This window comes from Azospirillum griseum (assembly GCF_003966125.1).
In the GTDB taxonomy this organism is placed as follows: Bacteria; Pseudomonadota; Alphaproteobacteria; order Azospirillales; family Azospirillaceae; genus Azospirillum; species Azospirillum griseum.
This window is the reverse complement of sequence record NZ_RXMA01000009.1, coordinates 57,672-112,995: the sequence shown is the minus strand read 5'-3', so window position 1 is coordinate 112,995 and position 55,324 is coordinate 57,672. Positions and strand designations below refer to the sequence as shown.

The following is a 55,324-nucleotide window of genomic DNA, read 5'->3' as shown; positions in this document are numbered from 1 at the left end:
GTTCAGCAGAATCAGATCGGGCGCGGTCATCGGGTCGGCGTCCTTGTTGGAAACATCACGGTCGCTCGGCACAGCCCCTCACCCGTCCGCCAGGGCGGCGCGCAGGCGGGCTTGCGGCAGGGTCAGGCCCAAATCGGCGGCGAGCGTCACCACCGGGGCAAGGCGGCGCTGCCGCTTGTCGGCGTGGTTCTGGGCGATGTCGGCCAGCCGGTGATTCAGGAAGGGGTTGAGGAAGCGGTCACGCACGCTGTCGCGATAGGTCTCGGCCTCCGCCCCCTGGCCCAGCGCGGCGAAGACGGGCAACACCTCCTCCCGCCACAGCGCTTCCAGCCCGTCGCGCAGGACGGGGTCGCTCATGGCCTGGAGCACGGTTTCCCCGGCGTCGCGCCCGCCGCGCAACCAGCCATCGGCCAACCAGGTGTGACCCAGATTGAGCAGATGCAGCTTCAACCGCTCCACCGGGGCCAGCGCGTCCACCAGTTGGATCGCCGGATGGGTGCAGGGCAGAAGCAACCCGGCTTGCCGTTCGATTGCCCACAGGGCGTAGGGTTCGGCCACCGCCCCCACCGGGTGCAGCGCCTCCGACACGATGCGGTCAACCAGGCTGTTGGCCCAGACGCAGCCCTCGGCCAGATAGCGTTGGAACGCGTCGGGCAAGCCCCACGCCACCGCCAGCGCGCCGACGATGGCCTTGAGCTGGTCGCCGTTGCGCGACACCAGCTCGCAGGGGAACAGCGACAGCGGTTCCGCCCCGTGACGCCAGCGGTGATGCAGCAGCACCAGCAGCTTGGCGGGAAAGCCGCGCGGGGCCTGATCGGTCTGTTCCAGCAGGCGGGCGTCGTCGGTCGGGTCGGGCTGATAGCCCCGGTCGCCGGTGTTGGACAGGACGACCCGCACCTCCCCCGCCATCAGATCGCGCAAGCGCGGCCAGTCGCGTTGCGCCTGATAAGCGGTGGCGACCGCGCGTCCGCGCTCCTCCCGGTCGATCACCGCGCCGTTCAGCCGACCGCGCACACGGACGGGGTAACCCGCCCCGTCGGCCAGGGCGGCGACGCGCGCCGCACTCTCCGCGCTGTCGGTGGTCTGCACCACCGCGATGCGGCCCAGCGCCTCCCCCCGCTCCAGCGCGTCGGACACGAACAGATCGGCGTGGGCCTGGAGAAAGCGGCTGGTCCCGAATTGCAGGATCGGCGTGGGCGCGCTCATCGGATCAGCACTCCACCAGCGCCTTGACCACCCCGGCGGCAGGGTCGAGCAGGCCGGGGAACAGCTCCGGCACCTCGGCCAGCGTCATGCGGTGGGTGTTCAGCGCGGCGTCGGGGATTTGCCCGGCCCGCATCGCCGCCAGCACGGTTTCGAAATCCTCCACCGTGGCGTTGCGGCTGCCCATCAGGGTCATTTCCCGCTTGTGGAACTCCGGATCGGAAAAGCTGATGGTCGCGCCGACGATGGACACCAGCACATAGGTGCCGCCATGGGCGACGAAACGGAAACCGCGCTCCATCGCCTTCGGGTTGCCGGTGGCGTCGAACACGCGGTCGAAGAACACGCCGTCGCTCAGGCCCGCCAACTCCTCTTCGTCCTTTGGCCCAAGCTGCACGGTGGCGGCGATGGGCAGATGGGCGCGGCCGAAGGCTAGCCGGTCGTCCCGCCCGTCCAGCAGCGTCACGGTGGCCCCGCGCAGGCCCGCGAAGATGGCGACCGCCATGCCGATGGGACCGGCCCCGACCACCAGCACCCGTTGACCGGCCTCCACCCGGCCACGGCGGACGGCGTGCGCGCCGATGGCGAGGAATTCCAGCATCGCCGCCTGATCCAGGCTGATGCCGTCGGCCTTGTGGACGAAGGCTTCCGGCAGGCTGAGATGTTCGGTGAAGGCCCCGTCGCGGTGCACGCCCAGAACCTGGATGTTCATGCAGCAATTGGTTTTGCCCTGGCGGCAGGCGTGGCAGGTGCCGCAGGACAGATAGGGCATGACATAGACCGGATCGCCCGCCTTCAGCGCGCTGCCCTCGGGCGCTTCCTCCACCACGCCGGACAGTTCATGGCCCATGACGCGGGGGTACTGCAAATAGGGCTGGTTGCCGGTGAATATGTGCAGGTCGGTGCCGCAGACGCCAACGCGCTTGACCCGCAACAGAACCTCGCCGTCGCCGCGCGTCGGTTGGGTTCGGGATTCGGCGCGCAGCGTGCCGGGGGTTTCGCAAATGACGGTCAGCATGGGGGCCTCAACTCCAAGAATGGGGAAAGGGGCCGGACGGGCGGAGCGCCACGCATCCGGCCCCGTGGACTCACTTCAGCATCTCGGCGGGCAGGCCGACGCCGTTGTATTTCGTGTAGATCGCGTTGAGCTTGCCGTTGCGCAGGTTGGTCTTGACCCACTCGTCCACCACGGCGCGCAGCGCGTCGTCGCCCTTGCGGATGCCGATGGCGTAGGGGTTGGTCTTGACCACGACCTTGACCTCCAACGGGTCCTGCGGGCGGCGGGCGTTGATCGCCGCCATCGTCTGCGGCGAGGAGGCCAGGATGTTGACCTGCCCGGAGATCAGCGCGGTGATGAGGGTGGCGTCGTCGTCGTACCGCACCATGTCGGCCTGCGGGGCCTGGGTGGTCACTTCCTTGTCGTTGGTGGAGCCGCGCGTGGTGGCGACCCGCTTGCCGACGATGTCGTTCAAATCCTTGATCGTCACGCTCTTGGGTGCAGCGATGATGATCTGGATGACGCCGTAGGGTTCGGAAAAGTCGATGACCTTCTTGCGCTCCTCGCTGATGCTGAAGGACGCCATCACCAGATCTGTCTTGCCGGTCAACAGGAAGGGCACGCGGTTCGGGCTGGTCACTTGCACCAGATCCAGCTTGTAGCCAAGATCGGCGGCCAGCAGCTTGGCGCTTTCCACGTCCGACCCGGTCGGCTGCATCGACGCGTCGTTCATGCCGAAGGGCGGGGACCCCAGATCCACCGCGATGCGGATGGTCTTGCTTGCCTTGATCTGGTCCAGGCTGTCGGCCAGCGCCGGAGCGGCAAGGCTGGCGGTGGCGAACAGCGCCAATCCGGCGGCGGTGAAAAGGCGGCGGTTCATGGTCTCTCCTCCTGTGGGTGTTTTGTTGGCAGTGGGGGTTTTTGTTGGTTGGTGTCTTGCTTGGCCGCTTGCTGCGGCGGTCAAACACGCGGAACGGTCACAGCCCGTTGCCGATGAAGGCGCGCAATTCCGGCGTTTGCGGATCGTCCAGCATCGCCCCGGTTCCCGTTTCCCACACCCGGCCCCGGTGCATGTAGACGACCTTGGAAGCCACCTTGCGGGCGAAGGCCATTTCGTGGGTGACGAGGATCATCGTCATCCCCTCCCGCGCCAGATTTTCCATCACCTTCAGCACCTCCCCCGTCAGTTGGGGATCCAGGGCGGAGGTCACTTCGTCGAACAGCATCAGCTTGGGCCGCATCGCCAGCGACCGCGCGATGGCCACGCGCTGCTGCTGCCCGCCGGACAGCTGTTCAGGGTAATGCTCGGCCTTTTCCGCCAGGCCGACATGGGACAGCACCTCGCGCGCCAGCTCGCGGGCCTGGGCCTTGGTCATCCCCTTCACGCAGGTGGGGGCCAGCATGATGTTCTGTTCGGCGGTCAGGTGCGGGAACAGGTTGTAGCTTTGGAAGACGATGCCGACGTCGCGGCGCAGGGCGCGGCGGTCCAGTTGCGGGTCGTGGATGGCGTGGCCGCAGACGTGGATGGTTCCCTGCTGGATGGTTTCCAGCGCGTTGATGCAGCGCAGCGCGGTGGATTTGCCCGAGCCGGATTGCCCGATGATGGCGGCGACCTCGCCCGGACCGACGTCCAGCGACACGCCGTCCAGCACCTTCAGCGCGCCAAAGCTTTTGTGGACGTCGTGCAGACGGACGACCGGCGCACCGGCCTGCGGCGAACGGGGGGTGTCCTCCCGCGCGGCGCGCGTGGGGTTAGCGACGGCTGACATTGAGCGTCCTCTCCAGGCTGCGGCTCCAGGTCGAGAGCGGGAAACAAAGGGCGAAGTAGAAGACCGCGACCGTCACGAAGATGGTGAACGGTTCAAAGATCGAGTTGTTGATGAGCTTGCCCGCCTGCGCCAATTCGACGAAGCCGACCACCGACGCCAGCGAGGTGTTCTTGACGATCTGCACCAGGAAACCGACGGTCGGCGGGGTGGCGATGCGCAGCGCCTGCGGCAGGATCACCCGCGTCATCCGCTGCCAGCGGGTCAGCGCCAGGCATTCGGCCGCCTCCCACTGGGTTTTCGGCACCGATTGGATGCAGCCGCGCCAGATCTCGGCCAGAAAGCCCGAGGCGTAGATGGTCAGGCCGGCCCCGGCGGCCAGGATGGCCGGAACCCCGGTGAAACCGATCACCGCCACCCCGAAATAGATCAGGAACAGCAGGATCAGCAGCGGCGTGCCCTGGACGATCTGGATGTAGACGATAGCCGCCAGCCGCGCGGCGGGGTTCGCCGACACCCGCAACAGCGCCACGGCGAAGCCCAGCAGACCGCCGCCCACAAAGGCGATGGCCGACAGGCCGACGGTCCACAGCGCCGCCCAGGCCAGAAACTCGACATGGGCCAAACCAAAGCTTTGCATGAGATGGCCCCCCGGTTACAGCGCCGTGCCCAGCTTGCGACGGCGGACGAAGACGCCCAGACCGACCAGCCAGAAGGCGATGCGCACGACGAAGGACAGCAGCAGATAGAGCAGCCCGACGACGATGTAGGTTTCAAAACTGCGGAAGGTGTCGGACTGCACCCGGTTGGCGACCGCCGTCAGCTCCTCCGCCGAAATCTGCGAGGTGATGGAGGAGGCCAGCATCAGCAGCACATATTGGCTGGTCAGCGCCGGATAGACCCGTTCCACCGCCGGGCGCAACACGACGTGCCAATAGGTTTGCACCCGGCTCAACCCCAGACAATCGGCGGCCTCCAACTGCGCCTTGTGCACCGATTCCAGCCCGGCGCGCACGATTTCGCAGGTGTAGGCCCCGACATTGACCACCAGGGCCGCCACCGCCGCCGTGTTGGCCCCGATGCGGAACCCCAGCGTGGCGATGCCGAAATAGACCAGGAAGATTTGCACCAGCAGCGGCGTGTTGCGGATCACCTCGACATAGGCGGCGACCGCCCATTTCACGGCGGGTGGCCCGTCGGCCCGGCCAATGGCGCACAGGGTGCCGACGATGAAGCCCAGAACCGTGGCCATCGCCGACAGTTGCAGGGTCAGCCACAGCCCATGGACGAATTCCGGCCAATAGGGCAGCAGCGCGGCGAAATCGAATTGATAGGTCACAACACCGGATCCTCCCCGAATGCCCGGCGGGTTTGGCTGGGCGGAGCGGTCACGGGCGGGCGGTTGCGCCTCTTCCCCTGGATCCGTCCCCCAACACCCCGCCCCAGTTGCGGGCGATGCGGAACGATAGACAGACGAACTAATTTGGTCAAGCCAATTTGCTGAATCCGCCAAATTGGTATGGCCTCTTTGCCGAAAGAGCGATTTCCACCCCCCTTTCCCCAGCCGACCGGCATCTGGTCAGGCCACAGCCGCGAACAAAATCCGCACTGCGATTTTCCGCTTGATATACTCGTTTCGAGCAAATATGGTTTTGCTCGAAACGAGTATTTTAGGAGCGCCCGATGCCCGACGCCGCCGGCCCCACCGACGCCCTCGCCTTCACCCCCGACATCGCGCGGGCGACGGCCCCGATCTACGACCGGATGAAGCGCGTCGTGCCCGCCATCGAATGGCCCTTCCACGCCCCGCTGATCCACGCGATCAACGAATTGAAGCGGGAACGCAACGCCGTCATCCTCGCCCACAACTACCAGACGCCGGAGATCTTCCACGGCGTGGCCGACATCGTCGGCGACAGCCTGGCCTTGGCGGCCAAGGCGACGCAGACCGACGCCGACGTGATCGTCGTGGCGGGCGTGCATTTCATGGCGGAGACGGCCAAGCTGCTGAACCCGGCCAAGACCGTGCTGATCCCCAGCCGCAACGCCGGGTGCTCGCTGGCCGATTCCATCACCGCCGCCGACGTCCGGCTGCTGCGCGAGGCGCACCCCGGCGTGCCGGTCATCGCCTACGTCAACACCTCGGCGGAGGTGAAGGCGGAGGTCGACATCTGCTGCACCTCGGGCAACGCGGTGGAGGTGGTGGAATCGCTGGGCGTGGACCGCGTGCTGTTCCTGCCCGACGAGTATCTCGCCAAATACGTCGCCACCCAGACCAAGGTCGAGATCATCGCCTGGAAGGGCCATTGCGAGGTGCACGAGCGCTTCACCGGCGCGGAAATCACCGAATTCCGCAACCGGTTCGACCGGCTGACCGTGATCGCCCACCCGGAATGCCCGCCCGACGTGCTGGCGGCGGCTGATTTCGTCGGTTCCACCGCCCGGATGATCGATTTCGTCGGCCAGGAAAAGCCGCCGCGCGTGCTGATGGTGACGGAATGCTCGATGAGCGACAACGTCGCTGCCGCCTCGCCCGACACCGAATTCGTCCGCCCCTGCAACCTGTGCCCGCACATGAAGACGGTGACGCTGGCCAGCATCCTCGACTCCCTGCAAACGCTGGAACCGCGCGTCGAAATCGCCCCCGATCTGGCGGAGCGCGCCCGCCGCTCGGTCGAACGGATGCTGGCGGTGAAGCCGAAGTAAAGGGCCGCCCCAAAGAACCGACTCCCGGCCAGCCCCTCCCCCCAACCCGTTGAGGACGCCATGACCCACAGCACGCCCTGCACGGTCCGCGACGCTGAGATCGTCGTCGTCGGATCCGGGTTGGCCGGGATGACGGCGGCGCTGGCGCTCGCCCCGCGCGCCGTCACCCTGTTGACCAAGACCGACGATCTGCCCGGCGGGTCGAGCCTCTACGCCCAGGGCGGCATCGCCGCCGCCATCGGTCCCGGCGACAGCCCGCAGGACCACGCCGCCGACACCCGCGACGCCGGGGCCGGGCTGGTGGACGCGGCGATGGCGGCGCTGTTGACCCAGGACGGGGCCGACCGCATCCGCGCCCTGCTGGCCGATGGCCTGCCCTTCGACCGCGACGCCAGCGGGGCCGCGCTGCTGGGTCGGGAGGCCGCGCACGGGGCCGCCCGCATCGTCCACGCCGGGGGCGACGCCACCGGGCGCACGCTGGTGCTGGCGCTGGCCGACCGGCTGCGCGCCACGCCGTCGGTGCGGGTGGAGGCCAACGCCTTCGCCGTCGATCTGGTGATGCGCGGCAACCGGGTGTGCGGCGTGCTGGCGATGCACGCCGACGGCTGGGTGCTGCACCGCGCGCCGCGCGTCATCCTGGCTACCGGCGGGGTGGGGGCGGCCTTTGCCCGCACCACCAACCCGGCGGAGGCGACCGGCGACGGGCTGGCGTTGGCCGCCCGCGCCGGGGCGGCGCTGGCCGATCTGGAGTTCGTGCAGTTCCACCCCACCGCCCTGGATGTGGAGGCCGATCCCCGCCCGCTGCTGACCGAGGCGCTGCGCGGGGCCGGGGCCACCCTGCGGAACCGGGCGGAGGAGCGCTTCATGCGGACCGAACACCCGTTGGCGGAGTTGGCCCCGCGCGACGTGGTGGCGCGGGCGATCGGCGCGCGGATCAAGGCGGGGGAGCGCGTCTTCCTCGACCTGCGCCCGGCGCTGGCGGCCAAGCCCGAGGGTTTCCCCACCGTGCTGGCGATCTGCGCCCGCCACGGCCTCGACCCCTTCGCCGAACCGGTCCCGGTGGCCCCGGCGGCCCATTACCACATGGGCGGTGTTGTCACCGATCCCGATGGGCGCACCAGCCTGGACGGGCTGTGGGCCTGCGGCGAGGTCGCCTGCACCGGGGTGCATGGGGCCAACCGGCTGGCCAGCAACTCGCTGTTGGAGGCGCTGGTCTTCGGTGGGCGGGTGGCGCGCGACGTGGCGGCGCGCCCGCTCGCCCCGCTGCCGCCCTTTGCCCTGCCCACCCCGCCCGCCGTGGCGGCGGAGGTCGGTGGTGCCCTGCTCGACGCGCTGACGGCGGAATCGCGCCGCGTGCTGTATGAGGGGGCCGGGCTGGTGCGCGACGGCTTGGGCCTGCTGGCCGCCCGCCGCAAGCTGGGACGGCTCGCCGCCGCGCTCGACACCCTGCGCGGCGACCCGACCGACGGCGCTCCCACGCCGACCGCCGTCCGCCGCTGGGGCGAGGCGCGCAACCGGCTGCTCGTCGGTCGCCTGATCGTTCAAGCCGCGCTGGCGCGCGAGGAAAGCCGGGGGGCGCATTGCCGCACCGACCACCCCCTGGCGAATCCCGCGCTGGCGCAACCCCTGAGCCGCCGCACCCACACCCTGACCGATCTGGCCGGAACCACCGGCCCGCTGCCCGGAGACGCCGCATGCTGCATCCATTGACCATCGAACCGATCGTCCGCGCCGCGCTGCTGGAGGATCTGGGGCGGGCGGGGGACATCACCACCGACAGCATCATCCCCGCCGACGCCACCGCCACCGCGCGCATCGCCGCGCGCAAGGATGGCCGCGTCGCCGGGCTGGAGGCGGCCTTGATCGCCTTCCGCCTGCTCGACCCCGCCATGACGATTGAAACGACGGTGGCCGACGGCGGCGACGTGCGCCCCGGCGGGACCATCGCCACCCTGACCGGGTCGGCCCGCGCCCTGCTGACCGCCGAACGCACCGGGCTGAACCTGATGGGCCGCCTGTCCGGCATCGCCACCGCCACCCGCGCCCTGGTCCATGCGGTGGAAGGAACCAAGGCCCGCATCGTCTGCACCCGCAAAACCACGCCCGGCCTGCGCCTGCTGGAAAAGCACGCGGTCAAGCTGGGCGGCGGCTTCAACCACCGCTTCGGCCTCGACGACGCCGTGCTCATCAAGGACAACCACATCGCCGTCGCCGGTGGCGTGCGCGCGGCGGTGGAGCGGGTCCGCGCCCACATCGGCCACATGGTGAAGGTGGAGGTCGAGGTGGACACGCTCGACCAGTTGGACGAGCTGCTGGGCCTGCCGGTCGATGTCGTTCTGCTCGACAACATGGATCCCGACACGCTGCGCCGCGCGGTGCGGATGATCGACGGGCGGCTGTTGGCCGAGGCGTCGGGCAACGTCACCCTGTCCAGCGTGCGCGCCATCGCCGAAACCGGGGTCGACATGATTTCCTGCGGGTGGCTGACCCACAGCGCCCCGAACCTGGATCTGGGCCTGGACATGTGACGCGTTCGTGTCGTTGATGTGACGGACTGTCCACCGCTCCACACACCTGTCGGAACGGCGGACAGATCCATCACCCAAGCCGCCACGCCCACACCCGGCCGCCACCGGTCAAAACCCTTTGGTACGAATGGGTTGAACCCACCGACCACCGCCCATCATCCGCACCCCCAATTGCGGCACACCCGTTGCATCCTTCGGTCGCCCGCAACGTCGGACCCACCGCGTTGCGCCATAAAAAGATTGGAAGGGGGATACGGATGCTTCGTATGCGTGTTGGGTCGAAGGCGCTGGCCTTTGGTCTGCTGGCCACGAGCGCGCTGGTGCCGGGTCTGCTGGCGGGAACCGCTTCGGCGCAAAACGCGCTGCCCAGCTTCGTGCTGTCGCAGACGCTGAGCGTCACCGACTACGACGGCGTGTCCGACGATCTGCTGACCGCCGGGCTGGGCGTGACCGGCCTGTCGTCGGCGACCGCCCCCACCATCGCCAACCCGCTGTCCCCCACCGTGGCGGAGCTGCGGCGGCGCGCCATCCACAACGCCTATCGCGGTCTGGTGGACACCAGCACCGGCGGCGGCTGGCGCGTGCTGTACGGCCCCAACCTGGACGCCAATTACAACGACACCGGCACCGAAGGCAAAGTGGCGGGCCGCGAATACATCGCGCTGACCGACGACGGGTCGGGATCGAATTTCCAGACCGTCATCGTGCAGATCCCGGCCAACGCCGACCGGATTCGACCCTGCATGGTCACAGGCCCGTCATCCGGCTCGCGCAACGTCTATGGGGCCATCGGCACGGCGGGCGAATGGGCCTTCCGCAACGGCTGCGTCGCCGTCTACACCGACAAGGGCACGGGGAATTTCTTCCACGACGTCAGCCGGGATTATCTGTTCGACCGCTTCGGCCAGTTCCTGCCGCGCGGTTCGGTCGGCTCGGCCACCAACTTCGCGGCCTCCTTCACCACCAGCCAGGGGGCCTTCGCCAGCGCCTACCCCAACCGTCTGGCCTACAAGCAGGCGCATTCCGGCAAGCTGGTCGATGGCAAATGGGGCGATTACACGCTCCAGGCCATCGAGTTCGGTTTCTACGCCATGAACCAGTATCTGGCGGGCGGGTCACTGCTGTTCGCGCCCTCCAACACCAAGGTGATTGCCGGCGGCGTGTCCAACGGCGGCGGCGCGGCGGTGATGGCGGCGGAAAAGGACACCAAGGGGCTGGTCCAGGGCGTCGTCGCCGTCATCCCCAACGTGATCCCGCCGCAGCGTTCCGGCCTGTCGATCCGCTATGGCACCAGCACACTGACCGCGCCGGGCAAGCATTTCATTGATTACTACACGCAGATCGCGCTCTACGCCCCCTGCGCCGCGCTGGACTCCTCGCTGACCGGGGCGGTGCTGAACGCCGATCCGTCGGGGTCCCCCACCGGTTCGCGGGCCAACCGTTGCACGGCGTTGCGGGGCAAAGGGCTGCTGTCCACCAACACGCTGGCGGCCCAGGCGGCGGAATCGCTCCAGATCATCCACAATTACGGCTATCTGAGCGAAGGCGACTGGGAAATTCCGCTGATGGAAAATCTCAACGCCTACCGCCAGATCATCAACACCTACGTCGCCGAATATGGCCGTTTCCGCGTGGACGACGTGCTGTGCGGAACCAGCTTCTCCGCCACCAACACGGCGGGCGCGCCAATCCAGCTGCCCGCCGCCACCGCCGCCCTGCTGTTTGCGGCGGGCAACATCATCCCGCCCGCCGGTGGCATCAACGTGATCGCGGAGAACGCGGCCAACGGCCCGATCAACGAGGTGATGGCGGTGTCCCGCTCCACCGGTCTGGCCGATCTCAACCTTGACGCCGCCCTGTGCTACCGCAGCCTTGTCACCGGCGAGGCAGCACCGGGAACCCGCATGAGCATGCGCGACAAGATCAACTCCACCCGCGTGCGCCAGGGGATGCAGGAGGTGGTGGGAACCGCCAATCTGCGCGGCCTGCCCGCGCTGATCATCCAGGCTCGCAACGACGAGGTCATCCACCCCAACCACGCCGGGCGCGCCTATTTCGGCTGGAACAAGATCGTCGAAGGGGCCGCCAGCAAGCTGAGCTACATCGAGGTTCCCAACACCCAGCATTTTGAATCGCTGATCAGCACCTTCGGCCCGGCCTCCGCCCCGATCTATCTGCCGATCCACCATTATTTCGTCCGTGGCCTGGACGCGATGCTGGCCAATCTGCGCAGCGGGACCGCCCTGCCGCAAAGCCAGGTGGTGCGCACGGTGTCGCCGCGCACGTCGGCGCTGACGGCGGCCAATTACAAGACCTTCCTGCCGGACATGGCGACCACGCCCACGGCGGCCAACGCGATTTCGGTGTCGAACAGCACCGTCGTCATCCCGCAATGACCCGCCGCCCGCAACAACCGCCGCCCGGAGAAGGCACCATCATGACGAAGACGTTGACGAACACCCTTGCGGGTCTGCTGCTGGCCACGGCCGTGACGGTGACGGCGGCGCTGCCCGCCGCCGCCCAGACGGCCACGAAGACCGGCCCCTATGTGCGGCTGGACACCGGGGCGTCCTTCGGTCGCTCCTTCGACTTCCGCGCCGACGACATGGGCCAGACCATCACGCGCAAGCTGCCCAGCGCCGCCATCGTCGGCGGCGGCGTGGGCTGGCAGTTCACGCCGGCGCTGCGCACCGATCTGACGCTGTCCTACCGCTTTCCGAAAAACTGGAACGGCCGCGACAGCGTGCAGAGCCTGACCTACGACGGCAAGGTGTCGTCGTTGCGCGGCTTCGCCAACCTCTACCTGGACATCACCGGGCTGACCGACGGACTGGGCGTGTTCAAACCCTATGTAGGGGCCGGTCTGGGTTTCTCCCGCAACAAGCTGGCCGATCTGACCGTGACCGACACCAGCGTCATCGGGCTTGCCACCACCCCGACCAACTTCGACCGCTACAGCCTGAACGGCTCGACCCGGACGAACTTCGCCTGGCAGGTGATGGCGGGAACCGGCATCGCCGTGACCGACGCCATCACGGTGGATCTCGGCTACCGCTACCTCGACGCGGGCAAGGCCAAGAGCGGCGTCACCCTGACCGGTCTGGGCGTGTCCACCACCGTGTCGCCGCGCACCGCCAACCTGCGCACCCACGAACTGACCCTGGGTCTGCGCTACGCCTTCTGAGCGGTGATTTGAAAAAGCGGTTTTGAAAGGGGCCGGTCGCTTCGCAGGAGGCGACCGGCTTTTTTCATCGCGCGCCGCGCCACTGATCCACGACACCAAACATGTCGACAAAGCCGCGCTCCCCCTCGGCGGTCACGGTCACGGCCCGGCTGTCGGGGGATCGCGCCAACCACCCCAACGCCAGCGCCCGATCCAGCAACCCGGCTCCCAAACGCCCGGCCAGATGATGGCGGCGCTCGCTCCAATCGAAACACGCCCGGCACAGCGGGCGCTGTCCGGCCCCACCGCTGGTCACATCAACACCGAAGTCACGGAACAGCCGCTCTCCCTCCGGCGTCACAACGCCGACACCGTCGGCCAAGTGAACATGGTTCCGGGCACACAGCGCATCGGTCAGGGCGATGCCCAGCCGACCGGCAAGATGATCGTAACAGGTGCGGGCGGCGCGCAACGCCTCGTCCCGTGGGCCGACGGGCCGATGGCGCTTCGGCCCCTTTCCGGTGAGCACCATCAAGGCTTCCATCGCCTGGGCAACATCAACCGACGACAAACGGTAATAGCGGTGCCGCCCCTGCTTCTCGACGGTCAACAGCCCGGACTCCGCCAGCTTTGCCAAATGGCCGCTCGCCGTTGATGCGCTGATGCCGCCGTGCCAGGCCAACTCCCCGGCGGTCAGGGCCTGACCGCCCATCAAGGCCGCGAGCATGTTGGCGCGGGCCGGATCGCCAATCAGGGCGGCGACCGTTGCAATGGCGTTGCCGGAGGCGATGGTGGACATGAGTGGCAGCATAGTCCGTTTGCAGGGCGGAATCCCGCGCCAACGGTTCGGCCGTTCCCGAAACATCGACACCGGACACCGCCGCCTCGCGCCGACTATCGTGTCGGTCAACCAACATGACCCGAGGTTGTCGATGTCATCCCCCTCCCCCAACCTGAAATCCGAGCTGGCGCTGCTGCTGCTGCTCGCCACCCTGTGGGGCGCGTCCTACAGCCTCATCAAGCTGGGGGTGGCGACCATCCCACCGATCACGCTGATCGCCGCACGCACGGCGATCGCCGGTGTCCTGCTGCTGCTGGTCATCCAGGCGCGCGGCCTGTCGATGCCGCTTGACGCCCGAATCTGGGCGGGGTTCCTGGCGCAGGCCGGTTTGAACAGCGTCTTGCCCTTCACCCTGATCGCGTGGGCGGAGCGAACCGTGGACGCTGGCATGGCGACGATCCTCAACGCGACAACACCGATCTTCACCTTTCTCCTGACGGTGTGCCTGACCCGGCACGAAACCGTGACCGCGCGCAAGGCGGTCGGGGTCGTCGCCGGAATCGTCGGAACCGGCCTCATCATCGGATTGGAGGCGTTCAGCGGCCTTGGCCAGCAATTGGGCGCGCAGTTGGCCCTCGTCGCCGCGACCGTCTGCTACGCCGGAGCCGCCATTTTCGGCAAACGCTTCCATGATCTGGACCCGATGCTTCCGGCGGCGGGGTCGCTGCTGTGCGGAGCGATGATCCTCATTCCGATCAGCCTTGTGATCGATGCGCCGTGGACCTTGACGCCATCGTCACAATCCATCGCCGCCCTGGTCGCCCTGTCGGTCGCGTCGACCGCGCTGGCCTTCACCATCTACTTTCGGCTGGTGAAGACGTTGGGATCGGTCGGCACGACGGCGCAGGCCTATATGCGCGTGCCCATCGGGGTCGCCCTTGGAGTCCTGTTTTTGGGCGAGACCCTGACCGCCAGCGCGTGGGCAGGATTCGCCTGCGTGGTCGTGGGCGTCGCCGCCATGACCATCCCAGCCAAACCCCGCCCGGCACGGGCCTGACCGTCACCCGCCGGTTTTCGCCGGTTTAGCCGGGGCTTGCAGCGAGCGCAGGCGGCCCATCAGCTCCTCCGTCACCCGGCGGGCGTCGTTGGAATCGCGGATGATGCGCGGGGTGATGAAAACGATCAGTTCGGTGCGTTTGCGCGAACGGTCGTTGTAGGAGAACAGCTCTCCCACCACCGGCACGTCGGACAACAGCGGCACGCCGCTGCGTCCGCCCTGGTCATCTTCCGAAATCAGGCCGCCCAACGCCACGGTCTGGCCGTTGCGCACGCTGATGGCGCTTTCGATCCGGCGCTGGGAAATGGTGGGGGTCAGGGTTCCGGTGTCAGCACTGCGCGACACCGCGCTCACCTCCTGCACCACGTCGATGGAAACGGTCCCGTCGGCGTTGACGCGCGGCGTCACCGACAGGATCACGCCGGTGTCGCGGAACTCGATGGCGTTGACCAGCGGCGCGTTCGTCGTGGTGGTGGACACCACCTGTTGGGTGATGACCGGCACCTTGTCGCCGACCTTCAACAGCGCCTGTTGATTGTCCTCAACCACCACCTGCGGCGAGGACACGACCTTGACGTTGGTGATGCTGTCGAGCGCGCTGATGACGACGCGCGGGTCGGTCACGCTGCCCAACACCGCGTTGAATCCGGGCAACAGCGATTGCAAACCGGCCTTGTCGTTGCTGTCAAAGCCCAAGGAGTTGCCCTTGACGTTGGCGAAGCCGTTGCCCTTCAGGAAATACTGAACGCCGTAGCGCAGGGAATCGTTCAGCGTCACCTCGGCGATGGTCGCCTCGATCATCACCTGTTGCGGCACGATGTCGAGCTTGGCGATGGCCGCCTGGATCAGCCGGTATTCCGCCGGGGTGGCGTAGACGACCAGCGAGTTGCTGGTGGTGTGGGCGGCGATGCGCGGTGCGTTGCCAGCGCCGCCACCGGTCGCGCCGAACTCCGACCCGCTGCTGTCGCCCGCGCCGAAGGCGGCGGAATTGCGCGCCGTCCGCGCGCTGGACAGGCCGCCACCGCTGGCCGCACCCGACGACCCGTTGGCCGATCCGCCCACGCTTGCGCCGCTCGACCCGCTGGAAAAGCTGGTGGCCGGGGTCCCCGGCGTGGAGGACGCACCGCCGCTCGCGGCGCCGTTGGCCATGTCCACCGACAGCCGCGCGCCCTGCACATTGGGGGCGAGCGGCGACCCGCTGTCGCCAGCGCCGCCGCCAAACAGGCGCGACAGCACGCGGGCCAGATCGGCGGCCTTGGCGTGCTGCAGCGGGTGGACGTTGATCGTGCGTTCGCCGTCGCCGCCCTGGTCGAGCCGCCGAATCCAGGCCCCCGCCTGCTCCAGCACCGCCGCGCGGCGGGCCACGACCAGAACCGCCCGCATCCGGTCCACCGGCAGAAAACGGACGTTGCTGTCGGCCCCGCCCTTGATCGCGTAGATCATGCTCAGCTCGTCGATCACCTCCGCCGGGGTGGCGCGCGACAGCGGAAAGACGCCAACCGATTGACCGGCAAGGAAATCCTGGTCAAAGCCCTGCGCCGCCTCGATCACCGCGCGGCGTTCTTCGCCGGTCCCGGACACGATCAGCAGATTGCGTTCGGCATCGGCCTGGATCATCCCCTGCACGGGGTAGAGCGGATCCAGAATGGTTTTCAGGCTGGTCGCCTGCCCATGGCGCGGGGCGTAAAGGCTGAAGGCGCTGCCCACCGCCCCGGCGGCGTTGGCGATGTCGGCGTAGCGCGCCGGGCTGCCCGGCTGCCGGACCTCCGACGCGGGCACGACCGAATAGACGCCGTCATGGACCAGCAACGCCGCGCCGTTCATCCGCAGGGCGGTTTCGAACAGGCTGAGCGCCTCGGCCCGCGCCATCGGGCGACCGGCGGCGAGCGTCATCCGCCCCTGGACGCGCGGATCGACGCTGTAGGTCAGCCCCAGCAGATCGCCCAGAATGGTTTTGGCGACGGTGGGGATTCCGGCGTCCTCGAAATTCAATTCGATGGCCCCGCCGGTGGCGAGCGGCCGCACCGGCGCGCCGGTGCCGACCCCCGGTTCCTGCCCGCGAACGATGATGGGCTGGGCCGGGTTCCCGCCGACGGCCGCCGGACGCGCGCCGTTGGCGGCGGTCAGGCTTTGCGGATCGTTTCCCCGCCCCGCCGGGTCGATTCCCAAGCTGGACAGGGTGTCCGACAGGGGCCGGTCGGTGCGGTCCCCCTTGGTCTGACAGGCGCCCAGCGCCAGCACCGCCGCCGAGGCCAGAATCCAGCCTTTCCGCAGCCGCTTTCCCCCGTGTGTTGTCACCAAAATCCCCCTGCGCGCCGGATGCGGGCTTGTCGCCGCTTGTCTCGTTTCCAGGGCAGATTTCCGCGCTCTGCCCCCTCCCGTCCAGTGAATTGTTCGCCCCCCGGCGCGATTGCCGGAAAGCCTTGCCAGCTCTGCGAAATTTCCAGGAAAATCCAGAGAAATTCAGCGCATCCGCTTGCAAAAAATCGATGGCGGAAAATGGCTGTTGTAACGCACAATCACCCCAACAACACCGGCCCGCCGCCGCCTGATTCCAAGGCCACAGCGCGGGATCCGTTCCGGCCCAGAACCCGGACCGTTGAGGGCATCGCCACACCGGACACGCCACATCCGAAACGCCACGCCAGGACACCGTCGTTGATGACAGGCGACCTCACTCCGCCACCCGTTTGGGCCGACCATGCGCGCTGAATCCGATGCGTTGACATCGGGTGCGTTCACCACGGACGCGCCGGGGGCCGGTTCGGGGTCGGAACAGGCCCGCGCCCGCGCGCTGGCCGAACGGCGCAACCTGCCCTTCCTGTCGCTGGAGGAGGTGGAGGGGTTGGCCACCGCTGCCGCTGGGGTGTCGGCCAATTTCCTGCGGCAGGCCCGCGCCTTTCCGTTGTCGGACACCGACGGCGTTCTGCTGGTCGCCATCGCCGATCCCGACAACGCGGAGGCTTTGGAATCCCTGGAGATCGCTTGCGGCCTGCCGGTGCGGGTCGGGGTGGCGGCGGCGGGCGACATCGACGCGGCGATCGACCGGGCCTGCGGTGGTTTGTCGGCGATGGGGCGGATCGTTGCCGATCTGGACGGCGGCGGCCCGGCGGACGACGACCTCGACCAACTGAAGTCGCAGGCCAGCGACGCCCCGGTCGTCCGGCTGGTCAATCACCTGATCGAGGAGGCGGTGCGGCAGGGGGCCAGCGACATCCACATCGAACCCTTCGCCGACAAGATCGCCGTGCGCCTGCGCGTCGATGGCGTGATGCGCGACCAGGAACCGGTTCCCAAGCGGTTGGGCCGGGCGATGGTGTCGCGCATCAAAATTCTGGCCAACCTCAACATCGCCGAACGCCGCCTGCCGCAGGATGGCCGCATCGCCCACCGCGTCAACGGCCGCCCGCTCGACCTGCGCATCTCCACCCTGCCCACCGTCCATGGCGAAAGCGTGGTGACGCGCCTGCTCGATCCCGGTGCCGGGGTGCGCAGCCTGTCGTCCCTTGGCTTCGACGCCGCGCAGGAGGCGGTGTTGCAGCGGCTGGCCCAGGCCCCGAATGGCATGGTTCTGGTGACGGGGCCGACCGGCAGCGGCAAATCGACCACGCTCTACGCCGCGCTCGGCCTGATCGACGCCCGCCAGCGCAAGCTCCTGACCGTGGAGGACCCGGTCGAATACCACATGGAGCGGGTCAATCAGGTGCAGGTCAAACCGGCCATCGGCCTGACCTTCGCCACCGTGCTGCGCGCGCTGGTGCGCCAGGATCCCGACGTCATCATGGTCGGTGAAACGCGCGACCCGGAAACCGCCGACATCGCCGTCCACGCCGCGCTGACCGGCCATCTGGTGCTGTCCACCCTGCACACCAACTCCGCCGCCGGGGCGCTGACCCGCTTGATGGACATGGGGGTGGAACCCTTTCTGCTGACCTCCTCCGTCCGGGCGGTGATCGCGCAACGGCTGGTCCGCCTGCTCTGCCGCGCCTGCCGCAGGGCCGAACCCGCCGACCCGGAAACGCTGCGCCTGCTGGCCGATGCTGGTCTGGTGCCAGTGGCGGGCGAGACGGAAACGAGGGCGGCGGTGACAATCCATCGCCCGGTCGGTTGCCCGGATTGCGGCGGGACCGGCTACGCCGGACGGGTCGGGATTTACGAGATGATGACGATGAACGAGCCGCTGCGCGCGCTGACTCTGCAACGGGCCGGGGCTGACGCCATCCAGGCGGCGGCGGTGGCGGGCGGCATGTCCACCCTGTTCCGCGACGGGCTGGTCAAGGTCCAGCGCGGCTTGACCACGCTGGAGGAGATCCAGCGCGTGTGCGACGTGTGGTGAGGGGGACGACGCGGTGCCGCATTTCACCTACAGCGCCCTGACCCCGGCGGGCGAACTGCGCGAAGGCCGGATGGAGGCGCGCGACGCCCGCGCCGTGCTGCGCCATCTGGAATCGCAAGGGTTGCTGCCGGTGGCGGCCAAGCCGGTGACGGCGGGCGGCTTGGGTGGCGGTCGTTTCCGCCTGTCCCCCGGCGCGGGGGCGGAGGCGCGCGACCTTGCCATCGCCATGCGCGAACTGGTGTTGCTGATCGGGGCCGGGCAGACGGTGGAACAGGCCCTGCGCCTGCTGGCGACGGAGGCCGGGCCGCCCCGCCTGCGCCCGCGTCTGGAACAGGCGTTGGAACGGTTGCGCGGCGGCGGCACGTTGGCGGAGGCGTTGACGGCGGTGGGCGGCTTTCCGCCGCTGGTGCTGGCGATGGTCAAGGCGGGCGAGGCGGGCGGCACGCTGGACGTGTCACTGGCCAATCTGGCCGATCTGCTGGAACGCGCGCTGAAGCTGCGGGAGCAAATCCAATCGGCGCTGATGTACCCCATCGTGCTGATGATCGCGGCGGTGGGGTCGCTGCTGCTGCTGCTGACCCAGGTGGTCCCGCAATTCGCGCCGATGTTGAAACAGGGCGGGCGGTCGCTGCCCGCCTCCACCCAACTGGTGCTGTCCGCGTCCGATGGGCTGATCGCCCATGGCACGGCGCTGATGATCGGCGCGCTGGTGCTGCTGGTCGCCGCCCCGGTGATCCTGCGCCGCCTGCCACCCGGCTGGTGGGAAGGGCCGGTGTTGAAAACCCCGATGGTGGGCGAGCTTGTCGCCATGGCCGCCACCGCGCGCCTGTGCCGGACGCTGGGCACGCTGCTGAAGGGTGGGGTTCCGCTGCCCGCCGCGCTGGGTCTGGCGTCGGAGGTGGCGGGGCTGCGCAGCCTGTCCCGCGCCACGCTGGCGATGCGGGCAGGGGCGGCGGAGGGGCGCGGGCTGGCCGCGTCGCTGCCGCCGGACGCGCCGATGCCGCCGCTGGCGGTTCAGCTTTTGAAGGTGGGCGAGGAAAGCGGACGGATCGAGGAGATCCTGAACCACCTCGCCGGGCTGTTCGACGCCAAGGTCGAGCTGTCGTTGAAACGCGTGCTGGCGGTGTTCGAACCGGCCTGCATCCTGCTGCTGGCCGTGCTGGTCGGCGGCATCGTCGTGTCCATCCTTTCTGCGGTGATGTCGATCAATGAACTCGCATTCTAACCCTCCCTCCCGGCCCCAGCCCGCCGCGCGCGAGGCCGGTTTCACCCTGATCGAGCTGCTGGTCGTGCTGGTCATCCTCGGTCTGCTGGCCGGTCTGGTCGGGCCGCAGGTGTTGAGCTATGTCGGCGGGTCGAAAACCAAATCGGCCAAGCTGCAAATCGAACAGCTCGGGGCGGCACTCGACCTCTACCGCCTGGACGTCGGCCGTTACCCGACGACGGCGCAGGGGCTGAAGGCGCTGGTTGAAGCCCCGGCGGGCGTCAATGGCTGGCACGGCCCCTATCTGGCCAAGGGCGGGACGGTTCCCGCCGACCCGTGGAACACCCCCTTCGTCTACCGCGCGCCCGGCCAGGGCCGCCCCTTCGACCTCATCAGCCTGGGCCGCGATGGCCGCGAAGGCGGCACGGGCGAGGATGAAGACATCCGCAACTGACCGCCCGCCCCCTCGCGCGGGGCAGGACGGTTTCACCCTGCTTGAACTGCTGGTCACGCTGACGCTGGCCGGGCTGCTGCTGGCGCTGGTTCCGGCGCTGTCGGGCCAGGGCGGCGACCGGGCGCGGCTGAACGCGGGCGCGCGCAGCGTCGCCGCCGCGTTGGCGCTGGCCCGCAGCGACGCGGTGATGCGCAACGCCGACAGCGCCTTTGTCCTTGACCTTGAACAGCGGCGCTTCGGGGTCGCCGGTTCCACGCTGACCGGATCCGCGCTGGATGGCGCGTTGGATCCGGGGCTTGCGGTGACGATGACCGCCGGGGCGGCGGCGTCCACCGCGCGCGGCCTGATCCGTTTTCACCCGAACGGCGGGTCGGACGGCGGCGACGTGACCTTGCGCAACCCGGCGGGCGCGGTGACGCTGCGCGTCGATTGGCTGACCGGGGCCGTCTCCGTCCGTCCTCACGCCGGGGATGGGCGGCGCGCATGACGAACCGCTCCGCCGGATTCAGCCTGATCGAGGTGCTGGCCGCGCTGGCCCTGCTGGCGCTGGTGCTGGGGGCGGCGTGGCGGGTGATCGACGGCGGATTGACCGCCGCCCGCACCGCCGCCCAGCGCGCCCGCGCCGTGGCCTTGGCCGAATCCACGCTGGCCGGGGCGATGGCCCGCGATCCGGCCCAACCCGGCGACTGGAGCGGCGAGGCGGCCGACGGCCTGCGCTGGAGCCTGGCCGTGCGCGCCCAGCCGCCCGCAGCGCTGCCCTTCACCCCGCCGCGCGGCGTTGCCGCCTTCGCCGTCGTCGTGACGGTGCGCTGGGACGGCGGGCGCAGCCTGACCCTGTCCAGCCTGAAGCTGGGGAAACCGGCATGACGGCGGCAACCCAACACCGGACGGTGGTCAACCGGGAGGCGGCCAACCGGGCGCAGGCGGGCTTCACCCTGATCGAACTGCTCGTCACCATGACGCTGCTCGCCCTGGTGCTGGCGGCGGCGGCGGGGGGCGTGCGCATGACCGGTTGGGCGCACGACCGGGGCACGGCGCTGCTGGCCGAAACCGCGTCCTTCGCGGTGGCGGAGGATGTCCTGCGCCGCCAGATCGGGCGCGGCTTTCCGCTGGCCGTCGGTCTGGCGCGCGAGGCGGCCTATGTCTTCACCGGCGAGAGCGCCACCCTCGCCACCCCGCTGTTCGGCGACCCGGCGCGCGAGGGAGCCGGGCTGCATCTGGCGGTCTTCCGGGTGGAGGAGACGGCGACCGGCGCGCGGCTGCTCTATCAGGAACACCGGCTGCTGACCCGCCCCGCCGTGCAGGCGCTGGACCCGCCGCTGCGCAGCGCCACCCTGCTGGACGGCCCCTATCGGCTGGCCTGGGCCTATCACGACGGCGCGCGCTGGCTGGACCGCTGGACCGCGCGCCAGGATCTGCCGCATCTGGTCCGCCTCAGCGCGCGGGGCCGCGACGGGCGCGCGGTGTGGCCCGACATCGTCATCCGCCCGCACAGCGACGGCGACCGGGGGTGCCTCAGCGCCGCCCCGCTGCTGTGCCGCGACGCGCCGATCCCGCCATGACCCGCCGTCCCCCCTTCCCCCGTCAGGCCGGTTTCGCACTGGTTCTGGTGCTGGGCGTCGTCGCGGTCGCCGCCACGCTCGCCGCCGGGCTGGCCACCACGGCGCGCTATGAGGTGCGGCGCATCGCCAACGTCGGGGCGGGGGCGGAGGCCCGCGCCCTGCTGGACGCCGGGGTGGCGCTGGGCGTGCTGGGCGCGACCGACCCCGACCTCACCCACCGCATCGCCACCGACGGCACGCCGCGCGCCCTGCCCTTTGGCGGCGGGCGGCTGGAACTGCGAGTGTTCGAGGAGGCCGGGCGCGTCGACCTGAACCGCGCGCCCGCCGCCCTGCTGGCCGCGCTGTTCGGCGTCATCGGTGTCGCCAACCCGGCGGAGCTGGCGCAAGCGGTGGTGCAGTGGCGCGGCGACGACGACACCGATGGCGCCTCTGCTCTGTCCCCCAACCCCGACGGCCTGCCCCGCCGCAGCTTCCTGTCGGTGGAGGAGTTGGCGAGCGTCCCCGGCGCGCCCCCCGACCTGCCCCGGCGGCTGGGGGAGGCGCTGACGGTGGACGGCTCCATCCTGGGCACGGTTCCGTCGGTCGCCGGGCCGCTGGTGCGCGCCGCCCTGCCGGAACGCCGACCCGCCCAAGCCGCGCTCGATCAACCCGACCCGACGGTCCCGTCGGTGGGCCGTGTGGTGTCGGTGCGGGTGCGGGCGACCGGGGCGGCGGGCGGCGTGGCGACGGCAGAGGCCACCGTCTTGCTGCTGGACCCGCCCGATCCGGTTCCGTACCGTGTTTTGGAATGGCGCGAGCCAGTTCCGTTTTCCCTGGGATCCGCGCCGTGATTGCACCGTCATGACCACACCACCATGACCACACCGCATGCCCCCGACGCCCGTCGGCCCTTTTTCCGCCCCTGCGCGGATTGGTTGATGGCGGAACTGGCCCTGTGGCTGCCGCCCTCCTGGCGGACGGACGCCGCGCCCGCCCTGCTGGCCGTGCGCGAGGAGGGCCGCATGCGGTTGCGCCGCCGCGACGGCGGCGGGTTGGACAAGCCGCCGCGCCGGGGCAGCCGTGTGGTGGTGCGCCCGGGCGTGAAGGCGCTGGTCCGCCGCCTGTCCCTGCCGGTCGCCGCCGCCGCGCATCTGCGCCCCATCGTCGCCAACCAGATCGACCACCGCACGCCCTGGCCCGCCGATCAGGTGTGGTTCGACGCGGCAATCCTTGGCCCGAGCGAAGATGACCGGCTGATCGACGTGCGCGTCACCGTCGTGCCGCGCGCCGCCGTGGAATCGGCGCTCGACGCCGTGCGCGCCCTGAACCTGACCCCATCGGCGTTGGAGGTGGAGGACGGCGAGGGCGGGTGGACCCGGTTGCCGCTGGACGCCGACGATCCTCCCTCCTCCGCTCGGCAGGCGGCGCGGTGGCTGCCGCTGCTCGTGCCGTTGGCGCTGGCCAGCGCGCTGCTCGCCCCGCCGCTGTGGGAGCGCGCCGCCCTGACCGACGCGTTGGCGGAGAACGGGCGCGCCGCCGCCGAGGTCCGCCGCCTCGCCACCGCGCTGGAGGACCGCAAGACCGCCAGCGATTACGCCGACCGCCGCAAGGCCGAAACCGCCAGCGCCACCGTGGTGCTGGAGGTGTTGAGCCGTCTGCTGCCCGACGACGTGTGGCTGAACGAATTTCACCTCGACAACGGCGTCGCCCTGTTGATCGGGCAGGCGGGGGACGCCAACCGGCTGCCCGCGCTGCTCTCCGCCTCCCCCCATTTCGCCGACGTGCAGTTCCGCTCCGCCGTGGTGCGCGAGGCCGCCGGGGGCGACCGGTTCCAACTGTCCGCCCGCGTGGTTCCGAATGACGCTCCGTAATGGCACCTTTCCAACGCCGGGCAGCCCGGCTTCGCGTCTGGCCGCCGGGGTGTTGGTGGCGGTGGCCGCCGTCGCGCTGCTGCTGCCCTTGCTGGCGCTGCGCGCCGATCTGCTGGCGGAGGTCGAACGGGCGCAGCAACAGGTGGAGCATCAGCAACGCCTGCTCGACCGCCGCCCGGCGCTGGAACGCCAGCGGGAAGCGTTGAAGGCCGCCGGATCGCCCGATTTCCTGCAAGGGGCCACCCCGGCGCTGGCCGGGGCCGATCTGCAGGCGCGGATGACCGATCTGGCCACCGCGCGCGGCGCGCGGGTGCAAAGCACGCAGGTGATGGACGCGCAAGGGGTGGACGGGCGCGACGACGACGCCGGGTTCCGCCGCATCGCCGTGCAGATGCGCGTGGCCGCCGACCCGCGCGCCCTGCGCGATCTGCTGCACGCGGTGGAAAGCGGGCGGCCCCGGTTGCTGGTGGATGGGTTGGCGGTGCGGTCGCTGGCCTTCGGCACCGATCAGATGGACGTCACCTTCACCGTCATCGGCTTTCTGGAAAGCGCGCCATGAAACGCCCCATGATCAGCCGCGTCCTTGCCCGTGTTGCCGCGTCGGCGCTGCTGGGCCTGCCCCTGTGCACCCCGGCCACCGCCTTTGAGCTGCCGCCACGCGACACGTTCGACGCGATGGTGCAGCGGCCGCTGTTCTTTCCCAGCCGCCGCGCCGCCCCCGCCATGGTTGAGAGTGCGCCAACCGCCGCCCCTGCCCTTGCGCCGGTTCCAGCAGAGGGGACGCGCGTGATCGGGGTCGCGGTGGACCGCCAAGGCCGCGCCATCGCCGTGCTGCGCGCGGCGGCGGGCAGCGAACGCCGCGTGTCTGTTGGCGATAGGGTGCAGGGCTGGACCATCGATGGCATCGGACGCAGCGGCCTGACCCTGAGCGTGAATGACCAGCGCGCCACAGTTCCGGTGCTGGGCCTGGTTCCCCCCATCCCGGACAAGCCGGTCAATTGACGCGCGGCGGACCTGTTCAACGCGGGGATGGACGGGATCGGTCCGCCGGTGCCAGAGTTGCCGCCGCGTTGCAGCAAGACCGGCGGGACGATGGATCTGTCATGGCTTGACGATTTTCTGGCGGTGATCGACGGCGGCGGCCTGCCGCGCGCAGCGGACGCCCGGCACCTGACGCCCGACGCGCTGGCCCGACGCCTGCGCGCGTTGGAGGATTGGGTCGGCGCGCCGCTGTTCGAGCGGGAGGACGGCACGTTCACCCTGACCGACGCCGGACGCCGATTCCGTCCGGTGGCCGAAGAAGTCTTGCGCCGCCTGCTGCAAGGGCGGGAGGAGACGCGCGCCGTCGCCCAGGCCGATGCCACCGCCCTGCGTTTCGCCACTACCCCGGCTTTGGCGCTCACCGTCTTTCCGTCCTGGCTGCGCGGGTTGGAGCAGAAGGGGCGGCTTGGCTCCGTTTCGCTGACCTCCGACGGGTTGGAGGCCGGTGAACAGGCGCTGTTGAGCGGGCGGGTGCAGTTCCTGCTGTGCCACGCCCACCCCGCAACGCCGCGCCCACGCCAGAGCGGCGACGCGCTGCAATCCATTCTGGTGGGGACCGACCGCCTGCTGCCGGTCTGCGCGCCCGATGCCGAGGGGCAACCCCGCCACCCCTTGCCTGGCCGCCCCGAGTCGCCCCTTCCCGCCCTGTCCTACAGCCGCGAGTCGGGTCTGGGGCGGATTTTGGAGGCGGTCCGCAACGCCGCCCCGCCGCCGGACTCCGGGTCAACCCCAATCACGCCCCTGTGGCTCAACACCGTGTTCACCGCCCCGACCACCCCGATTTTGCGGACCCTGGCCCGCGACGGGCGCGGGGTTGCCTGGTTGCCGGAAAGCCTGATCGCCGAGGATCTGGCGCGAGGACGTCTGGTGGCGGCGGGCGAGAGCGCGTGGGCCGTCCCACTGCAAATCCGTCTGGTGCGCCACCGCGCCCGGCAAAGCAAAGCAATGGAAGGCTTTTGGTCGCTGGCGGTCGAAGCGGCCTTGTGGCGAGCGGACGCACGGGCGCCCGAACCAATCCTGAACGGGGTTGAAATATTCACGGAAAAGGACATGTAATTTCTTGTCCATTGCGCGATTTGTTCATTGACAAGAGACTGCACGGGCGTTCCGGGAGTCGATTTCAGTGGCTATTCCCCTCGGCTTGAGGCAAAATTTGCCTATCAAGGGTTCACAAGGTCGCCACAGCAGCGGCCAGAGGAGTCGATCATGGGCGTCAGCAGCATCGGCGGGTATGGCAGCTACCAGCCTTACACCACCCCGTTGAGCAGCGGGCCGACCGCCGCGCAACGGTCCACCGCACCGGCGGAAACCGCGCAGGAAGACGAGACCGAGCGCACCCGCCGACAGCAGGAAGCGCAGAACACCACGCAAAGCACGTCGGGCGGCAACACCACGCCGACGCGTGGGCAAAATCTGAACATCTCGGTGTGACCGAACCGGCTGGACGCCCGGCGGGCATGCGCGCCCGCCATCGTCCGGTCCGCATCGGAGCCTTGCCACGGCGTTCCGTGGTCACGCAACACAGCCAGACGGGGAGGCAACCATGGGCATCGGTTCCGTTTCCGCCGCTGTGGTGACTCGCCCAACGGCGTTCACCACACCCCAAGGCGTTGCCAACAGCCAAACAACCGACGAGACCACCTCGTCCAGCGTTGCGCCCTCCGAATCCACATCGGACAAGAAAGCCTCGACCGGCGTCGGTGGCTACATCAGCCCGTTCCTGCGCTACGATCAAAGCGCCCGCGTGGCGGTGCTGCTGTTCCGCGACGTTGACACCGGCGCAACGCAGGATCAAATCCCCTCTCAGCGCGTGGTGGAGGAATACCGCCGCACCGCCAGCCGTTTGACCTCCACCGACAGCGTCGCGCAAACCGGTAGCCCATCAACCAGCCAAACCGGCAGCGCTGACACCCCGAGCGTGTCGGGGGCCGGGACCAGCGGCAGGGCGTCGACCACCGACAGCGGCGGGTTGACCGGCTTCGCAAGCAGCGGCGCAACAGGCAGCAGTGGCGTGTTCAGCGCGACCAGCGGCACGACCACCGCCCCGGCGTCCGGTTTCAGCTCAACCGGCAACAGCGCTTTGCCATCCTTCGCAGCGGCGTCCGGTGGTGGTGGTTCGAGCGGGAGGGTGTCGGTCACGGTCTGACCGATTTTGCACCCCCATTCCGCTTCCATTCCACATCAATGGCCGTTCACCGGCCTGTATCAACCTTGTTTGCGGTGCTTGACTGGGCTTGAGCGGTTTCATGGGCGATGACGTCCAGAATCCGGCGCAGCGCATCGCCCGACAACGGCGATTCCAGACTGAGACCATCGGCGAATTTGCGCAACGCGCCGATGGCGCGGCGCTTGCCGACATGCTCCTCATCCTCCGGCAGGCAAGGGCGGACCACCGGCCCCTTGTAGAAGCTGCCGCGAAACGCCCACTGCCGCCGTCCATCGGCTTTCCACTCCGACCCGTCGGACAGGACCATGCAACGCTTGTCGTGGGTGTAACGCTCCACCACCGCGATGCTCTGCGGCCCGGACTGGCTGGTGTGGATGGTGACGCGGTCGCCAACCTGGAAGCTGGCGGCGGTGATGGTGCTCTCGGTCAAAAGCGGCTCCCTGCCTGGAAAAGTCTGTGCCTGAAAAAATCTGTGCCTGAAAAAATCTGTTCCAACAACACTCACGCCGACCGTGGCAACGGTTGGCCGGGGCGCAGCCCGCCCCCCTCGATCACCTCGTCCAGACCCATCACCGGCAGGGCGCGCTGCGTTTCCACCGCCGCCATCAACCGCCCCTTGGCCGCATCGCGGCTGTCCGCCTTGGCCCGCCCCGGACGAAACCCGTTGAGCGCGGCCAAAAAGCTCGATCCGACCGACCGCTTGGCCGGGCGTGGCGCGGCTCCATCGGGTCGGCTGGCCGACAGACCGGGGGCGGGCGACAATGCGCCCGGCGCCTCCACCGTCACCGCCTCACGCGCCGCCTCGCCACGACCGGCCAGCGCGTGGGCCTCCGCCGTTGCGCGGGCGACGATGCGGGCGCGGGTGGCCCCATCCAACCGATGGAAGACGCGGGCCGCTTCGGCCAGATCGGCATGATTGCCGCTGTCACCGGCCCGGCGCAAGGCGTCGTTCAGCAGCAGGAAATCGATCTTGCCCGGCTCCCGCTCCTGCTCCACCGCGCGGGCCAACACGCCGATGGCGTCCAAAGTCGCGCTGTCCAGGGAACGGTCGGCCATCACCGGGCTTGAATCGGATTGGGGGAAGGAGCGCGCACTATCCGCGAGCGCCGCCACCGGTTCAACCCCGCAGTGTGCAACGGCATCGCATAACCGTTATGCCGGATCACCCGCGACGGAGCGGGACGCCGCCACCGTCTTATGTCGACCGACCAAAGCGATGCGCTCGTCCGCAACGCACCAGCACAGCGCCGCCCAAGCGCCGCCAACCAGCCAGCCCGCCAGCACATCGGTCGGCCAATGCACACCCAGATAGACCCGGCTCACCCCGATGGTCAGGCTCAGCCCCAGCACCACCGCCATCACATAGACCCGCAAGCGGCGGTCGGCGACCTCGTGGGCCAGCAGCGCCCCCACCGCCAGGCCGACCACCATCGACAGCATGGCGTGGCCGCTGGGAAAGCTGGCGCTCAACACCGCGTCGCCATGGGGAACCAGATCGGGCCGCGCCCGCCCGATCAACGCCTTCAGTGTGGAGCTGACCGCCGTGCCGCCGCCCACCGCCAGCAACAGGGACAGCGCCGCCATCCAGCGCCGCATCACCAGCAGCGCGCCAAAGGCCAACAGGGTGATGAGACCCAGCACCGTCACGCTGCCCAGCGCGGTCAGATCCCGCGCCATCCGCGCCAGCCACCAGGGGCCGCCGGGCTGGTCGGGATCGAGCGGGTCGCGCAGCGCCAGCAGGACCGCGCGGTCGAAACCCGCCGCCGCCCCGGTCAGCACCAGGGCCATCACGCCGAGGAACGCCAGGGAAAACCCGGCGGCCACCGCCGCAACCACCAACAACCGACCCGTTCCAAACCGCACAGCGCTCTCCCGCGTCTCCGTCAAGCGGCGGACAGAAGCCGGATCGGCGCTCCCTGCTGCCACGCCAGGATGTCGTCCAGGGCGTCGCGATAGAACACCGCGTAATTCTGCCGCGTCACATAGCCCAGATGGGGAGTCAGCACCGTGTTGGGAAGATCCCGCCACGGGCTGTCGGCGGGCAAGGGTTCGACCGGGAACACATCAATGCCCGCACCGCCGATTCGCCGGTCGCGCAGCGCGGCCATCAACGCCGCCTCGTCCACCAGCCCGGCGCGCGAGGTGTTGATGAGCAACGCCGTCGGCTTCATCCGCGCGATGGAGTCCGCATCGACCACCCCGCGCGACCGATCGCTCAACACCAGATGCACGCTGACCACGTCGGCGCTGGCGAACAGCTCCGCCTTGTCCAGCCGGGTCACGCCCGCCGCCGCCGCCCGTTCGTCGGTCAGATTGGGACTCCAGGCCGCGACCTCCATGCCAAAGGCCTGGCCGACCTTCGCCACCTGCGTGCCCAGCTTGCCCAGGCCGACCAGACCCAGCCGCCGCCCGGCCAACCCGTCGGTGATGCCGGTTTGCCAACGCCCGGCGCGCAGGGCCTGCTCCTCCACCGTGATCCGCTTGGCCAGCGCCAGGATCAGGCCCCAGGTCAGTTCCGCCGTGGGGGTGCCGACCATGGCGGTCCCGCTGACCGGGATGCCACGCGCCGCGCACGCCTTCAAATCGATGGCGTTGTTGCGCGCCCCGGTCGTCACCAGCAGCTTGAGCGCGGGCAGCCGCTCGATCAACGCCGCTGGAAAGGGCGTGCGTTCGCGCATGATGACCAGAACATCGAACGGGGCCAGCGCCACCGCCGCCGCGTCGAGATCGGCAAACGGCTGCTCGAACACCGTCAGGCTGGAGCCGTCGGGCAAGCGCGACCAATCGGCGAGATCGCGGGCAACCGATTGATAATCGTCGAGAATGGCAACGGACAACGGCATGGGTCGATCCTTGTTGCAAGACCGTGCGGGGGGACGGGAAAACCGGGGGCCGCCGGACGGCCCCCGGTCCGATCACTTTCCGAAATACGGGGCCAGATTGGCGCGGATGCGCTCCAGCACCGGCGTGACCTCGATCGGCACGTCGAAGGGCTGGCCGGTGATGGCCTCCGCCGCTTCGATATAGACCCGCGCGGCCTGAAGCACGATGTCGTCGGGAATCGTCGGGATGTCCTGGGTGTAGGGATCGCACCGCGCCGTCACCCAGCTGCGCACGAAATCCTTGTCGAAGCTCTCCGGCCGTTCCCCCGCCGCAAAGCGTTCGGGGTAGCTGCGGGCGAACCAGTAGCGCGAGCTGTCCGGCGTGTGGATTTCGTCGGCCAACAGGATGTTGCCCGCCTCGTCAAAGCCGAACTCGTATTTGGTGTCCACCAGGATCAGGCCGCGTTCGGCGGCGATGGAACGGCCACGCGCGAACAGGGCCAGCGCCTTGTCCGACACCTCGTCCCACTGGGCGCGGGTCAACAGATTTTGGCCGACGATCTCCGCCGCCGTCAGCTCCTCGTCGTGGCCGGCGTCGAAGGCCTTGGTCGTCGGCGTGATGATCGGAGTCGGCAGGCGCTGGTTCTCGCGCATCCCGTCCGGGAAGCGGTGGCCGTACATTTCGCGACGGCCCTTCTTGTACATCGACCAGATGGAGGTTCCGGTTGTGCCCGCCATGTAATCCCGCACAACGATTTCCACCGGCATGATGGTCAGACGCTTGGCCACCACCACGTTGGGATCGGGGTATTCCAACACATGGTTGGCGCAGATGTCCTTGGTCGCTTCGAACCAGAAACGGGCGGTCTGGGTCAACACCTGCCCTTTGAAGGGCAGCGCCGTCAGGATGCGATCGAAGGCCGAGAGACGATCCGTGGTGATCAGAATCCGTCGCCCGTCGGAAAGATCGTAGTTTTCCCGCACCTTCCCACGGTAATGATTGGGAAGCTCCGGGATGAAGGCGTCGCCGAGGACGTTGGTCAGGTGCGGGGCGAGCAGAGCGGTGTCAACCATGTGTTCCGAATCCGGCAAGACAAGAGGGCGGCATACTACCCCAATCCGGTCTCAGAGCCATGGCGGTAATTTCCAAGGGAGGATCGCTTCGTATGCATGACGATGGGTATGGCTTACCGGCGGGCGTCATCCGGGTGTGGTTCGCCGATCTTCGGGGTTTGGGCGCGCGGCTGGCCGATCTGCGCGCGCTGCTGAGTCATGACGAGCTGGATCGGGCCGAACGCTTCACGATGGAACGGCTGACCAACCGGTTCATCCTGCGCCGGGGGCTGCTGCGGGTGGTGTTGGGGCGCTGCACCGGGCGGGATCCCGCCGGGTTGCGATTCGAGTATGGCGCGCACGGCAAACCGGCGCTGGCCGGGGGCGGGCCGTCCTTCAATCTGGCTGACAGCGAGGATTCGGTGGCCATCGCGCTGGCCGCCGATGGGCGGATCGGGGTGGACATCGAACGGCTGCGCCCGATCGAAAGCGCCGACGGCATCTCCGACCGCTTCTTCCATCCTCTCGAATGCGCGGCGCTGAACGCCCTGCCACCCGACCAGCGCAACGAAGGCTTCCTGTTGGGCTGGACCCGCAAGGAGGCGTTCATCAAGGCCGCTGGGGTCGGCCTGTCAATGCCGCTCGATCAGTTCGCGGTCACGGTGACGCCGGGCGATCCGGTGGCGGTTCTGGCGGTGGACGAGTCGCTGCGGGCCGACGCCGGACCACCGGACGACTGGTCCCTGTTCGACCGCCGGGTCCTGCCCGACACCATCGCGGCGGTGGCCGCGCGGGGGACCGGCTGGCGGGTGGACTGCCGACTGGTCGATGACGGGCTGTTCAGCCGGACGCCGCTCACCGACCGGTCGTAACCTCCCACCCGATGCGGGCCGGGCTTTCGCCCAGATCCAGGGAACCGATGATCAGCTCCCCCCGGCCCGACAGGGATACCACCTCGCCCTGAGTCAATTGGCGGGTGTTTCCACCGGCCACCAGCAGGCGGGTGCCGTTGCGGCTCAGATCCTCCACCACCCCGCCGCTCGCCTCCAGCCGGATCGCAACGTGACGGCGGGAGGCGGACGCGTGGTCCAGCACGATGCCGCATTCCGCCGCACGCCCGATCACCACCTCCGTTCCCTGATCGGGCAGAATCACCGTCTTGCCCTGATAGGTCACGGAAATTTTCAGCGACACCCGGGGCAGGCTGCGGATGTCCACCGTCTCCAACTGGCGCGGGGGGGAGGGCAGCAACAGGGACCGCTGTTCGTCCGGAATGGTGGCGATCTTGGCGATCAGCCCGTCGGCCAGCGCGCGGGGGATCCCGGCGGCGCGCAACCGCCGCCCCAACCCTTCACGCACATCCTGGATCGGCACGCCGGGGGCGGCCAATTCGGCGGCGGACTTGATCTGATTGAACTCTTCGGCCACCCGCTGGATCAGGAAGCTGACCTTGCGCCGCCCGAAATCGCTGGTGGCCAAATCCAGCAGGAAGCCCAACCGCCCCGCCGACGCGCCGAACCGGCTGCTCAACCGCAACACGGTGTCCTCAAAGGACAGATCGCTGCCCCCCACCGCCCAGGCGATCTTGCCGCGCTTGGTCAGCGCCTCCGCCATCGCCGGGCCGCCCATGAAACCGTCGAACACGATCATGCCGTCGACAATCGCCTGGAACGCCTTGGTGTCGCTGGCCGAACCGGTGCGGGTCAGCGGATTCAGTCCCTCCAGCCCGCCGCGCAGGCGGTTGAGCAGCGCCGTCTGCACATTCTTGAATCCACCGCCACCCACCGCGTTCGACAGGGCCAGCAGCGCCTCGGTGTTGGGCAGACGGTCGTCCAGGTCGCCGCGCAACGTGGCTTGCAACGCCAACAGGGCCGACGCCAGATCGGGCGCGTAGCCGATCAAGGCGCGGATCGGCTCCCGGCCATCGATGATCTCGGCCAGGAACTCGTCAACCAGCCGGGTGTTCTCGGCGTCGCCCTCCTCGTGCAGGCGCAACACCGCCTGGACCTTCGCCCCCCATTCGCGGTGCTGTTCCAGCATCGACCCGAACGCGTGGGTGATGATCCGATCACGCTCCTCCGCCGGCCGGTCGATGGAGGCAGCAAGCAGGCCACTGATGCCACCCCGCGCCAGGGCCTGATCGTAAGGGGCCAGCACATCGGAGTTCTGCGCCAGATCCTTCAAGGCCGTGAACATACGGATGATCTGGTCGTACCGTTCGCCGGGCTTGATCCCCAGCATCGGGGCCTGAAGCGCCGCCAACCGTGTGACCGACGGGTTGAACAGCAGGGCCTCGCGCTCGAAATAACGCAACGGATAATAGCGGTGCAGTTGTTCGGTGGGGATAACGCCCTGATCGTCCCAATAACCGCGCAGAAGACGCAGCAGGGTCATCCGGCTTTCAAACGAAAAAACCTGAAGAACATCCGTGCAGAGGTTGCAGTCGTCGATGGTCGAGATCGTCGTCAGTTTGCCACCGCCCGAGGAGGACTTTTGGAAGATCGTCTCTTCCTTGCCCGATCCACTGACCTTGACAACGCGAACCACGGGAAATTTGGCCAAGCGCAACAAATAGACCGCGCGCTCCGTCGCGGCCTTTTCGTCGTCGAACACGCCGTCGATGTTCGGCTTTCCGCCCTGCTCGACCACCACCTCAAAGCGCATGCTGCGCCGTTCCGACATCGCCATCCCGCCCCCCGGCCGGTCCGCATCCGGCTACGTTCACGCCTGGGATTTCCGGCGTCTTCCCTTCCCAACAACTTTATGACATGGCAATCGACAGAACAAAACGCCTTCGCGTATGACTCGCATAGAACCTATGGAAAACCCCGATGTTTGGATTGTCTTTCACCCCTCTGCGCCCGCTGGCCCGGTGGTTGGCCGTTGGGGCGGTGGCGCTGTGCGGTCTGGGTGGCGTCGCGGTGGCGGCACCGGATGACCGGGCCACACGCGAAGGTTTCAGCGAGACCGCCGTCGGCTACATCCTGTTCAGACTCGACAGCGGCGCGGTGCTGGAGGAGCGGCAGGCCGACCATCCTTTTGTTCCGGCCTCCGTCGCCAAGGTGCCGACGGTCGCCGCCGCGCTGGGCGTGCTGGGGGCCGATCACCGCTTCACCACCCGCCTGCGCGCCACCGGCCCGGTGGAGAGCGGCACCCTGCGCGGTGATCTGGTGTTGGAAGGGGGCGGCGACCCCTCCCTGTCCAGCGACGGGCTGGGCGATCTGGTCGAGGGGCTGCGCAAGGCCGGAGTCACGCGGGTGACGGGCCGACTCTACTATGACACCAGCTTGCTGCCGGAGCTGTCGGAAATCGACCCCGGCCAGCCCTGGGCCGCCCCCTACAACACCGGCATCGGTGCTTTGTCGGTCAACTTCAACCGGGCGCAACTGGCCTGGACCCGGCCCGCCAACGGCCCGGCCACCGCGTCGGTCTGGTCGGTGGCCGACAACGGGCGCACGGCGTTGGACAGCGTGACGGCGGTGCTGGCCCCGAATGGGGCGATCCCGCCCCTGCCCAGCGGACCGGACCGCTGGTTGCTGCCCGCCAAGCCCGACGGGAACGGTCGGCTGTGGCTGCCGGTCGCCCGGCCCGGGCTGGCCGCCGCATCGTTGTTCCGCCGTCTGGCGGGCGAGGCGGGCGTGGCGTTGCCCGCACCCCAGCCCGGTCAGGCGGCATCCGGCAAGGATGGCGGCAAGACCGGACGGGTTCTCGCCAGCGTGGACAGCCCGCCCTTGAGCGAATTGGCGCGGTCGCTGCTGCGTTACTCCAACAACCTGTCGGCGGAGATGATCGGGCTGGCCGCTGCCCGGCGGATCGACCCGTCGGTGAATCGCCTCAACCAATCGGCGCTCCTGCTGCAAACCCTGCTGACCCGGCAGGTCGAGGCCAACGGCGCGACCAAAGGGCAAACCAACTGGCAGGGCTTGCGGCTGGTCAACCATTCCGGACTTGGCACCGGTTCGTTGTCCACTCCCCGTCAGATGGCCGCGCTGTTGCGGTTGGGCGGCCCCGCCCTGTGGGCGCTGCTGCCGGGTGAGGAGGACGGCAAGGCTCTGCCCCCCGGCGTTCACGCCAAAACCGGGACCCTGTCCTACGTCAAGGGGCTGGCCGGAACCCTCGACAGCGCCAGCGGGCAGCGGCTGGGTTTCGCCCTGTTCATCACCGACGCCGACCGCCGCCGCGCGCTCGACGCCGCGCTCGATCGCCGGGTGACGGAACCGCCCGCCGAGGCCCGCGCCTGGGCCGGTCGCGCCCGCGCTCTGCAAAGCGGCCTGTTGACCGACTGGATGGCACGATATTGAGCGGCGACGCGCCCCGCGCATCCGGGAAAACCCGGAATTGGCAAAAAAAATTAAAACTTCGCAGCATAGAGTGGGGTGCACTACCATTCAGCGAAACGCACCCTATCTTTTCGTTGCAACAGACCACAACCGGAACCCTCGCGACACAATGCCGTCCGATCCGCTGCGCACGGCGCGCATCCCCCGCAGCCCGCAACAGCGGCGATTGGAACGGCAGGACATCGCCGCGAACCGCTACCGCGACCGCCGCCTGAACGCGGAGGTGGTCAACATCGTCGTCGGCGGCTGCGTGGTCAGCGACAGCCCCGACGTCATCATCACCACCACACTGGGATCCTGTGTGGCCGCCTGCGTCTATGACCCCGAGGCGGGCATCGGCGGCATGAACCATTTCCTGCTGCCCGACGCCGGGCTGGACACGGTGTCGTTGTCCTCACGCTATGGCAGCGCGGCGATGGAACAGCTCATCAACCGTCTGCTGCGCGTCACCGGACGGCGCGACCGGCTGCGGGCCAAGGTGTTCGGCGGGGCGAACGTCAACGCCGCCACCCTGCGCCATTCCAACATCGGTCAACGCAACGTCGAATTCGTCATGGAGTATCTGGCGACCGAAGGCATCCCGACGGTCAGTTGGGACGTCGGCGGAACCAGCCCGCGCGCCTTGCGCTTTTTCCCCACCAGCGGGCGGTCGCAACGGCGGCTGATCGGCGAGGAGGCGGTGCACGACATCGCCCGCAGCGAATCGTCCTTCTTCGAACGGCTGCGCACCACCAGCATCGACGGCGACGTCGAGCTGTTCTGACGCGAACGGTTCCAACATGGGAGGGCGCGATGGAGGAGGCGCGGTTCCGCATCGCCACCTTCAATCTGGAAAGCCTGGACGACGACGTCGGCGACCCGCCCTTTGCCGCGCGCATCACCACCCTGCGGCCGCAGTTGGAACGGCTCGACGCCGACATCCTCTGTTTGCAGGAGGTGGACGCCCAACACCCGGTCAAGCGTGAACCGCGCGTGCTGCGCGCCCTGTCCCGGCTGCTGGAGGGAACCCGCTACGCCGGGTTCCACGTCACCGCCGGGGATGGCCCCACGCCCGCCGACCGTCACAACCCGGTGTTGGTCAGCCGCTGGCCGATCACGGCGACGCGGCTGTTGCGCCACCATCTGGTCCAGCCGCCGCGCGTGAGGCTCGCCACCGCCCGCCCCGCATCGGGCGACGACCCGCCCCCGGATCACGCGGTGGAGTGGGATCGGCCGGTCCTGCACAGCGCCATCGCCCTGCCCGGCGGGCGGACCCTGCACGTCTTCAACCTGCATCTGCGGGCACCGCTGGCCGCCCCCATTCCAGGGCAGAAGGCGGGGGCCTTCGTCTGGAAAACGGCGGAGGGCTGGGCCGAGGGCTATTATCTGGCGGCGCTGAAGCGCGCGGGGCAGGCGCTGGAAACCCGGCTGGCGGTGGACCGCCTGTTCGACGCCGACCCCGACGCGCTGGTGATGGTGGCGGGGGATTGCAACGCGGACGTCGAACACACACCCCTGCGCATTCTCTGCGCCGATCTGGAGGGGACCGGCAACCCGGCCTTGGCCGGACGGGTGCTGACGCCGTTGGAGCGAGTCATTCCCGCCGACCGCCGTTTTTCGGTGCTGCACGCCGGGCGGGGGGTGATGCTGGACCATCTGCTGGTCTCCCCCCAACTGGCCGGGTGGTTCCGCGACGCCGCCATCCACAACGAGGCGCTCAGCGACGAGGTGTTCCACCCGACCGACGCGCGGTCGCCCGAAAGCTATCACGCGCCGATGGTCGCCAGCTTCGCCCTGCCAACCCCCTGAAGCGCCAACTCCTGAAGCAGCCGCTTATTCCGCCGCTGCGGCTCGGGCCAGGACGGCGGCGCGTTCGGCGTCCTTGGTCTTGCGCGCCTTGCGCTTCAGCCACCACATGGCGGTTCCGGTCACGGCGAACAGCGGCGGCAGCACGCCCGACAGGAAGACCAGCCATTGCCACAGCGGCCCCAGCCCTTCACCAGCGTGCAAGGGGCGCTGCCACGCCAGCAGGGTTTCGCCCAGGCTGTAGGTGGCGGGATCGCGCAATTCGACCACCCGACCGGCCCAGGGATCGACGAACACGGTCGCCATCGGCGCGCCATGGACATGCCCGGCGGGCGCGAAGGACAGGCGGTAGGCCATGTTGGGCCGCGCCGGGGGCGAAACGGAGCGCAAGGTCGCCCCGGGCAGCGCCGCGCGGGCCAGATCGGCCACGGCGTCGATGTCCAACGGCTTGGCCCCCTTCACCGGCTCCACCGTCACCGGCGCGCGCAGGTCGCGGGCGGGGAAGATGGCCGACACGCCGTCGCCCAAGGTCTGCGGGAAGGCAAGGTAGACGCCCGAAAAGGTGACGATGATGAACACCACCAGCGACCAGATGCCGACCGCCCCATGCAGGTCGCGGTGCAGACGCACGCCGCGCGCGCCGGATTTGACCGTGAAGGCGGCCTTCCAGCGGCCCGGACGCGGCCACCAGATGACCAACCCGCTCACCCCCAACACCAGCATGGCCACGCCCAGCCAGCCGATGATCTCGCGCCCGCTGCGGTCGCGGATCAGGGCGTTGGCGTGCAGCATGTGAACGGTGCGCCAAAAGCCATCGCCCTGCGTCTGGGTTCCCAGCACGGTCAGCGACACCGGATCGATCTGCAAGGCTCCCATCGGCCCCTGCGGCTGCGGGGGTTGCGGCGCTGCCCCCGGCCCTTGGCCCGGCGACTGCGCTCCCGGCCCGTTTGCCGGGCCATTTCCGGGTTGTCCCGGCCCCGCTTGCCCCGCGCCCCGTTCGCCGCCCCCCGGCGGTCGGGCGGCGGTCAGGCGGACGGACACGGGCTTGCCCGCCTCCTCCGGCAGAATGATGAAGCCGGGCTGGGTTCCGGCCGGGGCCGCCGCCTTCGCCGCCGCCAGGATCGCCGACAGCGGTTGCGGCGTGCCGATGGTCAGGTTGGGCGAGGCCGGTTCGCTGGCCAGATCCTGCAACTCATGCTCAAACACCAGGATCGAGCCGGTGATGCCCAGCACCACCAGCGGCAGGCACAGGATCAAGCCAACCCACAGGTGAACGGTCTGAAGCGTGCGGAACCACAGGCGTTGGCGCTGCGGCAGGGCGGCGGTGGTGGCCATGAGGCGCGGTCCTCTTGTCGAATGGCTGCGGGGACGACGACCGGCGGTGCCGATCAGGTGTCGGCCCAGTGGCGGAGCAAATTGTGGTACAGGCCGGTGAGTTGGACGACCCCGGCGTGGTCAGGCAGATCGGCCCCGATCTTTTGAATGGCGCTGTCCAGATCGAACAGCATCGTGCGCTGCCCATCGTCGCGGACCATGCTCTGCATCCAGAAGAAGGAGCAGACGCGCGCGCCCCGCGTCACCGGGCGGACCTGATGCAGGCTGGTGGACGGGTAGAGCACCATGTCCCCGGCGGGCAGCTTGACCATATGGACGCCATAAGTGTCCTCGATGGTCAGTTCGCCGCCGTCATACTCGTCGGGGTTGGTGAAAAACAGGGTGGCCGACAGGTCGGTGCGCACGCGGTGCGGCGTGCCGGGAATCTGGCGGATGGCGTTGTCCACATGCACGCCAAAGCTCTGGCCACCGCTGTAGCGGTTGAACAGCGGCGGAAACACCTTCAGCGGCAGGGCGGCGGCCATGAACAGCGGGTTGCGTTCCAGCGCCTCCAGGATCATGTCCCCTAACCGGCGGGCCGCCGGATGCTGTTCGGGGATCTGCATGTTGTCCTTGGCCTTGGCCGATTGATGACCGGCGGTGACGGCCCCATCGACCCAGTCCGCCGCGTCGAGGATGCGACGCGCCTCGGCCACCTGATCGGCGGTGAGAACGTTGGGAATGTGCAGCAGCATGCGCTGTGTCCTGGCTTGACGGCTTGGAAGGAAACGAAAAAGCGCCGGGGCAACCCCATTGCCGCAGAGCGGCCCCGGCGTGGAGGCACGGCCCAGGCGGGCCGCCGAACAGACGGTTGAAAGGCGTCAGAACTTCACGTTGGTGGTGAACAGCACGGTGCGCCCGGCACCGGCCACCGCGTGACCGCCACCCGCATGGACCCGCTCGATGTAGAACTTGTCGGTCAGGTTGTAGATGTTGGCCTGCAACTCCACACCCGGACGCAGGTTGTAGGCGACCATGGTGTCGAACACCGCGTAGTTCGGGATCTTGCCCAGATTGGCGTCGGTCCAATAGCGGTCGGCGACATACTGGACCCCGGCCCCGACCTTCAGATCCCACGGCAGCTCATAGGTGCTCCACAGGCTGAAGGTGTGTTTGGGCGTGTTGGCCAGCGCGTGCCCCTTGTTGGCGGCGGTGAAGGTCTTGACGATCTCGCTGGTCTGATAGGTGTAGCCGCCGAAGACCTGCCACTTGCTGGTCAGATGACCGGTCACGCCCAGTTCAAAGCCATCGACGCGGCGCACGCCGTTCAGCACCTGGACCGTGCCGCCGGGCAGGGTTTCGCGGGCGTCGGTCTTTTCGGTGCGGAACACGGCCCCGGTCAGCGACAGCGCATCGCCCAGCACGTCCCACTTGGCCCCGACCTCGTAGGTCATGTTCTTTTCCGGCGGGGTCGTCCCATTGGCCGCCGTCAGGGCCAAACCTTCCGCCGACGGGTTGTAGGCGGTGGACGCGCTGGCGTAGAGGCTGGCGTTGACCACCGGCTTGTAGACGATGGCCGCGCGCCAGCTCAGCAGATTGTCGGTACGCTTGGGATTCAGCGCGGCGGTGGTGCTGGTCGCGGCGATCTTGGTGTCGGTGTGGAAGCGGTCATAGCGCAGGCCGCCCGCGATCTCCCACTGCTCGCCGATCTTCACCGTGTCCATCACATAGAGCGCGGCGGTGCTGCTGGTGGTCTCGCTCTTGGCCCCCAGCGTGCGGGTGCCGCGATAGACGGCGAACGGATTCGGGTTGGTCAGGCTGGTGGTCGCCGCCGTGAAGCTGTAGGGCTGGTTGTCGTAGCTTTCCGCCGCCAGCTCCAGCCCCGTCACCAGCGAGTGTTTCAGCGAGCCGGTGGTGAATTTGAAGGTGACGTCGGTCTGGTTGTCCAGGCTCTTCAGCGTGGTGTCGCGCGCGGTCGGCGTGCGGGTCATCGTGTTGGCGACCGGATCGGCGTTGCGCGGCACCGACACGTTGGAATAGCGCTTGGTCTGGGCGGCGCGCAGGGTGTTGCGCACGCTGACCACGTCGTTGAACTCATGCTCCAGCTTGGCCGTGGCGATGTCGGCGCGGACGTTCTCGGCGTTCAGATCCTTGTAGCCGTAGTAGTTTTCGCGCTTCACGTTGGGCAGAGAGGTGCCGTTGACCACCGGCAGGCCATAGTCGGGGATGTTGTCCTCGACCAGATGCATGTAGCTCAGGGTCAGCTTGGTCGGGCCGCTCAGGCCGAACGTCACCGACGGGGCGAAGCCCCAACGGTTGTTTTCGACCACATCGCGCCCGGCCACGCCCGACGTGTGCCCCATCACGTTCAACCGCACCGCCGCGTCCAGACCGGCGTCGATCAGCGAACGGTTGACGTCGGCGGTGATGCGCTTGGTCCGGTCGGTCCCAAAGGTCAACGACCCGGCGGTGATCGATTCCTTGGTCGGAGCCTTGGTCACGAGATTGACCGAACCGCCGGTCGATCCACGGCCCGAGGCGGTGGCCGACGCGCCCTTGATGACCTCGACCTGTTCCAGGTTGAAGTTGTCGCGGGTGTATTGACCCTGGTCGCGCAGACCGTCGATGAACAGGTCGGTGTTGGCGGCAAAGCCGCGAATCTTCAGATTGTCGCCCTGCGGGCCACCGCCCTCGCCCGCCGACAGGGTGATGCCCGGCACCGTCCGCAGCACGTCGCGCAGCGAGGTGGCCCCCCGGTCCTCCATCACTTCGCGCGGAATCACCAGAATCGATTGCGGCGTGTCGAGCAGCGGTTCGGTCAGCTTGGGCGACGACGCGCGGTCGGTCTTGTAATCGCCCTGCGGCTTGGCCCCCTCCACGGCGATGGCCGGAAGCTGCTGCTCCCCAGTGGCGGCGGCGGTCGGCGTGGCGGCGGGCGCGGTTTGCGCCGATGCCGCCGACACGGCGGTGCAGCTCAGGGCCAGCCCCAGCGCCGCCCCCAGCGCGGGTGCTGCGGGCCGGGACACTCTCATGGACACCAGAACAGCGGTGGACGACGACACGGCAATACCCCCCAAAAACAGGAACTCATGATGCGACTGGTTCTTAAAATCACTTAGGGAGCAAAGCAAGCCAAAAATGCTAATGATTCTTATTCGCTAATAATGCCGACGCCCGCACAGGCTCCGGTGCGGGCGTCGGCTGTGGCGCGGGGTTGTTCCTGCTCCCCCGCGCCGCGTCTGGGCTGGTCACTTCAGGAAAAACTGAACCGGGACCACCAGTTCGATGCGGTCCTGCTTCATCTCCTCCGGCGGCGTGGGCAGGGGGGAGGCGCGGCGCACCATCTCCAACGTCTCCTCGTCCAGCATCTCATGACCGGCGCTGCGGTCGAGACGGACGGACAGGACCCGCCCCTCGCGGTCGATGGTGAAGCGCACCTGCGCCACCCCTTCCTGCCGCCGGGCCTGGGCCGCGCGCGGGTAGCGCTTGTGCCGCTCCAGATGATGCAGCACCCGGCCTTGCCAGGACGGAACCGCGTTGCTGACCACCGGAACCGGGGCCGAGGCGGGCGGCGTCGGGGCCGCGACCGGCGCGGGGGCCGGGGCCACCGGGGCTGGCGTGACCGGGCGCGGCTTGGGCTTCTCCAGCTTCGGCTTGTCGGGTTTGGGCGGAGTCGGTTTCGGCTCGGGCCGGGGTTCCGGCTTGGGTGGTGGCGGCGGCTCCGGCGGCGGCTTGGGCAGCACGACCTCCGGCTCCACCGGCGGCGGGGGCGGTTCCGGTTCGGGCGGCTTCACCACCGGTTCCGGCGGCGGGGGCGGCGGCTCCACCACAGGTTCGGGCACAGGTTCAGGGACCGGCTCGGGCGGGGGCGGCTCCGGGGGCGGCGGTTCGGGAACCGGGACCGGCGGCGGCGGCTCCATCACCGGCTCAGGGGCCGGGGCGGGAGCCGGCTCGGGCAGCGGCGGCAGTTCCAGCATCATGGCGGGCGGTTCGGCCTGCAACGGCGGCAAGGGCGTGTGCCACGTCACCATCGCCACCGCAGCAGCGGCGTGCGCACCCAGCGCCACGATCAGGCTGCCGCTCCACCGGGCCACGCCCGCGTCGCGGTCTTCGGGAAAGACCATGGTCATGGCGCGGGGGCCGTTTCCAGACCGACCAGACCGACTTTCAGATAGCCCGCCGCGCGCAGGCCGTTCATCACCTCGGTCAAGGCCCCGTAATCGACGGATTTGTCGGCGCGCAGGAACACCCGCGCGGTCTTGTCCCCACCGGAGGCGGCGTCCAGCGCGGCGGTCAGCCCCTCCATCGCGATCCGGTTCTCGCCCAGCGACAGGCTCTTGTCCGCCTGGATCGACAGGAACAGCGGCTTGTCCGGGCGTGGGGTGGGCGTGGCGGTGGAGGCGGGCAGATCGACCGGCACGTCCACCGTCGCCAGCGGGGCCGCGACCATGAAGATGATGAGAAGGACCAGAACGACATCGATGAACGGGGTGACGTTGATCTCGTGCGTTTCCGCCAGATCATCCTCACCACCGGATCCCAGACGCGCGCCCATCGCCGTTACTCCGCCGCCGCCGAATTGCCCGCCGATCCGGTGGCCGTCGCGCCGCGCGGCAGCGCCCGGCGGTCGAGATCGCGGCTCAACAGCCGCAGGGCCGCCGCCGACACATCGGTCAACTGGGCCTTGTGGCCGGAAATCGCCCGGCTGCACGCGTTGTAGACGACCACGGCGGGGATCGCCGCCACCAGACCGATGGCGGTGGCCAGCAGCGCTTCGGCGATGCCGGGGGCCACGACCGCCAGATTGGTGGTTTGCGCCCGCGAAATGCCGATGAAGCTGGTCATGATGCCCCAGACGGTGCCGAACAGCCCGATGAACGGGCCGGTGGAGCCGATGGTGGCGAGGATGCCGGTCCCGCGCGCCATGCGCCGCCCGGCCGCCGCCTCGATCCGCTCCAGGCGCGACGCCGCCCGGTCCATCAGCCCGTCGCGCGACGGCGCGTCCGCCGACAGGTGGGTTTCGGTCAGCACCGCCCGCAGCAGCGTCGCCGCCGTGCCCTGGCTGAAACCGACCCGCTCCGCCGCCTGCGTCAGCGACCGCGCGTCCTCCAGCATCGCCAGCGCGGCGCGCGCCTTGCGCTTGGCCGCCGACAGTTCGATCACCTTGGCAATCGCGATGGTCCAGGTGGCAACCGACGCCAGCGCCAAGCCGATCATCACCCCCTGCACCACCGGGCTGGCCCCCAGGAACATGCCCCAGGCCGACAGATCGTGCGGCAGAGTGGCCAGCGCGTTGGCCGGGGCCGACGCGCCTGACATCACCGGTGCGGGCATCAGCGGCGGCACGGCGGGAACGGCCGGAACCACCGTGGGCGCGGCAGCGCCGTCCTGCGCGGCGCACATCCCGGCGGCCAGAGTGGTGGCGGTCCCCACGCAGGCCGACAAGACGGCGCGCAGACGCGTTCCGGTGCAAAGACGATGACGCGGTGTCAACATGACCTTTCCCCCAATCCCCCAAACCGCGCGCGGTGGCGCGCTTCCCTCAGACCACCGGCGCGATGGCCGGGAATCATATGCAAACGAGTCTTAGTCGCACTGATGTTCCCGTCACGCAACCCGCGTTTTGGCATCGCGGCGCGTTGCCGCACCGCGAATGGTTCGCAATATTAATGCGACTCATTTTCAATGTCACGTCTTTTGCGGCGGTGCACGCGCGACCCGGCGATTGACGCAGCCCGAGGTCCTGCGCGAAGCTCGACACCCTTTTTCGTGTGGATCGGTCGGGGAGACGGGCGATGGCCCCCAGAATCGGCGTGTATGGGTTCCCGGAAACAGCGCGGCAGGCGGGGGAGTTGGCCCACGCGCTGGGCGTGCCCTGCCACATCGCCGAGCTTCACCGCTTCCCGGATGGCGAAAGCCTGGTCCGCTTGCCGGAGCCGATGGACATCGCCATCGTTCACCGGTCGCTTGACCAACCGAACGACAAGCTGGTCGAACTGACGCTGGCAGCGTCGGTCCTGCGACGGCAGGGGGCGCAACGCCTGTATCTGGTCGCGCCCTACATGGCCTACATGCGCCAGGACATGGTGTTCAAGCCCGGCGAGCCGGTCAGCCAGACGGTGATCGGCGATTGGCTGGGCCGCTGCTTCGACGGCTTTGTCTGCGTCGAGCCGCATCTGCACCGCACGCCAACGCTGGAGTCGGTGTTTGTCGGACGCCCGTCGGTGGCGTTGAGCGGGGCCGGGCCGATCGTGGAGCGGTTGCGGGGCGATGGCGTATCCGCCGACACGGTCATCATCGGCCCGGACGAGGAATCGGCCCCGCTGGTGACGGCCATCGCCGGGCCGCTGGGGTTGACCGGGCTGGTCGGGCGCAAGGAACGGCGCGGCGACCGCGATGTCACCGTGGCTCTGCCCGCCGACTCTCCCCTGGCCGGACGCCCGGCGGTGATCGTGGACGACGTCATCAGCTCCGGCGAAACCATCTTCTCCTGCGGGCGCGCCGCCCGCGCGCTGGGGGCCGCGTCGCTGCGCGTGTTCGGAGTCCACGCCCTGTTCACCGACCGGATCGCCGACCGCTTTGTCGCCGAGGGATTCGGCGCGCCGCTGTCATGCGACGGAGTGCCGCACTCCAGCAACGCGCTGCCGTTGGCCCCGCTGCTGGCGGGGGCCATTCGCACGATTTTAACGCTTTGATCCAAAATCACGCGGGTTTTCGATCTTTTCCTCCGATCAAGCCGAAAGAATATGAAATCGTCGGGACGCAATCCATCGCGTTAGAAAATCCTAATAGAGTCCGCGTTTCCCCCACATTGGCACGCACACAAAGCAGGTCTATAAAATGTCGATGTTGTAACGCGACGGTCACACCGCAGGATGGAACGAACCGCCGCGAAAACGGGCGGACGAATCATGAGCGGTAAGACAGCCGGGCTTCCGGCGGATGCGGCGTTCTTTGGGCTGACCGAAGACGAGCGGGCGTTGCTTCAATCCATGGGGCGTTTGATCGACGATCAACTGCCCGCCCTGTCGGAGCGGTTTTACGCGCATCTGGCGCGCTGGCCGACCACCAAGGCCCTGCTGGACCAGCATGGCAACCTCGCCGCGCTGAAAAGGACCCAAGCCGACCATTGGCGTCGCCTGTTCCGCGATGTTGGGTCGCCAGAGCATGAAGCCCGCTGCCGGGCGGTCGGGCTGGCCCATCTGCGCGTCGGGTTGGACGCGTCCTGGTACATCGGGGCCTATGGCATCGCGCTGAGCGAGCTGACCGCCATCGTTCGCAAGGCGCTGCGCTGGCGGCCCGGCACGGCGGACAACGCGGTGGCCGCCGTGATCCGCGCGGTGTCCTTCGATCTCGACCGCACCCTGTCCGTCTACACCCAATCGCAGGAGGCCCAGCGCACCGGGGCCGCCCTGGGCGGGGTGGCCGGAACCCTGATGGACCGCACCGTGTCGGCCGCCATCGCCATCAACGAGTCGGCGGTCGCCAACGCGCAGATGGTCGGCCAGCTTCGCGCGGTGGACGAGGAATCGCAGGCCATCGCCGCCGCCACCGAGGAAACCGTCACCGGCATCCAGGAAATTTGGGCGCGCAGCCGTGAGGTGGCGACCCTGGCGACGGAGGCGCAGAGCGTCACCGTCGAAGGCGGGCGCACCGTGACCGACGCCGTGTCGCGCATGGGCGTCATCGCCGACGCGGTGCAGAGCGCCGCCCGCCGGGTGGGCGAATTGTCGGTCGCCTCCGAACGCATCGCCGAAATCGTCTCCACCATCGAGGCGATTGCCAAGCAAACCAACCTGCTGGCGCTGAACGCGACGATCGAGGCCGCGCGCGCCGGGGAGGCGGGCAAGGGCTTCGCCGTCGTCGCCAGCGAGGTGAAGAGCCTGTCCAACCAGACCGCCCGCGCCACCGAGGACATCCGCCTGCGCATCGAAGCGCTGAAGGGCGAGATGAGCGCCATCATCGCGTCGATGGAGGACGGGACCCGCGCCGTCCAGGGCGGACAGGAGGCGATCCGCGCGGTCAGCGAGCGCATGGCCGACATCGGTCATCACATCGACCGCACCGAACAGCGCATGTCCGACATCGCCAGCGTTCTGACCCAGCAATCGGCCGCCGCGAACGAGGTCGCCGCCGGAACCGCCCGCATCGCCGAGGCCAGTGCTGCCAACAGCGCGGCGATCCTGCGCAGCGTGGAGGCCACGCGCGGGGTGGAAACCCTGCTGGGCAACCAATTGAACATGCTGTTCGAACAGGACATCCCCGGCAAGATCATCAAGATCGCCAAGGTCGATCACGTCATCTGGAAAAAGCGGCTGGCCGACATGATGGTCGGATTGGTGACGCTGCGGGCGGACGAGCTGGCCAGCCACGAGAATTGCCGTCTGGGCAAATGGTACTATGGCCCGGCGGCCCTGCCCTACCGCAACAACCCGGCCTTCGCCCGGTTGGAGCCGCCGCACCGCGCGGTGCACGAGCATGGCCGCGCCGCCGCCAAGGCCTACGCCGACGGCGACATGAAGCGCGCCCTCGATGAGGTTGCGGAGGTGGAACGCGCGTCGGCGGAGGTCGTCGCCCTGCTCGACACGCTGGACCGCGAAGACCCCGAACGCGCCACGCCGGGATCCGCCGTCGCCTTCTGAGCGCCGCCCACCCGAATCCCGTGGATCCGGGTGGATTTTCGCCGGTGCGCGAAGGCTGTCCTTACGGGTAGTCGCGCACCGTGTGCAGGTGGTTCAGCGGGCCGTGGCCGTGGCCGAAGCCGGGGGCGGTCAGGATCGCCGTTTCCACATAGGAGCGGGCGCGCGCCACCGCGTCGGTCATGCCCATGCCCTGAGCCAGACCGGCGGCGATGGCCGACGCCATGGTGCAGCCGGTCCCGTGGGTGTGCGGGGTGTGGACCCGCGCGCCCTCGAACACGGTTTCCCCGTCCTCGCTGACCAACAGGTCATACAGCCGGTCATCCTCCAGATGCCCGCCCTTCAGCAGCACCGCGCGCGGGCCGAAGGTGAGGATCAGTTCGGCGGCGCGGCGCATGTCGTCCAGATCGCGGATCGGCACGTCGGTCAACGCCTCGGCCTCCGGCAGATTGGGGGTGACGATGGCGGCCATCGGCAGCAGCCGCTTGCGCAGGGTCAGCACCGCATCCGGTTCCAACAGGAAATGGCCGCTCTTGGCGACCATCACCGGATCGACCACCAACGGCACGTTGCCGCCCTGGGCCTCATACTCCGCCGCCACCGCCTCGATCACGGCGGCGTTGGCGAGCATGCCGATCTTCATCGCGTCGGCCCCGATGTCCTCCAACACCACCTTCATTTGAAGGGCGACAAAGGCCGGGTCGATGGGCAGCACGCCGAACACGCCCTTGGTGTTCTGGGCGGTCAACGCGGCGATGGCGGTGGCGGCGTAGGCCCCCAGCGCGCTCACCGCCTTGATGTCGGCCTGGATTCCGGCCCCACCGCCCGAATCCGACCCGGCGACGATCAGAACGCGACCCTTCATCATGCGGCTCCCGAAGCGGCGGTTTCGGCGCGGACCCGGATGGTGTCCGCGATGTCGGCAACCACCTGATGCACCAGCGTTTCGTCGTCGCCTTCGGCCATCACGCGGATCAGGGGTTCGGTGCCGGATTTGCGGATCAGCAGACGCCCGCTCGCCGCCAGACGGGCTTCGCCGTCGCGGATGGCGCTTTGGACCTGCGCGTCCTCCAACGGCTTGGAGCCGGGGGCGAAACGCACGTTGGTCAGCTTCTGCGGGACCGGGGAGAAGACCCGGCACAGCTCGCTCGCCGGGCGGCCATTGGACTGGATCAGCACCGCCAGCACCTGAAGGGCGGCGATCAGCCCGTCGCCGGTGGTCGAGTAATCCGACAGCACGACGTGGCCCGACTGTTCGCCGCCGACGTTGTAGCCGCGCTCGCGCATCATCTCCACGACGTAACGGTCGCCCACCGGGGTGCGCGCCAGATGCAGCCCCAGCCCGGTCAGGTGCCGTTCCATGCCCAGATTCGACATGACGGTCGCCACCACCCCGCCGCCGCGCAGCGTCTGCGATTGCGCCCAGGACGACGCGATCAGCGTCATCAACTGGTCGCCGTCGATGGGTCGCCCGCCCTCGTCCACCATGATCAGGCGGTCGGCGTCGCCGTCCAGCGCGATGCCCAGATCGGCGGCGTGGAAGATCACCTGCTCTTGCAGGCTCTGGGTCGCGGTGGCCCCGCACCCCTTGTTGATGTTGGTGCCGTCGGGGCTGACGCCGATGGGAATGACCTCGGCCCCCAGCTCATACAGCACCTTCGGGGCCACGCGGTAGGCGGCCCCGTTGGCGCAATCGACGACGATCTTCAGGCCGTCCAGCCGCAGGCCGCGCGGGAAGGTGTTCTTGACATATTCGATGTAGCGCCCGGTCGCGTCCTCCATCCGGCTGGCGCGGCCCAGATCGGGCGACCCGGCCAGATCGGGTTCGAAGGGCAGGCCCATGCGGGCCTCGATCGCCGCTTCCACCTCGTCCGACAGCTTGTAGCCGTCCGGGCCGAACAGCTTGATGCCGTTGTCCTGATAGGGGTTGTGCGAGGCCGAGATCACCACGCCCATGTCCGCCCGCAGCGACCGTGTCAGCATCGCCACCGCCGGGGTGGGCAGCGGCCCGACCAGCACAACGTCCATGCCCATCGAAATGAAGCCCGCCGTCAGCGCCGGTTCCAGCATGTAGCCGGACAGGCGCGTGTCCTTGCCGATGACCACCCGGTGCCGGTGGTTGCCCCGGCGGAATTGCAGCGCCGTCGCCATCGCCACCCGTAGCGCCGTTTCGGCGGTCATCGGATCGACGTTGGCCGTGCCGCGAATGCCATCGGTGCCGAACAGGTGTCGCGTCATGAAAAACCCTCGGAAAAAGACAAAGCATCCAGTCCAACGCCCCGCCAGCCCTCCCTTGCGGTCATGACGACGCGATGACGCTGTTTTCTTGGCCCCTCCCCGCCCCTGCGGTCAAGGGTTGTCGCCGTTCCCTCCGGGGAAGCCCTCATCGCACCACGTCGGCCGGGGGGTGCAGGGCCTCCCACACCGCGCGGGCCTGGACGCTGTCGGCCACGTCGTGGACCCGCAGCATCTGCGCGCCCTGGTTCAACGAGTCCAGCCCGGCGGCCAGCGACCCGGCCAACCGCGCGCGCGGTGGCTCCCCGCGCGACAGCGCGCCGATGAAGCTCTTGCGCGACAGCGCGATCAGCAGCGGGCAGCCCAGGGCGTGATAGAGCGTGGTGTGACGCAGGATCGCCACATTGTGGGCCACCGTCTTGCCAAAGCCGATGCCGGGATCGACGGTGATCCTGTCCAGCGGGACCCCGGCGGCGGTGCAGCGCTCCACCCGCGCCTCCAGCCAATCGAACACATCAAGCGCGGCGTCGCGGTAGTGTGGATCGCTCTGCATGGTTCCGGGTTCGCCCTGCATGTGCATCAGCACCACCGGGGTTCCCGATTTCGCCACCACCGGCAGGGCCAGCGGATCGGCCAGCCCGGCCACATCGTTGACGATGCGGGCACCGGCCCCGATGGCCGCCGCCATGACGCGGGCGTGGCGGGTGTCCACCGACACCGTGACGCCGCGTTCGGCGAAATGGCGGATCACCGGCAGGACGCGCGCCTCCTCCACCTCCGCCGGGACGGGGGCGGCACCGGGGCGGGTGGATTCGCCGCCAACGTCGAGAATGTCGGCCCCGGCTTCCACCAACGCCTGCCCATGGGCGATGGCGGCGGCGGGGTCGAGGAAGTCGCCGCCGTCGGAAAAGCTGTCGGGTGTGACGTTGACGATGCCCATCAGCCGGGGCCGCGCCAGATCCAGCCCGGCAAAGGCCGGGCGGGCGCGGGTCAGGGCACCCAATTGCCGGTCCAGCCGCTCCGCCACCGCCCGCGACCGCTCCCACCCCCAGGCCATGATTTCGGCCAGCGGGGCAAAGGCGCGCTCGATACGGTCAGCCCCCTGTGGGCGGTCGATCTGGCGGACGATCAGTTCGGCGGTGGCGAAGGCGAAGCGCCCCCCGGCCAACGGAACCGCCGCCCCCTTGGCCCAGGCGGCGATGGGCATCAACCCGACCGGACGCAGATAGACCCGCACCCCCTCCTCCCCCGCCCAGGGGCAGAAGGCGGTCAACGATCCGGCGGCGGAACGGGCGGCAACGGCGGCCTTGCTGGCGGATGGCGGAACGGGCGTCATCGGTCAAACCCTCAACAACGGGACAGGATGCGCCGTTCGTGGCACGGCGCGGGGCCAGCGCGCAAGCCGCAAGACCACCACCCCCGCGCAGTGTCCACCTGCGACGCAGGCAATGCGCGCCGGGCGGTGCGAATGGAACGTTTGAAACACCGTGAAACGGTTTTGAGCGCGCTGTTCATCGGTTGCACGCCCGCAGGGGCCGCAAGGTGCGGAGCGAGCGGAACGGCGGGGTTGATGGGGCGCATGGCGGGATCCCTGGCATGGAAATGGGCAATTATTCCTACCGCGCACCACCAACCCGGGCAAGGATCCGCCGCACATCCGCGCGTCGGTGTGGTATAGGAGACCTCCCGTTTCCCCTGCACAGGCGGTTGCCCCCGTGACGCTGGCCCAACCGACGCCCCACGCCGCTTCCCAATCCGAAACGCCCACCACGCCGGGGGTGGTTGCCAGCGCGGTCTATTGCAAGGGGCGACGGATCGCCGACATCCCGGTGAGCGAGGCCGGGGCCTGGGCGGCCAAACCCGACCATTTCGTGTGGATCGGGCTGTGGGAACCCGACGAGCCGCTGCTGCTGGAAATCAAGCAACAGTTCAACCTGCATGAACTGGCGGTGGAAGACGCCCTGCACGCCCACCAACGCCCCAAGCTGGAGGTGTATGGCGACAGCCTGTTCCTGGTCCTGCGCACCGCCAAATTGACCGACGATGATCTGATTTTGGGAGAAACCCACCTGTTCACCGGCCAGGGCTATGTCGTCACCGTCCGGCACGGGCCATCGACCACCTATTCCACCGTGCGCACCCGCTGCGAAGCCGCCCCGGCGCTGCTGAAGCATGGCGAGGATTTTGTCGTCTATGCGGTGATGGATTACGTCGTCGATTGCTATTTCCCCGTGCTCGACCAGATGGCCGGGGATATTGAAACCTTGGAATCCCACCTGATGCGTCACCCGCCCGGCATGGCGGAGGTGGAGCGAATCCACCATCTGCGCCGTGATCTGGAGCGGCTGCGCCGCGCCGCCTCCCCGCTGCTGGACGTGTGTTCGCGGTTGGAACGCTTCGATCTGCCGATGATCGACGCCGACATCCGCCCCTATTACGGCGACGTCCACGACCATGTGATCCGCGTCAACGACCAGATCAGCTCCATGCGCGAAGCGCTGTCCTTCGCCTTTGAAACCAGCATGATCGTGGCGGCGGCGCGCCAGAACGAGGTGACGCGCAAGCTTGCGGCCTGGGCCGCCATCCTGGCGGTTCCCACCGCCATCGCCGGAATCTATGGCATGAATTTCGAGGTGATGCCGGAACTGCATTGGCGCTTCGGCTATCCCGCCGCGCTGTCGGTCATCGCCGTGGTGTGCGGCGGGCTGTTCGTCCGCTTCAAGCGCATCGGCTGGCTGTGACCGCCCCGCCCCAATCCCGCAATCCACAACCAAGACCAACGACAAGGTTGACGCGATGAGCACCCCGACCGCCGACACGCCCGACGCGCTGCGCGCCCTGCTCGACGCCTATCTGCGCTGCCCGCTGGATTCCGCGCGCGCCGCGCTGGAGCAGGGGTTGCGCGCCTATCAGGACGGGTGGATCCGCGCCCGCGCCGGGGCCGACGCCCCGCCCCCGGTCGCCGCCGCGCCCGCCGCCACACCGGCAACCGCCGCCAAACCGGCGCGACCCAAATTCCCCATCGCCGCCGCCGATCTCGCCACGCTGGGAAAGATCGCCGATGGCTGGGCCGCGACCACGGCGGACGTCAGCCGCTGGGCCTGGTTCGAAGACCGCGAGCTGGTCACGCTCGATCCCAACCCGGCGGGCAGCGGGCCGGAGGTGCTGCGGCTGACCGCCACCGGCTGGGCCGCCGTGGGCCGGGTTCCACCGACGGCGTGACGCCCGGTCCTGCCCGACCCTGGCGCGCCCATCACGCCGCCAACGACACCCCCAGATGCCGTTCCAGCAGCGCCGAATCCGCCGCCGCGCCGTCGGCGGGTCCGGCGTGGGCGACGCGGCCCCGGTCGAGGAACACCACGCGGTCGGCGAAGGCCAGCGCGCGGTCGATCTGCTGTTCGACCAGGATGACCGTCATCTCCAGCTTGGACAGCGCGTCCATCAACTGGTCGCAGATCACCGGGGCCAGCCCCTCCAACGGCTCGTCGAGCAGCAGGACGGTGGGTTGCCCCAGCAGGGCGCGCGCCACCGACAGCATTTGCTGTTCGCCGCCCGACAATTCACCGCCACCGTTGCGCCGCCGCTCGCCCAGGCGGGGGAACAGGCTGTAGGCTTCCTCCAGCGCGCCGCGCGGACGGCCCTTCAACCCGGTGATGAGGTTCTCCTCCACCGTCAGCGATTTGAACACGTCGCGCGTCTGCGGCACATAGCCCAACCCCGCCGCCGCCCGCGCGGAGGAGGACAGGCTCCCCAACTCCACCCCGTCCACGCGGACGCTGCCACCGTGGCGCGTCGTCTGCCCGACCAGCGTGGCGAGCGTGGTGGTTTTGCCCACCCCGTTGCGTCCCAGCAAGGCCAACCGACCGCGCGGCGGCACGGTGAAGGACACGCCCTCCAGGATCAGCGTCGCCCCATACCCGGCGCGCAGGTCGCTGACCTCCAAAAGACCCGGTTCGGTCCCGTGCTGTCTGGTGCCAGTCTGGTCAATGCGCATGGGCACGGCTCCCCAAATAGACTTCCCGCACGCGGGGATCGGCCAGAACCTCGCGCGTGGTGCCGCTGCACAGCAGCTTTCCCTGCGCCAGCACGACGATGGTGGAGGCAAAGCGCGCCACCAGATCCATGTCGTGTTCGATCATCAGCACCGCCAGATCCTTTGGCAGCCGGTCGATGGCGTCCAGGATGCGTTGGCTTTCCGAATGCGGCACGCCCGCCGCCGGTTCGTCGAGGATCAGCACCTTGGGCCGCATCACCAGCGCCAGCGCGATTTCCAACAGGCGCTGTTGGCCGTAGGCGAGCGAGCCGACGGTGGTTTCCGCCACCGCCTCCAACCCCATCAGGGCCAAGCCCTCCGCCACCTCCGCCGCCAGACCGCGCGCGCGCCCGACCGAGGCGAACAGGCGGAAGGTGCGGCGGTCGCGTTGCAGGATCGCCAACTCCATATGCTCGCGCACCGTCATGGAGGCGAAGAGGCGGGCGACCTGGAAGCTGCGGATCAGACCGCGCCGCACCCGGTCCGCCGCCGACAGCCGGGTCACATCGCGCCCGTCCAGCCGGATCACCCCGGCGGTCGGGGCCAGCGCCCCGGTGACGAGGTTGACGAAGGTGGTTTTCCCGGCTCCGTTCGGCCCGATCAGGGCGCAGCGGTCGCCCGCCTTCAGGCTCATGGTGATGTCGGACGACACCTGAAGCCCTCCGAAATTCTTGCTGAGGCCCTGGACCTCCAGAAGCATGGTCATGCCCGCCCTCCCGGTGCCGAGCCGTTTCTGGTTCCGGTCAAGCGATCGCGCAGCCGCTCCAGCCCCGCCGCGATGCCGCCTGGCAGGAACAGCACCACCCCCATCAGGAACAGGCCGATGAAGGCCATCCAGTGGAACGGGTCGGTCGCCGCCAGAATGTGGTGAGCCGCCATGAAGGCGACCGTTCCGATCACCGCGCCATAGAGCCGCCCGGTCCCGCCCAGCACCAGCATGACCAGCGCCTCCGCCGACCAGGAAAAGCTGACGCTGTCCAGCCCGACGATGCCGCTCGACACGGCGGTCAACGCCCCGGCGACCCCGGCGAACATCCCGGCCACCGCGTACATCGTCACCAGATAGGCGCGCGGCGATCCGCCCAGCGCGGCGACGCGCACCGGATCCTCCTTCACCCCCCGGCAGGCCAGCCCGAAGGGGGAGCGCACGATCCGCCGCGCCACCAGCATCCCCACCACCAGCACCGCCAGCGCGAACAGGTAAGAGGTGCGCCCGACCATGTCGAAACGGAACAGGCCGAAGACCGGGGCGGGATCAATGCCGGACAGGCCGTCGCTGCCGCCGGTCCAGTCGCGCGCCTTGTTGGCGACCTCCTGCACGATCTGCGTCACCGCGATGGTCAGCATCAGCAGGGTCAGGCCGCGCGCGTGCAGGATCAGCGCCCCGGTGGCCAGCGCGATGGCCCCGCCCGCCACCCCGCCGATGGCCAGCAGGATCAGCGGGTCGTTGACCAGATGGACCGCCGCGATGCCCGCCGCGTAGGCCCCGGTGCCGAACATCGCCGCCTGCCCCAGCGTGGCGATGCCGCAATAGCCCAGCACCAGATCGAGCGACAGCACATAGAGGGCCGCCGCCGCGATGCGGGTCATCAGGCCGAGATCGTCGGGAAACACCCAGAAACCCGCCAGCCCGAGCAGGCCAACCAGGGGGGCCGCCGTCCAGCTCAGATCACGCCGGGGCGACGCCAGCCGGGGCGCGGATGGGTCGGTGGCGGTGGGGGCGGTGGGGGGGGCGTCGGTCATGGTCGCGCTCATGCTGTCTTCCCTTTGAAGAAGCCTTGCGGCCAGCGGAACAAAATCAAGATCAGGGCGGCGTAGAAAAAGAACTCGCCGAAATTCGGGATCAGGTATTTGCCCGCCGTGTCGGTGATGCCCAGCGCCAGCGCGGCGGCGGCGGAGCCGAAGACGCTGCCCGCCCCGCCGACGGCGACCACCGCCAGGAACAGCACGATGTAGCGGATGGCGTAGTAGGGTTCCAACGGCAGCAGCTCCGCCCCCAGCACCCCGCCCAGCGCCGCCAAACCGGTGCCGAGCGCGAAGGTGGCCATGTAAAGCCGTTCGGTGCGGATGCCCAGCGCGGCGGCCATCGCCGGATCATCGACCGCCGCCCGCAGCCGGATGCCGAAATCGGTGCGCTCCAGCAACCACCACAGCCCCAGCAGCGTGACCGCGCCAGCCACGATGACAAAGGCGCGGTGGGTCGGGATGGATTTCGGCCCCAGCGCCACCGTGCCCTGCAACAGCTCCGGCAACGGTATGCGCTTCAGCGACGGGCCGAACAGGTAATT

At 69.0% G+C, this 55,324-nt stretch carries 55 protein-coding genes (2 of these 55 only partly in view); 26 read left to right on the top strand and 29 right to left on the bottom strand.

Annotated features, from left to right (window positions below; translation table 11 throughout):
• From EJ903_RS11730 to EJ903_RS11700, 7 genes are all read right to left on the bottom strand, one after another.
• Positions 1 to 30: the 5' end (the start) of a UxaA family hydrolase gene (locus EJ903_RS11730; RefSeq protein ID WP_126615355.1), read on the bottom strand. It extends 1,491 nt beyond the left edge of the window; 30 of the gene's 1,521 nt are visible here — the first part of the coding sequence; it begins with the start codon at positions 28 to 30; the stop codon falls past the left edge of the window.
• A gap of 48 nt (positions 31 to 78) precedes the next feature.
• Positions 79 to 1,206 (bottom strand): mannitol dehydrogenase family protein, encoded by a 1,128-nt coding sequence (locus tag EJ903_RS11725; protein ID WP_126615353.1) that lies wholly within the window; start codon positions 1,204 to 1,206, stop codon positions 79 to 81.
• A 4-nt stretch (positions 1,207 to 1,210) separates the two neighbouring features.
• Positions 1,211 to 2,221 (bottom strand): zinc-binding alcohol dehydrogenase family protein, encoded by a 1,011-nt coding sequence (locus EJ903_RS11720; RefSeq protein ID WP_126615351.1) that lies wholly within the window; start codon positions 2,219 to 2,221, stop codon positions 1,211 to 1,213.
• Between the two features lie 70 nt (positions 2,222 to 2,291).
• Entirely contained in the window at positions 2,292 to 3,080 is a 789-nt protein-coding gene (locus tag EJ903_RS11715) for a transporter substrate-binding domain-containing protein (protein WP_126615349.1), read from the bottom strand.
• A gap of 97 nt (positions 3,081 to 3,177) precedes the next feature.
• Entirely contained in the window at positions 3,178 to 3,969 is a 792-nt protein-coding gene (locus tag EJ903_RS11710; protein ID WP_126615346.1) for an amino acid ABC transporter ATP-binding protein, read from the bottom strand.
• Entirely contained in the window at positions 3,953 to 4,606 is a 654-nt protein-coding gene (locus tag EJ903_RS11705) for an amino acid ABC transporter permease (RefSeq protein ID WP_126615344.1), read from the bottom strand. Before EJ903_RS11705 ends, EJ903_RS11710 begins: the two co-directional genes overlap by 17 nt.
• A gap of 15 nt (positions 4,607 to 4,621) precedes the next feature.
• Positions 4,622 to 5,305 carry an amino acid ABC transporter permease gene (locus EJ903_RS11700; protein WP_126615342.1) on the bottom strand — a complete coding sequence of 228 codons (684 nt, stop codon included), beginning with the start codon at positions 5,303 to 5,305 and terminating at the stop codon, positions 4,622 to 4,624.
• A gap of 344 nt (positions 5,306 to 5,649) precedes the next feature.
• On the opposite strand from EJ903_RS11700, the gene nadA reads away from it, so the two are divergent.
• The 5 genes from nadA (at position 5,650) to EJ903_RS11675 (ending at position 12,384) form a co-directional block, all read left to right on the top strand.
• A complete protein-coding gene (gene nadA, locus EJ903_RS11695) occupies positions 5,650 to 6,672 on the top strand; it encodes a quinolinate synthase NadA (RefSeq protein ID WP_126615340.1) in 1,023 nt (340 codons plus the stop codon).
• A 60-nt stretch (positions 6,673 to 6,732) separates the two neighbouring features.
• Positions 6,733 to 8,382 (top strand): L-aspartate oxidase, encoded by a 1,650-nt coding sequence (locus tag EJ903_RS11690; RefSeq protein WP_126615338.1) that lies wholly within the window; start codon positions 6,733 to 6,735, stop codon positions 8,380 to 8,382.
• Entirely contained in the window at positions 8,367 to 9,200 is an 834-nt protein-coding gene (gene nadC, locus EJ903_RS11685) for a carboxylating nicotinate-nucleotide diphosphorylase (RefSeq protein WP_126615336.1), read from the top strand. The genes EJ903_RS11690 and nadC overlap by 16 nt, the downstream gene beginning before the upstream one ends.
• Before the next feature lie 257 nt (positions 9,201 to 9,457).
• The gene (locus tag EJ903_RS11680) at positions 9,458 to 11,596 is read left to right on the top strand and encodes a 3-hydroxybutyrate oligomer hydrolase family protein (protein ID WP_126615335.1); all 2,139 of its coding nucleotides are present in this window, start codon (positions 9,458 to 9,460) and stop codon (positions 11,594 to 11,596) included.
• Between the two features lie 41 nt (positions 11,597 to 11,637).
• Positions 11,638 to 12,384: an outer membrane protein gene (locus EJ903_RS11675; RefSeq protein ID WP_158627925.1), complete on the top strand. Its 747-nt coding sequence runs from the start codon at positions 11,638 to 11,640 to the stop codon at positions 12,382 to 12,384.
• Positions 12,385 to 12,448: 64 nt separating this feature from the next.
• On the opposite strand, the gene EJ903_RS11670 is transcribed toward EJ903_RS11675, so the two are convergent.
• Positions 12,449 to 13,162, bottom strand: a complete 714-nt coding sequence (locus tag EJ903_RS11670; protein ID WP_126615331.1) for an ArsR/SmtB family transcription factor — start codon at positions 13,160 to 13,162, stop codon at positions 12,449 to 12,451.
• A 133-nt stretch (positions 13,163 to 13,295) separates the two neighbouring features.
• Between EJ903_RS11670 and EJ903_RS11665 the strand changes: the two genes are divergently transcribed.
• Positions 13,296 to 14,201, top strand: coding sequence for a DMT family transporter (locus EJ903_RS11665; RefSeq protein ID WP_126615329.1), 906 nt, complete (start codon positions 13,296 to 13,298; stop codon positions 14,199 to 14,201).
• A gap of 3 nt (positions 14,202 to 14,204) precedes the next feature.
• Here the strand turns inward: EJ903_RS11665 and gspD are convergent, their stop codons facing one another.
• Positions 14,205 to 16,499, bottom strand: coding sequence for a type II secretion system secretin GspD (gene gspD / locus EJ903_RS11660; RefSeq protein WP_158627924.1), 2,295 nt, complete (start codon positions 16,497 to 16,499; stop codon positions 14,205 to 14,207).
• A gap of 403 nt (positions 16,500 to 16,902) precedes the next feature.
• Between gspD and EJ903_RS11655 the strand changes: the two genes are divergently transcribed.
• The 12 genes from EJ903_RS11655 (at position 16,903) to EJ903_RS11605 (ending at position 26,079) form a co-directional block, all read left to right on the top strand.
• Positions 16,903 to 18,537: a GspE/PulE family protein gene (locus tag EJ903_RS11655; RefSeq protein ID WP_126615324.1), complete on the top strand. Its 1,635-nt coding sequence runs from the start codon at positions 16,903 to 16,905 to the stop codon at positions 18,535 to 18,537.
• A gap of 13 nt (positions 18,538 to 18,550) precedes the next feature.
• The gene (locus EJ903_RS11650; RefSeq protein ID WP_126615322.1) at positions 18,551 to 19,762 is read left to right on the top strand and encodes a type II secretion system F family protein; all 1,212 of its coding nucleotides are present in this window, start codon (positions 18,551 to 18,553) and stop codon (positions 19,760 to 19,762) included.
• On the top strand, positions 19,746 to 20,195 hold the full coding sequence (gene gspG, locus EJ903_RS11645; protein ID WP_126615320.1) for a type II secretion system major pseudopilin GspG: 450 nt from the start codon (positions 19,746 to 19,748) through the stop codon (positions 20,193 to 20,195). Before EJ903_RS11650 ends, gspG begins: the two co-directional genes overlap by 17 nt.
• Positions 20,176 to 20,682 carry a GspH/FimT family protein gene (locus tag EJ903_RS11640; protein ID WP_158627927.1) on the top strand — a complete coding sequence of 169 codons (507 nt, stop codon included), beginning with the start codon at positions 20,176 to 20,178 and terminating at the stop codon, positions 20,680 to 20,682. The genes gspG and EJ903_RS11640 overlap by 20 nt, the downstream gene beginning before the upstream one ends.
• Complete coding sequence (locus EJ903_RS26985; protein WP_158627923.1) at positions 20,679 to 21,062, top strand: prepilin-type N-terminal cleavage/methylation domain-containing protein; 384 nt, start codon at positions 20,679 to 20,681, stop codon at positions 21,060 to 21,062. The genes EJ903_RS11640 and EJ903_RS26985 overlap by 4 nt, the downstream gene beginning before the upstream one ends.
• Positions 21,059 to 21,757, top strand: coding sequence for a prepilin-type N-terminal cleavage/methylation domain-containing protein (locus tag EJ903_RS26980; RefSeq protein WP_158627922.1), 699 nt, complete (start codon positions 21,059 to 21,061; stop codon positions 21,755 to 21,757). Before EJ903_RS26985 ends, EJ903_RS26980 begins: the two co-directional genes overlap by 4 nt.
• Positions 21,754 to 22,587: a type II secretion system protein GspK gene (locus EJ903_RS11630; RefSeq protein WP_126615313.1), complete on the top strand. Its 834-nt coding sequence runs from the start codon at positions 21,754 to 21,756 to the stop codon at positions 22,585 to 22,587. Before EJ903_RS26980 ends, EJ903_RS11630 begins: the two co-directional genes overlap by 4 nt.
• A gap of 24 nt (positions 22,588 to 22,611) precedes the next feature.
• A complete protein-coding gene (locus EJ903_RS11625) occupies positions 22,612 to 23,607 on the top strand; it encodes a PilN domain-containing protein (RefSeq protein ID WP_126615311.1) in 996 nt (331 codons plus the stop codon).
• Positions 23,594 to 24,166 carry a type II secretion system protein GspM gene (gspM, locus tag EJ903_RS11620; protein WP_126615309.1) on the top strand — a complete coding sequence of 191 codons (573 nt, stop codon included), beginning with the start codon at positions 23,594 to 23,596 and terminating at the stop codon, positions 24,164 to 24,166. Before EJ903_RS11625 ends, gspM begins: the two co-directional genes overlap by 14 nt.
• A complete protein-coding gene (locus tag EJ903_RS11615) occupies positions 24,163 to 24,609 on the top strand; it encodes a hypothetical protein (RefSeq protein WP_126615307.1) in 447 nt (148 codons plus the stop codon). The genes gspM and EJ903_RS11615 overlap by 4 nt, the downstream gene beginning before the upstream one ends.
• Before the next feature lie 90 nt (positions 24,610 to 24,699).
• Positions 24,700 to 25,704: a LysR family transcriptional regulator gene (locus tag EJ903_RS11610; RefSeq protein ID WP_126615305.1), complete on the top strand. Its 1,005-nt coding sequence runs from the start codon at positions 24,700 to 24,702 to the stop codon at positions 25,702 to 25,704.
• Positions 25,705 to 25,854: 150 nt separating this feature from the next.
• A complete protein-coding gene (locus tag EJ903_RS11605; RefSeq protein ID WP_126615303.1) occupies positions 25,855 to 26,079 on the top strand; it encodes a hypothetical protein in 225 nt (74 codons plus the stop codon).
• Positions 26,080 to 26,451: 372 nt separating this feature from the next.
• Here the strand turns inward: EJ903_RS11605 and EJ903_RS26975 are convergent, their stop codons facing one another.
• The 6 genes from EJ903_RS26975 to EJ903_RS11575 all read right to left on the bottom strand — a co-directional run bounded on the left by EJ903_RS26975 (position 26,452) and on the right by EJ903_RS11575 (position 30,711).
• On the bottom strand, positions 26,452 to 26,787 hold the full coding sequence (locus EJ903_RS26975; protein ID WP_158627921.1) for a hypothetical protein: 336 nt from the start codon (positions 26,785 to 26,787) through the stop codon (positions 26,452 to 26,454).
• A gap of 53 nt (positions 26,788 to 26,840) precedes the next feature.
• The gene (locus EJ903_RS11595) at positions 26,841 to 27,245 is read right to left on the bottom strand and encodes a hypothetical protein (protein WP_246015480.1); all 405 of its coding nucleotides are present in this window, start codon (positions 27,243 to 27,245) and stop codon (positions 26,841 to 26,843) included.
• Positions 27,246 to 27,316: 71 nt separating this feature from the next.
• Complete coding sequence (locus tag EJ903_RS11590) at positions 27,317 to 27,871, bottom strand: hypothetical protein (RefSeq protein ID WP_210211431.1); 555 nt, start codon at positions 27,869 to 27,871, stop codon at positions 27,317 to 27,319.
• 96 nt (positions 27,872 to 27,967) lie between these two features.
• Positions 27,968 to 28,678 carry a phosphatase PAP2 family protein gene (locus EJ903_RS11585; protein ID WP_246015478.1) on the bottom strand — a complete coding sequence of 237 codons (711 nt, stop codon included), beginning with the start codon at positions 28,676 to 28,678 and terminating at the stop codon, positions 27,968 to 27,970.
• A 20-nt stretch (positions 28,679 to 28,698) separates the two neighbouring features.
• A complete protein-coding gene (locus tag EJ903_RS11580) occupies positions 28,699 to 29,658 on the bottom strand; it encodes a D-2-hydroxyacid dehydrogenase family protein (RefSeq protein ID WP_210211430.1) in 960 nt (319 codons plus the stop codon).
• A 72-nt stretch (positions 29,659 to 29,730) separates the two neighbouring features.
• The gene (locus tag EJ903_RS11575) at positions 29,731 to 30,711 is read right to left on the bottom strand and encodes a phosphoribosylaminoimidazolesuccinocarboxamide synthase (protein WP_126615299.1); all 981 of its coding nucleotides are present in this window, start codon (positions 30,709 to 30,711) and stop codon (positions 29,731 to 29,733) included.
• 92 nt (positions 30,712 to 30,803) lie between these two features.
• On the opposite strand from EJ903_RS11575, the gene EJ903_RS11570 reads away from it, so the two are divergent.
• Positions 30,804 to 31,562 (top strand): 4'-phosphopantetheinyl transferase family protein, encoded by a 759-nt coding sequence (locus tag EJ903_RS11570; RefSeq protein ID WP_246015476.1) that lies wholly within the window; start codon positions 30,804 to 30,806, stop codon positions 31,560 to 31,562.
• On the opposite strand, the gene EJ903_RS11565 is transcribed toward EJ903_RS11570, so the two are convergent.
• Positions 31,546 to 33,378 (bottom strand): FHA domain-containing protein, encoded by a 1,833-nt coding sequence (locus tag EJ903_RS11565; protein WP_126615295.1) that lies wholly within the window; start codon positions 33,376 to 33,378, stop codon positions 31,546 to 31,548. The genes EJ903_RS11570 and EJ903_RS11565 overlap by 17 nt on opposite strands.
• Before the next feature lie 143 nt (positions 33,379 to 33,521).
• Here EJ903_RS11565 and dacB point away from each other — a divergent pair, with 143 nt between their 5' ends.
• The 3 genes from dacB to EJ903_RS11550 all read left to right on the top strand — a co-directional run bounded on the left by dacB (position 33,522) and on the right by EJ903_RS11550 (position 36,818).
• Complete coding sequence (dacB, locus tag EJ903_RS11560; RefSeq protein ID WP_126615293.1) at positions 33,522 to 34,991, top strand: D-alanyl-D-alanine carboxypeptidase/D-alanyl-D-alanine endopeptidase; 1,470 nt, start codon at positions 33,522 to 33,524, stop codon at positions 34,989 to 34,991.
• Positions 34,992 to 35,139: 148 nt separating this feature from the next.
• Complete coding sequence (locus tag EJ903_RS11555; protein WP_126615291.1) at positions 35,140 to 35,793, top strand: chemotaxis protein; 654 nt, start codon at positions 35,140 to 35,142, stop codon at positions 35,791 to 35,793.
• A 29-nt stretch (positions 35,794 to 35,822) separates the two neighbouring features.
• Positions 35,823 to 36,818 (top strand): endonuclease/exonuclease/phosphatase family protein, encoded by a 996-nt coding sequence (locus tag EJ903_RS11550; protein ID WP_126615289.1) that lies wholly within the window; start codon positions 35,823 to 35,825, stop codon positions 36,816 to 36,818.
• Between the two features lie 24 nt (positions 36,819 to 36,842).
• On the opposite strand, the gene EJ903_RS11545 is transcribed toward EJ903_RS11550, so the two are convergent.
• From EJ903_RS11545 to exbB, 6 genes are all read right to left on the bottom strand, one after another.
• Positions 36,843 to 38,150 carry a PepSY-associated TM helix domain-containing protein gene (locus EJ903_RS11545; RefSeq protein WP_126615287.1) on the bottom strand — a complete coding sequence of 436 codons (1,308 nt, stop codon included), beginning with the start codon at positions 38,148 to 38,150 and terminating at the stop codon, positions 36,843 to 36,845.
• A gap of 53 nt (positions 38,151 to 38,203) precedes the next feature.
• Positions 38,204 to 38,884 carry a Fe2+-dependent dioxygenase gene (locus tag EJ903_RS11540; RefSeq protein WP_126615285.1) on the bottom strand — a complete coding sequence of 227 codons (681 nt, stop codon included), beginning with the start codon at positions 38,882 to 38,884 and terminating at the stop codon, positions 38,204 to 38,206.
• Positions 38,885 to 39,010: 126 nt separating this feature from the next.
• A complete protein-coding gene (locus EJ903_RS11535) occupies positions 39,011 to 41,161 on the bottom strand; it encodes a TonB-dependent receptor (RefSeq protein ID WP_126615283.1) in 2,151 nt (716 codons plus the stop codon).
• Between the two features lie 216 nt (positions 41,162 to 41,377).
• The gene (locus EJ903_RS11530; protein ID WP_126615281.1) at positions 41,378 to 42,259 is read right to left on the bottom strand and encodes an energy transducer TonB; all 882 of its coding nucleotides are present in this window, start codon (positions 42,257 to 42,259) and stop codon (positions 41,378 to 41,380) included.
• Positions 42,256 to 42,684, bottom strand: a complete 429-nt coding sequence (gene exbD / locus EJ903_RS11525) for a TonB system transport protein ExbD (RefSeq protein ID WP_126615279.1) — start codon at positions 42,682 to 42,684, stop codon at positions 42,256 to 42,258. Before exbD ends, EJ903_RS11530 begins: the two co-directional genes overlap by 4 nt.
• Before the next feature lie 5 nt (positions 42,685 to 42,689).
• Positions 42,690 to 43,625 (bottom strand): tonB-system energizer ExbB, encoded by a 936-nt coding sequence (exbB, locus tag EJ903_RS11520; protein ID WP_246015474.1) that lies wholly within the window; start codon positions 43,623 to 43,625, stop codon positions 42,690 to 42,692.
• 299 nt (positions 43,626 to 43,924) lie between these two features.
• Here exbB and prs point away from each other — a divergent pair, with 299 nt between their 5' ends.
• A complete protein-coding gene (gene prs, locus EJ903_RS11515; protein WP_126615277.1) occupies positions 43,925 to 44,824 on the top strand; it encodes a ribose-phosphate diphosphokinase in 900 nt (299 codons plus the stop codon).
• 216 nt (positions 44,825 to 45,040) lie between these two features.
• Positions 45,041 to 46,771: a methyl-accepting chemotaxis protein gene (locus EJ903_RS11510; protein ID WP_126615275.1), complete on the top strand. Its 1,731-nt coding sequence runs from the start codon at positions 45,041 to 45,043 to the stop codon at positions 46,769 to 46,771.
• Positions 46,772 to 46,832: 61 nt separating this feature from the next.
• On the opposite strand, the gene thiD is transcribed toward EJ903_RS11510, so the two are convergent.
• The 3 genes from thiD to folP form a co-directional block, all read right to left on the bottom strand.
• Complete coding sequence (thiD, locus tag EJ903_RS11505) at positions 46,833 to 47,633, bottom strand: bifunctional hydroxymethylpyrimidine kinase/phosphomethylpyrimidine kinase (protein ID WP_126615496.1); 801 nt, start codon at positions 47,631 to 47,633, stop codon at positions 46,833 to 46,835.
• Complete coding sequence (gene glmM / locus EJ903_RS11500) at positions 47,633 to 49,006, bottom strand: phosphoglucosamine mutase (protein WP_126615273.1); 1,374 nt, start codon at positions 49,004 to 49,006, stop codon at positions 47,633 to 47,635. Before glmM ends, thiD begins: the two co-directional genes overlap by 1 nt.
• Positions 49,007 to 49,151: 145 nt before the next feature.
• Positions 49,152 to 50,339, bottom strand: coding sequence for a dihydropteroate synthase (folP, locus tag EJ903_RS11495; protein ID WP_126615271.1), 1,188 nt, complete (start codon positions 50,337 to 50,339; stop codon positions 49,152 to 49,154).
• A 379-nt stretch (positions 50,340 to 50,718) separates the two neighbouring features.
• Between folP and corA the strand changes: the two genes are divergently transcribed.
• Complete coding sequence (gene corA, locus EJ903_RS11490; RefSeq protein WP_210211429.1) at positions 50,719 to 51,744, top strand: magnesium/cobalt transporter CorA; 1,026 nt, start codon at positions 50,719 to 50,721, stop codon at positions 51,742 to 51,744.
• A gap of 55 nt (positions 51,745 to 51,799) precedes the next feature.
• The gene (locus tag EJ903_RS11485; RefSeq protein WP_126615269.1) at positions 51,800 to 52,225 is read left to right on the top strand and encodes a hypothetical protein; all 426 of its coding nucleotides are present in this window, start codon (positions 51,800 to 51,802) and stop codon (positions 52,223 to 52,225) included.
• Positions 52,226 to 52,256: 31 nt separating this feature from the next.
• On the opposite strand, the gene EJ903_RS11480 is transcribed toward EJ903_RS11485, so the two are convergent.
• The 4 genes in view from EJ903_RS11480 to EJ903_RS11465 are tightly spaced (each overlapping or abutting the next) and all read right to left on the bottom strand, a layout consistent with a single transcriptional unit that may run on beyond the window.
• On the bottom strand, positions 52,257 to 52,997 hold the full coding sequence (locus tag EJ903_RS11480) for an ABC transporter ATP-binding protein (protein ID WP_126615267.1): 741 nt from the start codon (positions 52,995 to 52,997) through the stop codon (positions 52,257 to 52,259).
• Complete coding sequence (locus tag EJ903_RS11475; protein WP_126615265.1) at positions 52,987 to 53,742, bottom strand: ABC transporter ATP-binding protein; 756 nt, start codon at positions 53,740 to 53,742, stop codon at positions 52,987 to 52,989. Before EJ903_RS11475 ends, EJ903_RS11480 begins: the two co-directional genes overlap by 11 nt.
• Entirely contained in the window at positions 53,739 to 54,791 is a 1,053-nt protein-coding gene (locus tag EJ903_RS11470; RefSeq protein ID WP_246015472.1) for a branched-chain amino acid ABC transporter permease, read from the bottom strand. The genes EJ903_RS11475 and EJ903_RS11470 overlap by 4 nt, the downstream gene beginning before the upstream one ends.
• Positions 54,788 to 55,324: the 3' portion of a branched-chain amino acid ABC transporter permease gene (locus EJ903_RS11465; protein WP_126615263.1), read on the bottom strand. It continues 333 nt past the right edge of the window; only the last 537 of its 870 coding nucleotides appear in the window; its start codon lies off the right edge, out of view — the gene reads right to left on this strand; it ends in the stop codon at positions 54,788 to 54,790. The genes EJ903_RS11470 and EJ903_RS11465 overlap by 4 nt, the downstream gene beginning before the upstream one ends.

What these genes read in the sequence shown, in the direction of transcription:
- EJ903_RS11705 (WP_126615344.1), bottom strand. Translation starts at nt 4,606, where the DNA reads ATGCAAAGCTTTGGTTTGGCCCATGTCGAGTTTCTGGCCTGGGCGGCG.
- EJ903_RS11485 (WP_126615269.1), top strand. Translation starts at nt 51,800, where the DNA reads ATGAGCACCCCGACCGCCGACACGCCCGACGCGCTGCGCGCCCTGCTC.
- EJ903_RS11540 (WP_126615285.1), bottom strand. Translation starts at nt 38,884, where the DNA reads ATGCTGCTGCACATTCCCAACGTTCTCACCGCCGATCAGGTGGCCGAG.
- thiD (WP_126615496.1), bottom strand. Translation starts at nt 47,633, where the DNA reads ATGAAGGGTCGCGTTCTGATCGTCGCCGGGTCGGATTCGGGCGGTGGG.
- gspG (WP_126615320.1), top strand. Translation starts at nt 19,746, where the DNA reads ATGAACTCGCATTCTAACCCTCCCTCCCGGCCCCAGCCCGCCGCGCGC.
- nadC (WP_126615336.1), top strand. Translation starts at nt 8,367, where the DNA reads ATGCTGCATCCATTGACCATCGAACCGATCGTCCGCGCCGCGCTGCTG.
- EJ903_RS11475 (WP_126615265.1), bottom strand. Translation starts at nt 53,742, where the DNA reads ATGACCATGCTTCTGGAGGTCCAGGGCCTCAGCAAGAATTTCGGAGGG.
- EJ903_RS11665 (WP_126615329.1), top strand. Translation starts at nt 13,296, where the DNA reads ATGTCATCCCCCTCCCCCAACCTGAAATCCGAGCTGGCGCTGCTGCTG.
- EJ903_RS11690 (WP_126615338.1), top strand. Translation starts at nt 6,733, where the DNA reads ATGACCCACAGCACGCCCTGCACGGTCCGCGACGCTGAGATCGTCGTC.
- EJ903_RS11610 (WP_126615305.1), top strand. Translation starts at nt 24,700, where the DNA reads ATGGATCTGTCATGGCTTGACGATTTTCTGGCGGTGATCGACGGCGGC.
- EJ903_RS11470 (WP_246015472.1), bottom strand. Translation starts at nt 54,791, where the DNA reads ATGAGCGCGACCATGACCGACGCCCCCCCCACCGCCCCCACCGCCACC.
- EJ903_RS11640 (WP_158627927.1), top strand. Translation starts at nt 20,176, where the DNA reads ATGAAGACATCCGCAACTGACCGCCCGCCCCCTCGCGCGGGGCAGGAC.
- EJ903_RS11680 (WP_126615335.1), top strand. Translation starts at nt 9,458, where the DNA reads ATGCTTCGTATGCGTGTTGGGTCGAAGGCGCTGGCCTTTGGTCTGCTG.
- EJ903_RS11670 (WP_126615331.1), bottom strand. Translation starts at nt 13,162, where the DNA reads ATGTCCACCATCGCCTCCGGCAACGCCATTGCAACGGTCGCCGCCCTG.
- EJ903_RS26985 (WP_158627923.1), top strand. Translation starts at nt 20,679, where the DNA reads ATGACGAACCGCTCCGCCGGATTCAGCCTGATCGAGGTGCTGGCCGCG.
- EJ903_RS11615 (WP_126615307.1), top strand. Translation starts at nt 24,163, where the DNA reads ATGAAACGCCCCATGATCAGCCGCGTCCTTGCCCGTGTTGCCGCGTCG.
- EJ903_RS11570 (WP_246015476.1), top strand. Translation starts at nt 30,804, where the DNA reads ATGCATGACGATGGGTATGGCTTACCGGCGGGCGTCATCCGGGTGTGG.
- EJ903_RS11725 (WP_126615353.1), bottom strand. Translation starts at nt 1,206, where the DNA reads ATGAGCGCGCCCACGCCGATCCTGCAATTCGGGACCAGCCGCTTTCTC.
- folP (WP_126615271.1), bottom strand. Translation starts at nt 50,339, where the DNA reads ATGACGCCCGTTCCGCCATCCGCCAGCAAGGCCGCCGTTGCCGCCCGT.
- EJ903_RS11630 (WP_126615313.1), top strand. Translation starts at nt 21,754, where the DNA reads ATGACCCGCCGTCCCCCCTTCCCCCGTCAGGCCGGTTTCGCACTGGTT.
- EJ903_RS11575 (WP_126615299.1), bottom strand. Translation starts at nt 30,711, where the DNA reads ATGGTTGACACCGCTCTGCTCGCCCCGCACCTGACCAACGTCCTCGGC.
- EJ903_RS11605 (WP_126615303.1), top strand. Translation starts at nt 25,855, where the DNA reads ATGGGCGTCAGCAGCATCGGCGGGTATGGCAGCTACCAGCCTTACACC.
- EJ903_RS11510 (WP_126615275.1), top strand. Translation starts at nt 45,041, where the DNA reads ATGAGCGGTAAGACAGCCGGGCTTCCGGCGGATGCGGCGTTCTTTGGG.
- EJ903_RS11545 (WP_126615287.1), bottom strand. Translation starts at nt 38,150, where the DNA reads ATGGCCACCACCGCCGCCCTGCCGCAGCGCCAACGCCTGTGGTTCCGC.
- EJ903_RS11555 (WP_126615291.1), top strand. Translation starts at nt 35,140, where the DNA reads ATGCCGTCCGATCCGCTGCGCACGGCGCGCATCCCCCGCAGCCCGCAA.
- EJ903_RS11675 (WP_158627925.1), top strand. Translation starts at nt 11,638, where the DNA reads ATGACGAAGACGTTGACGAACACCCTTGCGGGTCTGCTGCTGGCCACG.
- EJ903_RS26980 (WP_158627922.1), top strand. Translation starts at nt 21,059, where the DNA reads ATGACGGCGGCAACCCAACACCGGACGGTGGTCAACCGGGAGGCGGCC.
- dacB (WP_126615293.1), top strand. Translation starts at nt 33,522, where the DNA reads ATGTTTGGATTGTCTTTCACCCCTCTGCGCCCGCTGGCCCGGTGGTTG.
- EJ903_RS11590 (WP_210211431.1), bottom strand. Translation starts at nt 27,871, where the DNA reads ATGGCCGACCGTTCCCTGGACAGCGCGACTTTGGACGCCATCGGCGTG.
- EJ903_RS11655 (WP_126615324.1), top strand. Translation starts at nt 16,903, where the DNA reads ATGCGCGCTGAATCCGATGCGTTGACATCGGGTGCGTTCACCACGGAC.
- nadA (WP_126615340.1), top strand. Translation starts at nt 5,650, where the DNA reads ATGCCCGACGCCGCCGGCCCCACCGACGCCCTCGCCTTCACCCCCGAC.
- EJ903_RS11480 (WP_126615267.1), bottom strand. Translation starts at nt 52,997, where the DNA reads ATGCGCATTGACCAGACTGGCACCAGACAGCACGGGACCGAACCGGGT.
- EJ903_RS11535 (WP_126615283.1), bottom strand. Translation starts at nt 41,161, where the DNA reads ATGAGAGTGTCCCGGCCCGCAGCACCCGCGCTGGGGGCGGCGCTGGGG.
- EJ903_RS11550 (WP_126615289.1), top strand. Translation starts at nt 35,823, where the DNA reads ATGGAGGAGGCGCGGTTCCGCATCGCCACCTTCAATCTGGAAAGCCTG.
- prs (WP_126615277.1), top strand. Translation starts at nt 43,925, where the DNA reads ATGGCCCCCAGAATCGGCGTGTATGGGTTCCCGGAAACAGCGCGGCAG.
- EJ903_RS11720 (WP_126615351.1), bottom strand. Translation starts at nt 2,221, where the DNA reads ATGCTGACCGTCATTTGCGAAACCCCCGGCACGCTGCGCGCCGAATCC.
- EJ903_RS11565 (WP_126615295.1), bottom strand. Translation starts at nt 33,378, where the DNA reads ATGGCGATGTCGGAACGGCGCAGCATGCGCTTTGAGGTGGTGGTCGAG.
- EJ903_RS11580 (WP_210211430.1), bottom strand. Translation starts at nt 29,658, where the DNA reads ATGCCGTTGTCCGTTGCCATTCTCGACGATTATCAATCGGTTGCCCGC.
- exbB (WP_246015474.1), bottom strand. Translation starts at nt 43,625, where the DNA reads ATGTTGACACCGCGTCATCGTCTTTGCACCGGAACGCGTCTGCGCGCC.
- EJ903_RS11710 (WP_126615346.1), bottom strand. Translation starts at nt 3,969, where the DNA reads ATGTCAGCCGTCGCTAACCCCACGCGCGCCGCGCGGGAGGACACCCCC.
- exbD (WP_126615279.1), bottom strand. Translation starts at nt 42,684, where the DNA reads ATGGGCGCGCGTCTGGGATCCGGTGGTGAGGATGATCTGGCGGAAACG.
- gspM (WP_126615309.1), top strand. Translation starts at nt 23,594, where the DNA reads ATGACGCTCCGTAATGGCACCTTTCCAACGCCGGGCAGCCCGGCTTCG.
- EJ903_RS11625 (WP_126615311.1), top strand. Translation starts at nt 22,612, where the DNA reads ATGACCACACCGCATGCCCCCGACGCCCGTCGGCCCTTTTTCCGCCCC.
- glmM (WP_126615273.1), bottom strand. Translation starts at nt 49,006, where the DNA reads ATGACGCGACACCTGTTCGGCACCGATGGCATTCGCGGCACGGCCAAC.
- EJ903_RS11715 (WP_126615349.1), bottom strand. Translation starts at nt 3,080, where the DNA reads ATGAACCGCCGCCTTTTCACCGCCGCCGGATTGGCGCTGTTCGCCACC.
- EJ903_RS11530 (WP_126615281.1), bottom strand. Translation starts at nt 42,259, where the DNA reads ATGACCATGGTCTTTCCCGAAGACCGCGACGCGGGCGTGGCCCGGTGG.